Annotated in this window: 49 protein-coding genes and 1 tRNA gene (2 of these 50 running past the window's edge); 23 read left to right on the plus strand and 27 right to left on the minus strand. The window is 47.8% G+C overall.

From position 1 onward, the window contains the following. The 5 genes from B5D63_RS14565 to B5D63_RS14585 form a co-directional block, all read left to right on the plus strand. Positions 1-324: the end of a toprim domain-containing protein gene (locus B5D63_RS14565; protein WP_078669511.1), read on the plus strand. Its footprint begins 669 nt before the window's first position; only the last 324 of its 993 coding nucleotides appear in the window; its start codon lies beyond the left edge, outside the window; its stop codon occupies positions 322-324. Positions 325-388: 64 nt separating this feature from the next. Then, the gene (locus B5D63_RS14570; RefSeq protein ID WP_078669512.1) at positions 389-697 is read left to right on the plus strand and encodes a hypothetical protein; all 309 of its coding nucleotides are present in this window, start codon (positions 389-391) and stop codon (positions 695-697) included. A 197-nt stretch (positions 698-894) separates the two neighbouring features. Continuing rightward, positions 895-1254 carry a plasmid mobilization protein gene (locus tag B5D63_RS14575; RefSeq protein WP_143312912.1) on the plus strand — a complete coding sequence of 120 codons (360 nt, stop codon included), beginning with the start codon at positions 895-897 and terminating at the stop codon, positions 1252-1254. Further along, complete coding sequence (locus tag B5D63_RS14580; protein ID WP_078669514.1) at positions 1244-2206, plus strand: relaxase/mobilization nuclease domain-containing protein; 963 nt, start codon at positions 1244-1246, stop codon at positions 2204-2206. Before B5D63_RS14575 ends, B5D63_RS14580 begins: the two co-directional genes overlap by 11 nt. Positions 2207-2245: 39 nt before the next feature. Continuing rightward, positions 2246-2842 (plus strand): hypothetical protein, encoded by a 597-nt coding sequence (locus B5D63_RS14585; protein ID WP_078669515.1) that lies wholly within the window; start codon positions 2246-2248, stop codon positions 2840-2842. Between the two features lie 144 nt (positions 2843-2986). On the opposite strand, the gene B5D63_RS14590 is transcribed toward B5D63_RS14585, so the two are convergent. Further along, the gene (locus B5D63_RS14590) at positions 2987-3913 is read right to left on the minus strand and encodes a hypothetical protein (protein WP_078669516.1); all 927 of its coding nucleotides are present in this window, start codon (positions 3911-3913) and stop codon (positions 2987-2989) included. A gap of 167 nt (positions 3914-4080) precedes the next feature. After that, entirely contained in the window at positions 4081-4884 is an 804-nt protein-coding gene (locus tag B5D63_RS14595) for an RNA polymerase sigma factor (RefSeq protein ID WP_078669517.1), read from the minus strand. Between the two features lie 846 nt (positions 4885-5730). On the opposite strand from B5D63_RS14595, the gene dndC reads away from it, so the two are divergent. Genes dndC through B5D63_RS14630 form a run of 6 tightly spaced genes read left to right on the plus strand, consistent with a single transcriptional unit; the run spans position 5731 to position 13005 of the window. Then, entirely contained in the window at positions 5731-7050 is a 1320-nt protein-coding gene (gene dndC, locus B5D63_RS14605) for a DNA phosphorothioation system sulfurtransferase DndC (protein WP_078669518.1), read from the plus strand. 3 nt (positions 7051-7053) lie between these two features. Next, on the plus strand, positions 7054-9150 hold the full coding sequence (gene dndD / locus B5D63_RS14610; RefSeq protein WP_078669519.1) for a DNA sulfur modification protein DndD: 2097 nt from the start codon (positions 7054-7056) through the stop codon (positions 9148-9150). Beyond that, a complete protein-coding gene (locus tag B5D63_RS14615) occupies positions 9140-10708 on the plus strand; it encodes a DndE family protein (RefSeq protein WP_078669520.1) in 1569 nt (522 codons plus the stop codon). Before dndD ends, B5D63_RS14615 begins: the two co-directional genes overlap by 11 nt. Before the next feature lie 5 nt (positions 10709-10713). After that, positions 10714-11157 carry a hypothetical protein gene (locus B5D63_RS14620; RefSeq protein ID WP_078669521.1) on the plus strand — a complete coding sequence of 148 codons (444 nt, stop codon included), beginning with the start codon at positions 10714-10716 and terminating at the stop codon, positions 11155-11157. Then, entirely contained in the window at positions 11150-12730 is a 1581-nt protein-coding gene (locus B5D63_RS14625) for a DNA phosphorothioation-associated DGQHR protein 1 (RefSeq protein WP_078669522.1), read from the plus strand. Before B5D63_RS14620 ends, B5D63_RS14625 begins: the two co-directional genes overlap by 8 nt. 14 nt (positions 12731-12744) lie before the next feature. Further along, on the plus strand, positions 12745-13005 hold the full coding sequence (locus B5D63_RS14630) for a hypothetical protein (RefSeq protein WP_143312913.1): 261 nt from the start codon (positions 12745-12747) through the stop codon (positions 13003-13005). Positions 13006-13057: 52 nt separating this feature from the next. Here B5D63_RS14630 and B5D63_RS14635 read toward each other — a convergent pair whose 3' ends face one another. The 5 genes from B5D63_RS14635 to hflX all read right to left on the minus strand — a co-directional run bounded on the left by B5D63_RS14635 (position 13058) and on the right by hflX (position 17898). Next, complete coding sequence (locus tag B5D63_RS14635) at positions 13058-14233, minus strand: cysteine desulfurase family protein (RefSeq protein WP_078669524.1); 1176 nt, start codon at positions 14231-14233, stop codon at positions 13058-13060. Between the two features lie 198 nt (positions 14234-14431). Continuing rightward, a tRNA-Asn gene (locus B5D63_RS14640) sits at positions 14432-14505 on the minus strand. 129 nt (positions 14506-14634) lie between these two features. Then, on the minus strand, positions 14635-16293 hold the full coding sequence (locus tag B5D63_RS14645) for an ArnT family glycosyltransferase (protein ID WP_143312914.1): 1659 nt from the start codon (positions 16291-16293) through the stop codon (positions 14635-14637). A 73-nt stretch (positions 16294-16366) separates the two neighbouring features. Continuing rightward, a complete protein-coding gene (locus B5D63_RS14650) occupies positions 16367-16708 on the minus strand; it encodes a Rieske (2Fe-2S) protein (RefSeq protein WP_078669525.1) in 342 nt (113 codons plus the stop codon). Further along, positions 16708-17898 carry a GTPase HflX gene (gene hflX, locus B5D63_RS14655; RefSeq protein WP_078669526.1) on the minus strand — a complete coding sequence of 397 codons (1191 nt, stop codon included), beginning with the start codon at positions 17896-17898 and terminating at the stop codon, positions 16708-16710. The genes B5D63_RS14650 and hflX overlap by 1 nt, the downstream gene beginning before the upstream one ends. Before the next feature lie 220 nt (positions 17899-18118). On the opposite strand from hflX, the gene B5D63_RS14660 reads away from it, so the two are divergent. Both B5D63_RS14660 and B5D63_RS14665 read left to right on the plus strand, forming a co-directional pair. Next, positions 18119-20095 carry a S9 family peptidase gene (locus B5D63_RS14660; protein WP_235021542.1) on the plus strand — a complete coding sequence of 659 codons (1977 nt, stop codon included), beginning with the start codon at positions 18119-18121 and terminating at the stop codon, positions 20093-20095. A 111-nt stretch (positions 20096-20206) separates the two neighbouring features. Beyond that, the gene (locus B5D63_RS14665) at positions 20207-20983 is read left to right on the plus strand and encodes an enoyl-CoA hydratase/isomerase family protein (RefSeq protein ID WP_078669528.1); all 777 of its coding nucleotides are present in this window, start codon (positions 20207-20209) and stop codon (positions 20981-20983) included. A gap of 79 nt (positions 20984-21062) precedes the next feature. Here B5D63_RS14665 and B5D63_RS14670 read toward each other — a convergent pair whose 3' ends face one another. Beyond that, on the minus strand, positions 21063-21764 hold the full coding sequence (locus B5D63_RS14670; RefSeq protein WP_078669529.1) for a porin family protein: 702 nt from the start codon (positions 21762-21764) through the stop codon (positions 21063-21065). 277 nt (positions 21765-22041) lie between these two features. Here B5D63_RS14670 and B5D63_RS14675 point away from each other — a divergent pair, with 277 nt between their 5' ends. Then, positions 22042-24573 (plus strand): ATP-binding protein, encoded by a 2532-nt coding sequence (locus tag B5D63_RS14675; RefSeq protein ID WP_078669530.1) that lies wholly within the window; start codon positions 22042-22044, stop codon positions 24571-24573. Here B5D63_RS14675 and B5D63_RS14680 read toward each other — a convergent pair whose 3' ends face one another. The 12 genes from B5D63_RS14680 to B5D63_RS14735 form a co-directional block, all read right to left on the minus strand. Continuing rightward, positions 24574-26283 carry a sensor histidine kinase gene (locus tag B5D63_RS14680; protein ID WP_078669531.1) on the minus strand — a complete coding sequence of 570 codons (1710 nt, stop codon included), beginning with the start codon at positions 26281-26283 and terminating at the stop codon, positions 24574-24576. Beyond that, a complete protein-coding gene (locus tag B5D63_RS14685; protein ID WP_078669532.1) occupies positions 26280-27404 on the minus strand; it encodes a histidine kinase in 1125 nt (374 codons plus the stop codon). Before B5D63_RS14685 ends, B5D63_RS14680 begins: the two co-directional genes overlap by 4 nt. A gap of 6 nt (positions 27405-27410) precedes the next feature. Next, positions 27411-28499, minus strand: coding sequence for a porin (locus B5D63_RS14690; RefSeq protein ID WP_078669533.1), 1089 nt, complete (start codon positions 28497-28499; stop codon positions 27411-27413). A 55-nt stretch (positions 28500-28554) separates the two neighbouring features. After that, positions 28555-29118: a K(+)-transporting ATPase subunit C gene (locus B5D63_RS14695; RefSeq protein WP_078669534.1), complete on the minus strand. Its 564-nt coding sequence runs from the start codon at positions 29116-29118 to the stop codon at positions 28555-28557. Positions 29119-29146: 28 nt separating this feature from the next. After that, positions 29147-31195, minus strand: coding sequence for a potassium-transporting ATPase subunit KdpB (gene kdpB / locus B5D63_RS14700; RefSeq protein WP_078669535.1), 2049 nt, complete (start codon positions 31193-31195; stop codon positions 29147-29149). Between the two features lie 25 nt (positions 31196-31220). Continuing rightward, on the minus strand, positions 31221-32936 hold the full coding sequence (gene kdpA, locus B5D63_RS14705; protein WP_078669536.1) for a potassium-transporting ATPase subunit KdpA: 1716 nt from the start codon (positions 32934-32936) through the stop codon (positions 31221-31223). A 50-nt stretch (positions 32937-32986) separates the two neighbouring features. Next, entirely contained in the window at positions 32987-33064 is a 78-nt protein-coding gene (locus tag B5D63_RS35760; RefSeq protein WP_078670327.1) for a potassium-transporting ATPase subunit F, read from the minus strand. A 108-nt stretch (positions 33065-33172) separates the two neighbouring features. Continuing rightward, the gene (locus B5D63_RS14715; RefSeq protein ID WP_078669537.1) at positions 33173-33514 is read right to left on the minus strand and encodes a DUF7674 family protein; all 342 of its coding nucleotides are present in this window, start codon (positions 33512-33514) and stop codon (positions 33173-33175) included. Between the two features lie 206 nt (positions 33515-33720). Further along, a complete protein-coding gene (locus tag B5D63_RS14720; protein ID WP_200817006.1) occupies positions 33721-34200 on the minus strand; it encodes a hypothetical protein in 480 nt (159 codons plus the stop codon). Next, positions 34190-34975, minus strand: coding sequence for a hypothetical protein (locus B5D63_RS14725; protein ID WP_078669539.1), 786 nt, complete (start codon positions 34973-34975; stop codon positions 34190-34192). Before B5D63_RS14725 ends, B5D63_RS14720 begins: the two co-directional genes overlap by 11 nt. Before the next feature lie 38 nt (positions 34976-35013). Next, positions 35014-38754 (minus strand): DEAD/DEAH box helicase, encoded by a 3741-nt coding sequence (locus tag B5D63_RS14730; protein WP_078669540.1) that lies wholly within the window; start codon positions 38752-38754, stop codon positions 35014-35016. A 492-nt stretch (positions 38755-39246) separates the two neighbouring features. After that, positions 39247-40152 carry an MBL fold metallo-hydrolase gene (locus B5D63_RS14735; protein WP_235021543.1) on the minus strand — a complete coding sequence of 302 codons (906 nt, stop codon included), beginning with the start codon at positions 40150-40152 and terminating at the stop codon, positions 39247-39249. An 85-nt stretch (positions 40153-40237) separates the two neighbouring features. On the opposite strand from B5D63_RS14735, the gene B5D63_RS14740 reads away from it, so the two are divergent. Together B5D63_RS14740 and B5D63_RS14745 are read left to right on the plus strand one after the other, a co-directional pair. Next, positions 40238-41125: a helix-turn-helix domain-containing protein gene (locus B5D63_RS14740; RefSeq protein ID WP_159456029.1), complete on the plus strand. Its 888-nt coding sequence runs from the start codon at positions 40238-40240 to the stop codon at positions 41123-41125. Between the two features lie 87 nt (positions 41126-41212). Then, on the plus strand, positions 41213-41593 hold the full coding sequence (locus B5D63_RS14745) for a DoxX family protein (RefSeq protein ID WP_078669542.1): 381 nt from the start codon (positions 41213-41215) through the stop codon (positions 41591-41593). A gap of 73 nt (positions 41594-41666) precedes the next feature. Here the strand turns inward: B5D63_RS14745 and B5D63_RS14750 are convergent, their stop codons facing one another. The 3 genes from B5D63_RS14750 to gcvT form a co-directional block, all read right to left on the minus strand. Continuing rightward, the gene (locus tag B5D63_RS14750; RefSeq protein WP_078669543.1) at positions 41667-42389 is read right to left on the minus strand and encodes a 2-phosphosulfolactate phosphatase; all 723 of its coding nucleotides are present in this window, start codon (positions 42387-42389) and stop codon (positions 41667-41669) included. Between the two features lie 17 nt (positions 42390-42406). Continuing rightward, positions 42407-42880 (minus strand): SRPBCC family protein, encoded by a 474-nt coding sequence (locus tag B5D63_RS14755; protein WP_078669544.1) that lies wholly within the window; start codon positions 42878-42880, stop codon positions 42407-42409. A gap of 207 nt (positions 42881-43087) precedes the next feature. After that, a complete protein-coding gene (gene gcvT, locus B5D63_RS14760) occupies positions 43088-44176 on the minus strand; it encodes a glycine cleavage system aminomethyltransferase GcvT (protein WP_078669545.1) in 1089 nt (362 codons plus the stop codon). Positions 44177-44374: 198 nt separating this feature from the next. Between gcvT and B5D63_RS14765 the strand changes: the two genes are divergently transcribed. The 7 genes from B5D63_RS14765 to B5D63_RS14795 all read left to right on the plus strand — a co-directional run bounded on the left by B5D63_RS14765 (position 44375) and on the right by B5D63_RS14795 (position 51742). Next, the gene (locus B5D63_RS14765) at positions 44375-45700 is read left to right on the plus strand and encodes a M28 family peptidase (RefSeq protein WP_078669546.1); all 1326 of its coding nucleotides are present in this window, start codon (positions 44375-44377) and stop codon (positions 45698-45700) included. A 127-nt stretch (positions 45701-45827) separates the two neighbouring features. Further along, on the plus strand, positions 45828-46223 hold the full coding sequence (locus B5D63_RS14770) for a nuclear transport factor 2 family protein (RefSeq protein WP_078669547.1): 396 nt from the start codon (positions 45828-45830) through the stop codon (positions 46221-46223). A gap of 11 nt (positions 46224-46234) precedes the next feature. Further along, complete coding sequence (locus B5D63_RS14775; RefSeq protein ID WP_078669548.1) at positions 46235-46645, plus strand: hypothetical protein; 411 nt, start codon at positions 46235-46237, stop codon at positions 46643-46645. 12 nt (positions 46646-46657) lie between these two features. Beyond that, complete coding sequence (locus B5D63_RS14780) at positions 46658-47344, plus strand: NUDIX hydrolase (RefSeq protein WP_078669549.1); 687 nt, start codon at positions 46658-46660, stop codon at positions 47342-47344. A gap of 372 nt (positions 47345-47716) precedes the next feature. Continuing rightward, positions 47717-48622, plus strand: coding sequence for an NUDIX domain-containing protein (locus B5D63_RS14785; RefSeq protein WP_078669550.1), 906 nt, complete (start codon positions 47717-47719; stop codon positions 48620-48622). Positions 48623-48644: 22 nt separating this feature from the next. Continuing rightward, entirely contained in the window at positions 48645-50060 is a 1416-nt protein-coding gene (locus B5D63_RS14790) for a nicotinate phosphoribosyltransferase (RefSeq protein WP_078669551.1), read from the plus strand. Positions 50061-50155: 95 nt separating this feature from the next. Next, complete coding sequence (locus B5D63_RS14795; protein ID WP_078669552.1) at positions 50156-51742, plus strand: class I SAM-dependent methyltransferase; 1587 nt, start codon at positions 50156-50158, stop codon at positions 51740-51742. On the opposite strand, the gene B5D63_RS14800 is transcribed toward B5D63_RS14795, so the two are convergent. The 4 genes from B5D63_RS14800 to B5D63_RS14815 all read right to left on the minus strand — a co-directional run. Beyond that, positions 51672-52631 (minus strand): hypothetical protein, encoded by a 960-nt coding sequence (locus B5D63_RS14800; RefSeq protein ID WP_078669553.1) that lies wholly within the window; start codon positions 52629-52631, stop codon positions 51672-51674. The genes B5D63_RS14795 and B5D63_RS14800 overlap by 71 nt on opposite strands. 167 nt (positions 52632-52798) lie before the next feature. Beyond that, entirely contained in the window at positions 52799-55981 is a 3183-nt protein-coding gene (locus B5D63_RS14805; RefSeq protein ID WP_078669554.1) for an efflux RND transporter permease subunit, read from the minus strand. Positions 55982-56002: 21 nt separating this feature from the next. After that, the gene (locus tag B5D63_RS14810) at positions 56003-57073 is read right to left on the minus strand and encodes an efflux RND transporter periplasmic adaptor subunit (protein ID WP_078669555.1); all 1071 of its coding nucleotides are present in this window, start codon (positions 57071-57073) and stop codon (positions 56003-56005) included. A gap of 61 nt (positions 57074-57134) precedes the next feature. Then, on the minus strand, positions 57135-57671 hold the final stretch of the coding sequence (locus B5D63_RS14815) for a TolC family protein (protein ID WP_078669556.1). Its footprint extends 828 nt past the window's final position; the window shows 537 of its 1365 coding nt (coding positions 829-1365); its start codon lies off the right edge, out of view — the gene reads right to left on this strand; its stop codon occupies positions 57135-57137.

Consider the following 57671-nt stretch of genomic DNA (forward strand, 5'->3'; position numbering starts at 1 on the left):
CTCTGCAATTTCCTGGTTTTAAACTCTCTTACTTTCTTTCAGAAAAACATCCCTCTTATGGAACAACATAAGGGAATCACCCTTTACCTGGACAGAGATACCGCCGGTATACAATGTACTCAGCAGGCCATGAAACTAGGGCCACAATTCCACGACGGTAGCCAGCTCTATGCCGAATCCAAAGATCTAAACGATTGGCTGATTCAGAACTTTTCAAAGTTGAAGCAAGAACATTTCTCCCTTCGCCAAGCCGGGAAGATGCTGCGGGGTAGTGATCAGCCACCGCCTGGAACCAGGCAAACCAGCAAAAGGAACCGCCTGTAAAATCTCAATACTATCTCCAAATAATAAACCGCAGTAATTCATTTTTAAACAATCAAAAAAAACAATGGCAGATATAAAACGTAAAACGCTTTCCCTGACCAGTGGCAAGCACCTGAAGTTGTACGGCAGCAGTCTCGCTATTTCCAAAAGCCTGGAGATAGGAGAAGGTTATGCGCCCAATATTTTTTCCTTCACAGAAGACCTTACTGGAGGAAAGGAGTTAGGCAAAGTGACCAACCCCTACAAATTGGACAAGGAAGATCTGATGGAGCTGGCCGATTTTAACATCCAGCTTTGGATGAACCTGAAAGCCAATCTCCGGAAATACAGCATCGATAGTCCGAAGATATTTAACCTGGAAGCAGGCAAATAGCGATAAGCGAATCACCGCGAATAATGAAAAACAAAGCGGCTTTGCTACTGCTTAAAACAGCGGTGACTTATCGGCCACTCTTTAATCTTCGGTTTAAGGCAAGCGGTGTTTTCGTAGGACGAAAACGGCTTGCCCCTGCTCCCGTTGGTCGCATGGGGAAGAAAAAATGAACCGCCTCAAGGCTAAATCCAGAAATTATGACAGCAACAACAACGAAGAAAAAAGCAGGAGGGCGACCGTTAGTGGCAACCAAAAAAGAAACGGTTGTCAGGGTACGGTTCGACAAGGGACAATACTTTATCCTGCGACATAAAGCGCAAAAGGCCGGTTTGAATTTTTCCACCTACCTGCGACAGGCGGCGGAAAATGCACCTATCAAGGCCCGGCTTACTCCGGAAGAAAGAGATTTTATCCGCAAACTTGTGGGTATGGCAAATAACCTGAACCAATTGGTGAAAGAATTTAAACAGGCGGGCATTATTAAAACAGCCACCCATATAGAGGAACTGCGGGAGAAAGTGGATCAACTATTAAAAATGTTGCGAGATGATAAGTAAGGTTTTTGACGGACATAGTTTTTACCACGCCTGCCGGTATATGTGCAATAAACAAGGCGCAGAAGTACTGGCAACAGAAGGAGTGCGGGGCTATAACTACAAGTTAATGGCAGAGGATTTTATTGACCAGGCTGCCCAACGCCCCACTAAAAAGCAGGCTTGCTTTCATGCGGTACTAAGTTTTCATCCACATGAAAAGCCGGACGATGCCAGGATTGTGACCATTGCTAAAGAATACCTGGATGAAATAGGCATCACCAATACACAGTTTGCCATCACCAAGCATACAGACAAAGCTCACCTTCATGTCCACCTCATTGCCAACATGGTGAACAATGAAGCCAGAAGTATCAAAGACAATCATATCGGGTTGAGAGGGAAAAAGGTTGCCCAAAAACTAACCTTAAAGTACGGGCTCATTGTAGCCGAAAAGAAAAACCTGGCGCTTACCCACCTCGAAGCCCTCGACCACTCAGAAGCTAACCGGTACAGAATTTACACGGCCATCCTGGAAACACTTCCGCAATGCCGGAGCCTAGAGGAACTGGAAACCCGTCTTAAAGCCTATGGCATCGAAGTGCTGTACAAGAACAAAGGACAGACCCAGGAACGTCAGGGTATAAGTTTCCAACTTGGTAAAGACGTTTTCAAAGGCAGTAAGGTGGACCGGAATTTCTCTTTAGGCAATCTTGAAAAGACACTCGCCCAAAATCAGCAGCAGGTACTTACCCAAACATCCACAACGATCAAACACCAACAACAACCTGGGCCCAAGATCTCCGAGGAACACAACTTCGCCGGTCAACTGGTCGAAGAATTGGGCAATCAAGTACTCCATTCGGCCACCGGCATCCTGGCAGAACTACTTAAAGCTGAGTATGTATCCCAAGACACTTCTCCAGAATTGCTACGGGAGGCACGTAAGAAGAAAAAACGTAAAAGAATACGGTAAGCAAAGCTTACCCTTTTTTAACCGTGAAAAAGTTAAACTATGAACGAAAATCTTTTGACTACCTTGACAGAGATCAGCGAAGGTCATACGAAAAAAATTGAGCAGCACGGTGAACAACTCAGTGCATTGCAGGAAACATTACACCACTTGACAGATTGGAAAGCAATGCTTAACCAATTAACCGAAAGTGACAACCACCTGAATAAGCTGCTCACCGAACTGCCCAAACAAACAAAACAACACCAACATCTAAATGGAATATTGCAGGAGACTATAGCCGTCCTTACCCGGCCACAGGAACAAAGGCATCATCACCACTTCCCCAAAATTGCCTGGGCCACAGGGGGGCTTTTTTTGATATTGTGCCTCATAGTTACCGGTTGGTACACCACGGCCTCCCGGCTGGATAACTACCGGGACAATGATACCAAGTATCGTTACTTGCAGCTATTCGGCAATAGCCAGATGAATCGCCTGCTTCACTATGCAGACAGCTTGCAACAAGCACGGCCAAACTTTTTCCGGGATAGCATACTTGCCGCCGAAAAAGCAAAGCAACATCGCCTGGAAATGCTGGACGAGGCAACCCGTAAAGAAGCAGAGGCCTGGCAGTTACGCCAGAAAGCCAAACAATAATTACAACAGCTCTCTTATTTAAACAAGAGGGCCCACGCGTTGTATGCACCTTTGTAAACATGATTACACTGATGCTCCGTGAGTGCACCACGGCCTCACGCTACGGGTGTACAAGCACCCTCAAATAATATTTTCCCAACACCTCTATTCCACCACCAGCGCGATGCCTGCTTTATTTGCTTTGTAGGCAATTTTATCCTTCAGGCTATAATAACTCCAATTGCGCAACAAGAACTCTTCCTCCTTAGCTGCTGTTTCTTTTCGTTGTTGCCCGGTTAGTAATAAGGTGGCCACCCGGTGTTTGATGCACAAGTTGATCAGCCGACGGCTATACACATGCAGTTTATAATTTACATACCGTTTTTCCGCGCCTCGGTAATTTTTCAGGTTTTGGAGCTTTCGGGTTAAACCATTCTTTGATCGGTTGTAAGTAGCCGATTGCTGGCATCGTTGGAGTGCTTGCTGAATAGCCAAACGTCGATACAAGAAGTCTTCCTTGGTGCCAATGGAATAACTGTGCCGCCCGATCTTCACGCGGATGGGAATTTCCATCGACAGCGTGGCTTCGGCCACCACATCCGGTTCAAGGATATGGCCCTCTTTAGACACCTCAAAGGTGGCCAATAGGAAGATCTTGTGTTCATCCACCTGGATAGAACTGGTACACAGCTTATATTCACCACGTAAAGCCGCTTCCCAGAGAGTTCGCTTGTCACCTCCCTTTTTCCCAAAATATAGGCGGAATGTGTGACCAAAGATCTGACAAGTAAAAAACCGACCTCCTTCTTCCAGTGTTATCCGGCGAAGATCATGAGAAGATATTGGCATAGGAATATCCCGCCGGAAGCTCCTGAGTGATCGCTCTCCTTTCCATAGCATATCCCTTTCCTTGCTGAAACTGTATACCAATATTTTGTTGAGGCAACTCAGTATGCTCATGGGCATTTGTCCTTTGAAGCGCCGACTGAGCAGTTGATAAGTAGTCCCCAGTTGTGACATGGTGAGAATACCATCCTGGTCTTTCTTTATATCCGCCAGCCTTACCCGCACTTCATCCGTGAAGTAAAACAAGTCCTTTACCTGTTCCTGAATAAACTGATGCGTATAAATGTAATTGGCTGCCCGATGGCATATGCGCTACCATTTCCAGAGGGCTTCCCACGTTTGCCGTTTAACGGCAGGATCTTCTGAATGAATCAGCAGTTGAATTTTCCGGGTCAGCACTACTTTGTCTTCTTTCATCGCTTTACTCTTTTGAGAACTTCATGCGCAGACACATATTCTTTGAGGGCTTGCCACACGGGAATTTTCAGCTCCTGGGCAATCCTTTCAAAGTCGTATTGCTGCTCCATTCTTAACTGGCAGACCTTCATCTGCTGATCACTTAATAGCTTATTCCAATGAGTTGGAGGCGAACAGCCCGAAGTAACTTGGCTGGCGGGTTCCGGCAGTTTTATTCGCAGGATCATCTTTTTTAAATCGAATATGCTTTCCTGGACTTCCTGGCTGATTTGTTGATATGGAGCGGCGAAGCGGCTGGCAATTTCCTTCAGGCTAAGGCCATAGCGGAAATGTAACGTCATGATAGTTTGACGATTACCAGAAAGGTATGGTATGGCATCCTTCACTAGGTTGATTCGTTCCTGTTCCTTATTGGAAACCCAAGATAGTTCATCCTCTTTTTCGGGGTCGTAAGCCGCGGCCTTATAATCTTCAAGGTATTCCGGATGGATAAGTTGACGGTAAAATCGATTTGAAGGCTGACGGAAGTAGTCATAACACCCCCAACGGGTACAAAGCCTGATAAAGCGAAATAGGTGCAGCATACTGGTCATTCGCTCCCGGAACTGCCAGGCGCGGAGAAATGCTTCCTGGACTATCGTTTGATTGGCGAATTCATCGCCTGTTATGCGATTCGCATAATAGAGGACCGGTTTGTAAAGGTGTTTATATATGTAAGTGAATCCTAATTCCTCACCTTTTTGAAAGAGCAAGAAATACGAAAGATTCTCCGGCGTACTAGTAGTAATGTAGTAGCTCATGGCGTCGGCAGCTCGGGAGTGTGAAATGTAAGCCTGTAAGGACCGATGCTGCCCAACGCAAAAAAAGTAGACGTGGGTTGGTCCTTACCGTACTGAAGGGCTGCGACACCCCAAACCCGAATAAGAACGCCCACGCCTTTGCCTTTAAAGATAAAGGAAAACGTGAGCGATTTACCTTATTCTCGAGTTTTTGAACGGTCGCAGTTTTCAGTACGAGAATTAAGCAAATGCGCTTATGATGATTATTTTATATGTTACATTATACTATCCTGATGCAATATGCGAAAAGTCCATATAAGAAAATGTTTAAAATTATAAATTTTTATAAGGATTATAATTCTATCTTAAAGATAGATATTTCAATCATAAAGAACAAAAATTTATTCTTTAATGATATTATATGTTGAAATTGAAGTGTTTAGGTTTATATAGATTTGTTTGAATAGACCAAAGTATGTCCTAAATGAACAAATCTAGAGTCTTTAAGAATAAAGAACTACCTACAATTAATAGAATTGCTATAGTTTTAAAGGAAGAGCGACGGTCGAATCGTTGGTTAGCTTCCGAAATAGGATTTACAGAAACAACTGTTTCGAAGTGGGCTACGAATGCCAAACAACCGAATATATTCGTATTTTACCTTATTGCCCTAGTTTTAAAACGAGACCTTAAGGATTTATTTGTTTCCACGGCCGAAATAAATGAAATAGAACGAACAAATCATCTAGAAATACTCAAGGAATTAGTAGACCAGGGAAAGCGAACCGGAAAAACCAAGCGGTAAAGGTTTCAGAATACCGCATCAATTCAATTAATCCAATAATAAATATAGAAAGGAAGAACAATATGGCTTTGGATGTAAAATTTTTAGAAGCAGAAATTATAGATCAATATTTATATGACGAAAATGCAACTCGCCCATGGATTATTGGTTTTAGTGGAGGAAAGGATAGTACAATGCTCTTGCAAATCGTCTGGAATGCCTTAAAAAAGATTGAGCCGGTTCTATTGACCCGTCAGATTTACGTTGTTTGTAATGATACACTGGTAGAGAATCCTCAAATTGTGAAATTCATTAGCAAAACGCTAAAGAAAATACAAAAGGCTGCTGTTGATCAACAGATTCCTTTGGTGGTAAAGGAAACAATTCCTAAACTTGAAGACAGTTTTTGGGTGAGGCTTATAGGACTTGGATATCCTGCCCCTAACAGGTTCTATCGATGGTGCACAGAAAGACTGAAAATAAATCCCACAACTCGTCTTATTACTGAAAAGATTGCTGAAAATGGAGAGGCAATTATACTTCTAGGGACAAGAAGTGATGAAAGTTCTCGGCGTGCAGCCTCAATTAAAAAGCATGAAATTAAAGGCCAAAGATTACGTAGTCATCCATTGCCCAACGCGTATGTTTTTGCGCCAATAAAAGATGTAACAACAAATGAGTTATGGCAATATCTAAATCAAGTTCCCCCACCCTGGGGCGGTACACATAAAGAACTGGTCACGTTATATAGAAATGCAAATTCTGGTGATTGCCCTCTTGTAATAGATACAACAACTCCGAGTTGCGGGAATAGTCGGTTTGGTTGCTGGGTATGTACAGTGGTTAATAAAGACAAATCAATGGATGGCCTTATTGAAAATGGTGAGGAGTGGATGCAGCCATTGGCAAACATTAGAAACTTTCTAATTGAAACCAGGGATAATCCAGAGATATGGAGAGAAAAAAGAAGACGGGATGGAACTGAAAAAGAAGGAATATGGGGACCTTATAAGTTTGAAACACGAGTAGAAATTCTTAAACGCGTATTGAAAGCGCAGAAAAGTCTTGAAGAAACCGAAGGGATAGAACTTATTACTCATCAGGAAATGGTCCTGATACAGTATCACTGGTTTAGGGATTTGTTTTTCAAGACAAGGGTTTCAACGATCTACAACCGAATCTTTAAAACTCAAATGGATATGAGTAAACACGAAGAAAAACTCAAGGAGGAAAATGAGCTCCTTCGTAAGTCTTGTAAACAGGAACCCAAAGACGTTGAACTTATCCAAGACTTACTAGCTCTTCAAAAAACCAAGACCCTCATGATGAGGAAAAGAGGGTTACTTGATGATATTGAAAACCGTTTAGATCAATTCATTGAGGAAACAAAAGAAAAAGCATAGGTAATGATTATAAAGGAAATAGAGCTTTACAATTTTCGGATATATAAAGGCGAGAATAAAATTGATCTTTCTGCCAAGGGGAAAAAGAACATTACGATTATAAGTGGGCGTAATGGCTTTGGCAAGACGACCTTTCTTATGTCCCTGGTGTGGTGTATGTATGGCCGGAATATGCAAGAGGTTGACGATTTATACAAGAAAGAAATTGAAGATCAAGGCGGATACAGTAAATACATCTCAAACTCGCTTAATCGATTGGCCAAAGCAGAGGAAGACCATAACTTCCATGTTAGTATCAAGTTTGTGGATGTTAATATTCCGGAAGTACCTTGCAAAGAAATAATTATACGACGAAGCTATAATGCACTTACGAGTACAAGTGAGGAGATTGAGATATTGATTGATGGTTACCCTAGTGAATTAGCTAAGGAAGTAGGGCATGAAATTTTCATTCGCGAGTTTATAATGCCCATCGAGATCGCCAAATTCTTCTTCTTTGACGCAGAAAAGATCGTGAATCTAGCAGAAGTAACCACAAATGAGCAGCGTAAGCGATTGAGTCGAGCATATTCAGAAGTATTAGGCATTAAAAAGTATGAGGACATAAAGGGCAACTTGGAAAGTCTCCAATTGAAAATCCGGCAAGAATCAGCCAGTGCGGCTGAACGGGGTCAATTGGAAAAGTTGAAGGCAGAAGTCATCTCATATGAAGGGCAAATAAAAGAAAATGAGGAAAAAATTTCGGAATTAAGAGAGCATAGAACAGAGCTTAACAAAGAGGTAAGAGATATACAAGAGAAGCTCATTCGGGAGGGAAGCTTGATCACTATAGAAGAGCTCCAAAAAATCCGTGAACAAGAAGAGTTGCTAACTAAGCAACAACAATCTTTGCAAAACGAGCTAAAGGATTCATATGATATAATACCTTTTGCAATTGCTGGTGATAAATTTCTTGAGGTAAGTAAGCAGCTTGAGAACGAATCAAATTACAAAGCCGCGCAATTTAAAGAAGAAAACGTGAAAGGCGTTACAAGTAAAATTCTTACTGATTTAGACGACGAACCAAAGCCCAAAGACATTTTAATTACTCATGAAATAAGGCGATTCTACTCTGACGCATTTGAGAAGCTTATACGGAAGCATTTTTTTTCTGACACACCTCAATTGCCAGATGATTTTAAAGTACTGCACGACTTTTCTGATACTGAGAAGAATGAGCTATTAGCACTTCTTAATAATATCAAATTGTCATTCAGAGAATCTTTTAAGCGAATAAATAGTGAATACAACCTCACGCGCAATGAATTAAATACTATTCGCAGAAGAATAAAAGATGCTGAAGCAAACCAAGAGAATCCCATCATTGCTGAACTAAGGCGGCGAAAGGAAGAATTAAACACTGAAATAATAAGAATAGATGATACGATTGATTCGTTGAACAGGGAAATTGGTGAGTTCACCAATGAAAAAACTCAGAGGGGTAAACGTATCGAAGAGCTTTCTAGAAAGTTAAATGTGTCAGAGAAAAATAAAGAGAAAGACGCTGTACTCACCAGGAATATTAATAATCTGAAGGATTTTATCTCAAAATTCAAAGCAAGGAAAAAGGTATCACTCGAGGAGCAGATTTTGAAGGGACTAGAAACACTAATGCACAAAAAAGGATTTATTAAGAAGGTGGAGGTCGAAATAATCGGTGAAGATATTGATATTGTACTTAAAAATAGCAGAAGCGAGGAGATAAAAAAAGAATCTTTAAGTAAGGGCGAGCAACAAATGTATGCCACCGCCCTTCTGCGGGGGCTAGTTGAAGAAAGTGATATTCAGTTCCCAGTATTTATCGATTCTCCAATGCAAAAATTCGATGAGCAGCATGCCGAAAATATTATTAAGTACTTTTATCCAAACATTTCTGACCAAGTGGTAATCTTCCCGCTTATCAATAAAGAATTGACAGAAAGGGAGTTTAATCTTTTATCAAAACACATTTCCAAGACCATTTTGATAAATAGTGTACATGATGAGAAGAGTGAATTTTTACCAATTGAAACGGACGAGTTTTTGAAAACCTACAATAGAATGTACAATCATGCTAATTAATATACGTACTTCTGAAGCGAATAAAATAATTGTTCAGGAACTCACTAGGAAAGTATTTCCCGGAGCTTCCGAAAATTATATATCAAGAGTGGCCTTTGCATACTCTATCTCAAAGGGAATTCACCTTGACTCAAGTAATAAGGAACATTTACTTGATAGTAGAGGGAAAGAATATAAGGATGATATTCTTTTTGGTAACTATCGTGATTATTATATAACTATAATTTGCCAGCACTACCAAGTTTATAAAACGGATCCTAGTATCTCGAAGTATATAAAAATGCACATTGATCATGGACTTAGCTTGATGAACAAACTGTTTGAAGAGAACAAAAATTATTCGGGACTGGACTTCCTATTAGAGCATATAGAAAAGGGTATTGAGATACTGGAAGAAAATACTGTAAGCAATGATGCCATTATATTTGATGATAAAACTCGTAAGATAAGAATAACCAACAAAGAGTATTTTGCAAAAGAGCTCAAAGTAAGGGTTGGCGAAACATTCGATGGTGATCCCATATATTTCGGACTCAATGATACCAGCATTCACAATAATGCGCATGTGGCTGTTGCTGGGAATTCTGGGACAGGGAAGACTTATTTTGCAAATAACTTTTTAAAGCAAGTAGTTGAAGGTTCAAAGGGAAAAGTAAATTTCATTTATCTTGATTTCAAAGGGTTGAAGAAGGAGGATGAGAAAGGATTGGAACCATTTTTCACTAAGACTAAGGCTATCTACATTGATGCACCTCAAAAGCCTTTCCCAATAAATCCGCTTTCGTTTATAGATAATGTAAACGAAAAGAATAGAATAATGGGAATAAATAAGTTTGTTGATATCATTACAAGCTACAGCAATATTGGTAAGGTACAGCAACAAACTTTGAGAGATGCTACGCGGCAGGCTTTTGCAAACGCCAAAAAGGGTGGGTATCCAACCATCAAAGATATCTATAACAATGTAGTTGCAGCAGATAATCGGCCTAGTACGCTAAGGGAGATATTACAAAACTTAAGTGATCTCGACTTGTTCCAATCCAAAGTAGACCTCCAAAACGATTTTCTTAACAAAAACTACTATCTAAGCTTATCTGGAGATCTCCCCAATAATATTCGGTTTACTTCCGTTTTTCTGATTATCAATTATATCTATAATGTTTTTATGAATATGGATAATGCACCAATTGAAGGTAGTTACCAGGGCATGAGGTATGTCTTTCTGATTGATGAGGCCCATGTGATCTTTAAGGAGAAAAAGAGCCAAGATTTGCTAGAAAAAATCCTTCGTGAGATTCGTAGTAAAGGCGTATCGGTTGTTTTACTTTCTCAAGGTATCGAAGAATTTAATCAGCCATCTTTTGATTTTAGTAGTATGTGCGAAACAGCCTTTTTATTTGATATAAAGGATAAGACAAATCTTAGAATGATGCAGAAGTTCATGGGCATAGGAGAAAAACATGCCAATGCTTTGAAGAAAAGTATGGAAAGTATTGAGAAATATCAATTGGTGAGTAACTTAAAGGAATACAAGATTGCCGAATTGTTTAAAGCGTAGAATTAATGAGCATTAAAGCCAAGTATTTCTTTATTGCTGTAATTATTATGGGGTCAATTGGAATATGGCTCCCAATAATTTTAGAAGCAATAATTGAAAAGAAAGTAACCTTTCATAATGTTCCTCCTAATGTAACAACATATTTTGTAAGCCTACTATTTGCAGGGTGTATAGACTTGATTCTTGGCAAGATTAATAAGCTAAATATTAATGGCCTTGTAAACGTAATTTTGAATATTCTATTTATTCTCCTTTTGGGTCTCGGAATTGTTGTTGGCGCAATCCTGCTTAATATATATAAATATGATTTTTGGGCTTTACTTTTAGGCATTGTTGGACTTCTAATTTCTTACAGGATCTGGTGGATTGCCAATGATGGTAATCCTAATTTTTCAAATACAGCAGCTCCTTTAGGTGGAGATGTAAACAGACCTTTAGCAAATGGATAATATAAAATTGGCACCATTCCTTGAAATTCCGGCTCTTAAAGTTCAACAGCCGCTGGGGGATTTCTATGTGATGACAATGAGCGCAGAGCAGCTACTTTCAGTGTCATTTTCTGAGCCTATGGCTTATCAAGATGAATTTGGGAAAGTAAAAGGTAGCCAAAGGGCGAAGGACGAGAAAAGGTTAAAGGAAATAGCAAAGTATATTGACTCAGTTGAAATGGCTTTTCCTAATTCAATAATACTCGCGGCCAATTATACTCCAACAGGAGTAGTTTCAAAAGATGAAAGTGAGCGATGGAAAGTAATTGAGGACAAAGAATGTAGTATTTATAAAATAATTATCCCAAGGCAGACAAAATTGGCGGCAATAATTGATGGACAGCATAGGTTAAATGCGTTTGAATTTGTGGTTAATCGGGAAAGGGTCGACTTGCTTCAATTGGTCTGCTCAGTTTACTTTGATCTTCCCAACTCCTATCAGGCGTTCCTCTTTGCAACAATCAACTCAAATCAGAAAAAAGTTGATCGAAGTTTAGCGCTGGAGCAGTTTGGATTTAATGTGGACGATGAACCGGAGAAGGCATGGACACCAGAGAAGTTTGCAGTATTTATCTCTCGCAAGTTAAATATCGACGAGGGAAAGTCGCCATTTTACAAGCATATAAAAGTTGCGCCATTAAATGCTGAGAATCTTTTTGAGGATGGTGTTCAATCAAATTGGGTTGTTTCAACCGCAACTATAGTTGATGGAATTACTTCTTTAATTTCAACGAATGTTAAGAGGGATAGGGTCGAAATGCAACAAAAACATTTCTTTAGCGGGAGAAACCGCGAGATGTTAACCGGATTCAAGTCAGACACATCCCCTCTTCGATCATATTTTATTGAACTAAAAGATCAGGTCATTTATGATACAATTATCAACTATTTCAGCGCTGTAAAGGATCTACTTTGGAATACTGCGTCCGAAAAATCTTATATTATCCGAACAGTAGGGATTCAGGCTTCTTTTGATATTTTGAAACTAATTTTGAAATCGAAAACAAGTATTGAACCTGATAAAATTGGTTTTAATAGCTATATTTTGAAAATACAAAATATCGATTTTTCAGATACGTTTTTCCAGGCGTCAGGTATCGGTAGAAGTAGGATTAGAAACATTATCGGTTTATCAATGGGGTTAATCGCTAAGGATAAAATCAAAAAAAGTGATATCCCCTTTTATGAAAAGATTTTAGCAGGGAAGAATACAAACACAGAGAAAGAAAAGTGGATTTGGGAAGAGGAAGCTGAGAATGCTGTAATTAACACTTTGGATAAAATTGAATGGAACTACGGCAGTAAAAATATCACTTTATATCCAAACTATGATTATGATAAGCCATTAATTATAGATTCATACGATAAGCTTTATTCTAAACTTATTGAAATCGCAGAATCAGCTTTCAGTGATTATTTGCCTAATGATAACGAATTTGCAGAAGAACAAAGAGAAAAGTTCGATGTAGATGATTTGGTAGAAAGCCACCTGACAGATTATGACGAAAATTTAAGAATTTTAGGTTGGGTTTAATAAATTATTACAACATGCTTAATATAGAAACTATTTGCCAAGCTGCTACTGCAGTATTGATAAACGCCAATAGACCAATGCTCGCACAAGATATATACAATGGAATTACAGACGGTGCCTTATATCAATTTAAAGCAAAAAATCCGTTGAGTGTTCTTAAATCGGAGCTAAGAAAGCATTCCGTAGGGGTTGATTCCCCATTACAAAGCGGCGTGAAATATTTTCAATTATTAGACGATGGTACTTTTTGGATAAAAGACAAGCCGCTTCCATAATTGTTTTGTTTTATATGAATTGGTCATTAATTACAGGTTAAGCACCATAATTTCAAGAAACCATAGCCCTTAAATCGGCAACGATATTTTTTATAGCAGCTACTACAATGGGAATATCCTCTCTAGAATTATATTTCCCAATTGAAAAACGAATACTATTAAAAGCTGCAGTTTCATCTAGTCCCATTGCAGTCAAAACGTGAGACGGCTCAATACTTGTCGAAGTGCAGGCGCTCCCATTGCTTACCGCAATTAAAGGCAGATCGTTTTCTGGATTACTCAACCCCATAATAATTGCATCAGAATCTACTCCTCGGAATAAGACATTGGAAACATTATATAATCGATTTGTTACATTCCCATTTATTGACGTTCCTTCTATAGAGCATAATTCCGATTCTAGATAATCTCGTAAGGACAGGATTGCGTTAGAATCTTTATCCATTTCTAAACTAGCGATTTCACAGGCTTTCCCTAATGCTACAATACCGGGAACATTCAATGTTCCGCTTCTGAATCCACGTTCATGCCCTCCACCATGCAATAAGGCTGGTATTCTAACGCGAGTAGGACTTTGTCTAACATACAGTGCTCCAACTCCTTTCGGACCATAAATTTTATGCCCGCTTAAGCATAATAGATCTATTCCAATTTCATTTACATTGATTGCTATTTTCCCGACTGCCTGAGTGCAATCAGATAAAAACAAGACTCCTGCTTCATGCGCTACCGAGGCTATTTCTCTTATTGGTTGAACTACGCCAGTTTCGTTATTTACATACATCACTGAGACCAATATAGTGTCTGGACGCAACAAAGATTTTAGCTCATCTAACGCAATTAAACCATCTGAGGCAACCGATAAATAGCTTACTTCGAAGCCTCTACTTTCAAGATATTTACAAGTATCTAATACTGCACTATGCTCTGTTGCTACAGTTATAATATGCTTACCTTTATTGCTGTAATTTTCAGCGACACCTTTTAAAGCCAGATTAATTGCTTCGGTGGCGCCACTTGTGAAAATAACTTCGTTCGGTTCAGCTCCTATTAAATTGGATACTTGCTTTCGCGCAGCTTTTACGGCATCATGTGCTCTTAGTCCAAACTGATGAGTGCTGTTAGCATTGGCAAAGTAATCCGTAAGGTAAGGCAACATTACTTCCAGTACCCTTGGGTCAATCTTGGTTGTAGCATTATTATCCAGGTATATCAGATTGTCATTCATGAGAGCAATTTTACAGATCTTCTACATAGAATGTGAATACAAATTAATAACGAAGCTAATTATATCTGTACATACACAGAAATAGTTAACTTCAACATGTATTAAGCTCTTTTTCTTCCACCAGCCACGCTGCTGGCAAATTGTTGGCAAAAATAAAAAAGGTCACCGAAGTGACCTTTTAAATGTTTGATTACCAAGCTCCCCCTGCTGGACTTGAACCAGCGACCCTCTGATTAACAGTCAGATGCTCTAACCAACTGAGCTAAGGAGGAGTGTTTCCCGTATCGTTTGTGCGATTTGGGATTGCAAAAATAGGCAAAATTTCATTTTTGCAAAATCTTATAGCCACTTTTTTTAAAAATTTTTCCAAAAAGTTGTCAAACCCGCTACTATAAAGCATTTCAGGGAGACACTTTTTTAACCCTGACTAACATTTTTTCGCCGAGGGCGCTGGTACGTGTAGCTTTCCGCACAAAAGGCAGGTCCAGTTTACTCACGTAAAAATTAGGGAAACGCCGCAGCAGGGTATAGCTGTAGCCCTGCTGCTGCAGACTGACCAGCCCTTCCGGCGTGGTGAACATCACCCCTTCGGCGGCGGTGTCGGCGCGCGGCACGGGGGCGTTCAGGTAGTATTCGAAAGCATAGGAGTTGTTCTGAAACAGGGTGACCGGCGTGCCGGGGATGGTGGCGTTGGCATAACGTGCGGCTTCGCTGCCGCTCTGGTACTGCATCATATCAGGATACAGGATGGTGTTGACGTACAGGTTCAGCAGGATACTCATAGCGACGGTGCGATAAAACACCGCTTCCTTGGTGCTTCTGTCGAGCCAGTAGTGCAGCAGCATGTACAAAACGATCAGCGCGGCGATAGGGACCAGCCAGGCGTAGCCCATGACCGGCTTGTACAACAGGTCTATCACCACGCCGGCAACGGCCAGCAGGATGATGATGGTATACTGCGTGGTACGAAAAAAACGCAGTCCCTTCCCGGTATGCAGCGAGAGAATATACTGTGCAGTAAGGATGGCGAAAAATGGAAAAATGATGTTGAGGTAATGCGGCAACTGGAACCGTGACAGCGAGAACAGCACGAAAGTGGCCATTGCGCCGCAGAGGCAGTAGTATTCTGACTGCTGTTTCCATTTCCGGAAAAAGATGATCACGGCGGCATACAGCATCACCGGCCAGGGTAGGAAAGCCCACAGTAGGGTGTGAAAGAAGAAGAAGGGATCGCCGGCGCCTTTGATAGGCCCGGTGTTCATAAAACGCCCGAACTGGCTGTCCCAGAAAAAGAAACGCAGTCCGGATACGCCGGTGCTGCCGAAGACGATCTTCTCCGGATGCAGGTCAAACTGCTGGTAAAGCGCGAACAGCTCCGGCAGGATGAACAGCGCGATGAGTGCCAGTGCCACGATCCACTGCCATTGAAAAATCTGTTTCCATTGACCAGCAAACAGCAGATGCCCGCCGATAGCGGCCCCTATGGGCACCAGGGCGAAGATGCCTTTGGTCATAATGGCGCAGGCGGTGAACAAAGCAGCGGCGATCAGGTGATAATGCCACCGCTGCACCACGCTGCGGTAAAAGTGATATACGGCGGCTATGATCAGTCCTGTGAGATAGGGCTCTGCCCGCACATCATTGTTGGAAATAACAATATGCTCTGCGGTCAGCAGGATACAAACGGCCCAACGGGCGGTGGTGCTGCCATACAGGGAAAACGCAAAACGGTAGGTGTACCACGCGCCCATCAGGAGAAAGAGGATAGCGGGCAGTTTATACGACCACGTATGAAAACCGAACAACTGAAAGCTCAGCGCGGCCATCCAGAAAGGGAAGTGGGGCTTGTCCAGCCACTCATGACCATCGGCGTAGAGGTTAAGATAGTCATGTTTCAGCACCATGGTTTTGGCAATGCCGGCATAGAGGGCGCCGTCGGGCTCCAGGATAGGCACCTGGAGGGCGCTGAATTGCAGTAAAGTCAGCAGGGAAATGATAAACACCCAGATCTGCTTCTCTGAAAAGGCAAACGGGCGGACAGTTGCAGGTAACGGTAACATGTCCAAAAGTTACGTTCATCCGTTGACGGATTAAAACCTGCCGGCGGTAATTAACATAAAAATAAACCGGTGGCTACCACAGCCAGCCGCTCTTTTCCAGGCCCACGTAAGGACCGTCTTCCCGCTGTTCTATGGGGTATGTTTTGAGGAAATAACCTTCGCCGCTGCAGTTGAACCCGTTCTTCATGCTGAACTTATAACGGTGCAACGGGCACACCACATTGCCGGCGCCATCGATGAAACCATCGGCCATGATACCGCCGGCATGAGGGCATTTATGGGCAAAAGCGTACAATTGGCCCTGGTGCAGGGCTACACTGATCTTTTTTCCGTTCACTTCCTGTATACGGATGGCATTGTCGGCAAGTGGCAGGTATCCTTCGTCCAGTTTATGCCAGGTGTACGTTTTGGCCATTAGTAGAAAAATTCTGTTTTGTAGGGATAACGCTCTCTGTAAAGCTGAGCCACCTTGTCCATAATGGTCTTACGCAGCTCCTCTACATTACGCCTTTCCAGCGCGGCGATGAAAACGGTGTTACCATGGGTTTTCGTATCCCAGTTCTGTTTGAGTGACTGCAGGATGTCTTTTTTGATATCTTCCTCCAACCATTTATCAAAAGTGTTGGCTTCGTACAGGTCCATCTTGTTAAAGACCATAATGGTCGGCTTGTCAAAAGCTTTTAGCTCCTGCAGCGTGCGGTTCACCACTTCTATCTGCTCTTCGTACTGAGGATGGGAGATGTCTACCACGTGCAGCAGGATATCGCTCTCGCGCACCTCATCCAGCGTGGATTTGAAGCTCTCCACCAGGTGGTGCGGCAGCTTGCGGATAAACCCTACGGTATCGCTAAGCAGGAACGGCGTCTGTTCAAACACCACCTTACGGGTAGTGGTGTCCAGCGTGGCAAACAGCTTGTTCTCCGCAAACACCTCGCTTTTGCTGAGCATGTTCATAATGGTGCTCTTGCCTACGTTGGTATAGCCTACCAGCGCCACCCGGATAAACTCACCCCGTTCCTTACGCTGGGTAAGGGACTGCTTGTCTATTTCAGTAAGACGCTTACGCAACAACGCGATCTTGTCTTTAACGATACGACGGTCGGTTTCGATCTCCGTTTCACCGGGGCCTCTGCTGCCGATACCGCCACCCTGGCGTTCAAGGTGACTCCACATACCACGCAAACGGGGAAGGATATACTGGTACTGGGCCAGCTCCACCTGCACCTTAGCCTGCGCCGTGCGGGCACGACGGGCGAAGATGTCCAGGATCAGGTCACTCCGGTCGATGGTCTTTACCTTCAGTACCTTTTCGATATTGGCGATCTGGGAACCCGTCAGCTCATCATCGAAGATGACCAGCGAAACATCCCGGCTGGCGATATATTGGTGAATCTCTTCCAGTTTACCTTTACCCACAAAGGTAGCCCTGTCCGGATGGGACAGTTTCTGGGTAAAGCGTTTTAAAGTGGTGGCCCCGGCCGTTTCCGCCAGGAACACCAGCTCGTCCAGGAATTCCTGTACCTGCCGTTCCGTCTGGTCTTTGGTGATGACCCCCACGATAACCGCTTTCTCTTCTTTTTGGACGACTTGTTTCTTTTCTATCAAAGTGTTTAAAAATTTATTGCAAAAATACTTGTTTTTACCCAGTGATGCCGATGATGGATTATTTTTTCTGTTATATGAAGACGGCTGTCACCGCTCCGTTCATCAGAAAAACGGTTAAAAACGGTAGAATCAGCACGCAGTTTCCTACATTTACGCGATCCAAAACATCTTGCAGATCATGTACAAACCATTTTTACTGACAGGACTATTAATTTCAACTATGGCGACAGCCCAGGACAAAATGACGCCCGAATTGCTATGGCAGCTCGGCAGAGTCAGCGGGGAAGCGATCAGCGCCGACGGCAAAACCGTCTTCTTCAGCGTATCGCAGCCCAGCCTGGCCGACAACAAGAGTCAAAGACACCTCTATGCCATTCCGCTCGCTGGCGGCACTCCCAAACAACTGACCGAAGGAGCCGGCGATGTGGCCGCACTCCCCGGCGGAAAAATTGGCTACTCCCTCAAAGGCCAATGGTGGGAAATGAACGCTGACGGCGCCGGCGCCGCACAGAAAACCAGCGGGACCGGTGAAATGCACAACATTAAAATTTCTCCCGACGGTAAACATATCCTGTTTACCAAAGAGGTGAAAGTGAAAAAAATTGCCGGCGTGGACTACTACCCCGACCTTCCCAAATCGAACGTTCAGATCTATGATAACCTGAACTACCGCCACTGGGACACCTGGGAAGATGGTAACTTCTCCCACGTATTTTATGCCCCCTATAACAACGGGGAGATAGGTACACCGGTGGATATTATGGCCGGCGAACCACACGACTGCCCGCAGATGCCCTCCGGCGGCCCGGAAGACCTGATCTGGAGCCCCGACGGCCAGAGCATCCTGTATGTGTGCAAGAAAAAATATGGTAAAGACTACGCCATCAGCACCAATACCGACATCTACGAGTACAACATCGCTACCAAAGCCACCCGCAACCTCTCCGAAGGTATGATGGGCTACGACATGGCCCCCGCTTTCAGCCAGGACGGCAAATACCTCACCTGGCTCAGCATGGAACACGACGGCTTCGAAGCAGATAAAAATGATGTCATCCTCCTGAACCGCGCCAGCGGCGTTAAAACCAACCTCACCAAAAAATGGGATGGTACCGCCTCCGCCGTACGCTTCAGCAACGACGGCAAAAAAATCTTCTTCCTCGCCGTACTGAAAGGCACCGAACAACTGCTGGAAATAGCCCTGCAGAAAGATCCGGCCCAGACAACTGACAAGCATATACGCCAAATCACCTCCGGCGACTTCGATATCAACGGTATCGTGGCCCAGTCCGGCAACACCATGGTAGTGTCCCGCACAGATATGAACCACGCCGCCGAACTGTTTACCGTAGACCTCCGGAAAGGCGCACTGCAGCAGCTGACCAACGTCAACAAAGGCACCTACGATAAAATAGGCCTGTGCAAAGTGGAGAAACGCTGGGTGAAAACCACCGACAACAAAGAGATGCTGGCATGGGTGATTTTCCCTCCGGACTTCGATCCTGCTAAAAAATATCCGACCCTGCTGTATTGCCAGGGCGGCCCGCAGTCAGCACTCTCCCAGTTCTATTCCTACCGCTGGAACTTCCAGCTGATCGCCTCCCAGGGCTATATCGTGGTAGCACCCAACAGGAGAGGAATGCCCGGCCACGGCGTGGAATGGAACGCCTCCATCTCCAAAGACTGGGGCGGCCAGCCGATCCGTGACTACCTGAGCGCCATCGATGATGTAAGCAAAGAAAGTTATGTGGACAAAAAACGCCTCGGCGCCATCGGCGCCAGCTACGGCGGATACTCTGTATACATGCTGGCCGGCGTACACGAAAACCGCTTCAAAACCTTCATCTCACACGACGGCCTGTTCGACCTGAAAAGCTGGTACGGCACCACGGAAGAACTGTGGTTCGCCAACTGGGACATCGGCGCCTACTGGGACCCCGCTAACGCTAAGGCGTACAAGGACTTCAACCCCAGTGAACACGCCAGCAAATGGAACACGCCCATCCTGATCATCCAGGGTGGTATCGATTTCCGCGTACCCATCGAGCAGGGACTGCAAGCCTTCCAGCTCGCACAGCTGAAAGGCATCAAAAGCAAACTGCTGCATTTCCCCGAAGAAAACCACTGGGTACTCAAACCCCAGAATGCCATCGTATGGCAGCGCGAATTCTTCAACTGGCTGAAAGAAACACTTTAATCCAATTACGAATTACGAGTTACGAATTACGAATTTGAAACCTTTCGTAGTCCTTAACTCGTAATTCGAAACTCATCATTCGTAATTCGTAATTCCTAATTCGTAATTGTTATGACCTCCCTGTTACTGGAAACGGCCAATGGCGTGGCCACCATCACCCTCAACCGCCCGGAAGTTTACAACGCCTTCAACGATCCGCTCAGCTATGAACTGCAGGACGCCCTGAAACAGGCAGAGAGAGACCCTGCCGTCAGGGTAGTGGTACTGACAGGGGCAGGCAAAGCCTTCAGCAGCGGCCAGGACCTCAAAGCATCCATGGAAGCGGGTAAACGCAACCTGAGCGAGTCACTGCACAAACGCTACAATCCCATCATCCGGGCTATCCGCAATATGCCCAAGCCGGTGATCTGTAAGCTCAACGGCGTGGCTGCCGGCGCCGGATGCTCCCTCGCACTGGCCTGTGATATGATCATCGCCAGCGAAACCGCCACCATGATCGAGATCTTTGTGAATATCGCGCTGGTACTCGATTCCGGCTCTTCCTACTTTCTGCCCCGCACCGTAGGCTATCACCGCGCCTTTGAACTGGCCACCAAAGCCTCCAAAGTCACGGCCGCAGAAGCCCTGCAAATGGGACTGGTCAATAAAGTAGTGCCGGCCGATGCCCTCGATGCCGCCGTGGAAGCAGAAGCCGCCTATTACGCCGCCGCTCCCACCAAAGCCATCGCCCTCATGAAAAAAATGCTCACCAAAGGAATGACCGAATCGCTGGACGCCACCCTCGAATACGAGGCCTACTGCCAGGAGATCGCCGGCAATTCCACCGACAACCGTGAAGGCATCAACGCTTTCCTCGAAAAAAGAAAACCGGCTTTCACCGGCAACTGATACCAAAACAAAAAGAAATAAAAAAAACGGCCATGGTTTAGTACAACCATGGCCGTTATATTTTTAATCCTGTGGACAATTACAGTCCGCTCAGGCAAATACCGATCTGATAAGGTCTGATATCCAGATCGCTGTTGTCTTTCAACATCGGATTCAGTGAATAAGCGCCAAACAGGGCGAAGTTGCCATAACCTACACGGGCAGTGGCAGAAAAACGCCAGGGATTGAAAAAGCCTTTGTTCAGGTCTTTATCCCAGTTTTTGGAACCATTAGGCGCCGTATTACGGCCTTTGGTGTGCGCATTCACCAATGTGCCCACCTTCACGCCCAGTGCCGCCTTAAAGCCCTTGTTGGCATTATCCGGCACACTACGGTAACGCAACTCAATAGGAATTTCCAGGTAGGTAGTGGCGACCTTGAATTTTTTATAGGCATTGCTGGCCACAAAAGAAGCCCTGTCGCTATGCACTTTTCCGGCAACATCCAAAGTATGATCTTTCAGATATACCCCGCTGGTGCTGATACCCAGACCCGCAGCCACGCTCAGTGGCGACTTTTTGAACGGGAAATCGTACATCAGCGCGATATTAAAGCCCCTGTTGAAACCCGTCTTGATACTATCAGGAGCTCCAGCCCAACCATCGTAGGATAACTGAATCATCAGAAAATCCCTGGAATGGGTAGCCCTGTTAACTGCCTTGTTCATGGGAGAACCGCCTTCCTGTGCAAAAACACCCACAGCTACAGCTATCAGGCCAAGGGTAAAAATTATTTTTTTCATAAAATATTTTAGTACTTAGGAAAAAGAATATTAGGCAAATATATTGGAATGATTGTAAAAGAATTGGTTAAAATATTCCTAAACATCCCCTTTTCGGCGCGAAAGTTACATAAAAGTTCATATTGATAACACATATTCTTTACATGTACCGCATCAGAAAAATGAACAAGATGAACAACAATAATGCTTTTTTTTAGGTAAATTTCAGGAATGAATCCTCCAACGGGGAAACAACCCCGGCCAAAACAGCAAACTAGTCTGTGAAACCAAAAATCTGATGAGAAATATTGCCCTCACCGTCATTACCCTCGTGATAGCCGTACTCATGGTACTCAGCGGCTTCATATTTTATGCCGGGATGGTACAAAAAAGAACCAACGAAGCCGTCAACTGGATCACCAACAGCCAGAACATCACCAACCAGGTCCGCGCCATCGCCATACTGGATTATAAAAGCACCGCCAGCATCAAAGACCACCTGCTCAGCAACGGTAACATCCCCCTCGAGGAAGCCCTGCTGCAGGACAGCATCCAACAGGCACTTCAGCACCTGTCGGGCAACAGGCATAATACCGCCTCCCAGCAAGGCTACCTCCAGGCCATTCAAAAACTACTGCTCCAACGGCGCCATACCAAACTGCAGATGGTCACCATGGCCGCCACCCATCCGGCCAAAGCGCAGGAAATGGTGGTCAGCCCTGCCTTCACCGCGCAGACAGACAGCCTTCGCGAACTCGTTGCCACCTATATCCAGGCGGAACAACGGGAACTGCTCGAGCGTAACAATAACGACTCCTCCTATACGACATGGTCATTCCGGGTAACGCTGATCATCAGCGCCTTTATGCTCGTCCTCCTCATAGGAGAGGTCCGCTACATCTTTAAACTGCTGTTCAGAATAAAGACCTGGAGCAACCAACTGCTCAAAAGCGAACAAACCTTCAAACGCCTCGCAGAAGAAGCCGAGCCGATTATCTACAAATCCACCATACACGGCTTTTTCACCTACGTCAGCCCCCGCGCGGAAGAACTGACGGGCTATCCCAATACCACCCTCGTGGGCAAACATTATTCCCTGCTGCTGGAAGACAAGGAATTCGAACGGCTGAAAACCTTCTACCTGCAACAGCTGGAGAACGGCGACGAATACTCGTCGCTCCGCTTTGAAATCATTACCCGCACCGGAGAGAAAAAATGGGTGGAACAACTGGCTTACCTCCTTACCGGCGACAAGGGCCGTAAAGAATTTGAATGCATCGTCCGCGACATCGACCAGGAATACCGCAAGGAACAACACGTGCAGTACCTCCAGAAAAGACTGGAAGCCATCCTGGACAATATGCCCTCCATGATGTTCGTAAAAGATATGCCCGGCAATTACCTGCTGGTCATCATCAACGAAATACTCGATTTCTCCAAAATAAAAGCAGGCAAACTGGAAGTCGTCAGCGAGCCGTTCAACCTCCGCGAAGTGATGAACAGCACCGTTTTCCCCCTACAACTGCAAGCCCGGGAAAAAGGACTGGCCTTCAATGTCCGTACCGCGGAAAATATGCCCGCGGAACTGCTGGGCGACGCGGTAAGACTCCGCCAGATTCTCACCAACCTCATCGAAAACGCAATTAAATTCACCCCCAAAGGCTATGTAACGGTGACGGTTACACTGGTATCCGCAGATAAAAACAATTCCGGCGTCCGGATAGGTTTTGAAGTAAAAGATACCGGCATCGGCATACCGGCAGATAAACTGGAGGTCATCTTTGAAAGCTTCTCCCAGAGCCATAAAGGCAATAGCCGCGATTTTGGCGGCACCGGCCTGGGCCTCACTATTTGCAAACACCTGATAGACCTGCAAAACGGCACCCTCAAAGTAGAGAGCAGCCCCAATACAGGATCTGTATTCTATTTTGAACTACCTTTCACTAAAAATCCTTTCCCACGACCACACCAACAAGACCAGCCGCAGTCGCCTTCTACGGCATTACCGTTGCGGGGACTGTCTGTTCTGATCGTGGAAGACAACCGTATCAATCAACAGGTAGCCTATTACACGCTGAAGAAAGGCGGATGCTCCCGCATAGACGTTGCCGATAGCGGCATGGCCGCACTCGAAATATTAAGTACCAAATCCTATAATTGCATCATTATGGACCTACAAATGCCCGGCATGGATGGTTATGAAACCACCCGTGCTATCCGTAACAACGGAATCAATACCAGCATCATTGCCCTCACTGCTTCGGCACTTGATGGCGAAAGGGAACGCTGCCTGCAGGCCGGGATGAACGACTATGTGTCCAAGCCCTTTGAAAAAGAAGACCTGTTCCGCAAAATCCAGGCTTCTACCAGCAACAGCAACGACCAGGGTCCGCAACCGGAACACCGCCCCGGGCCGGCGCAACACCTGTCTAACCCAACCGGCGGCGACAACAGCACCCCGCCGCCCTCCAACACCGGGAGAGAAGAAAAACCACCCATCAGCTTCGAATTTATCCATCAGGCGGTAGCCGAAGATGAAGTGAAAATTGTACTGGAAGAGCTGGTGCTCACCATGCCCAATTACATCTCTCAAATGCGGCAATATATCGAGGAAAAAAACTGGCATGAAGTGGGTAACATCGCGCACCAGCTGAAAGGAAACCTGGGCTTCGTTTCCATGCATGAAGCCGTACAGCTGGCGCATGAGATCAACAGAGGCGTCGTGCTCGACAACAATTATGAGGAGATTTCCCGCAAAGCGGCGAGAATAGAAGAATTATTCAATCACTTTAAACCTGCTATTGAAGCGCATATCGCTACCTGCCCGTGATTACTGCGCCGCCGGTAATGTAAAATAAAACAGGCTGCCTTTGCCTTCTTCACTGGCAACACCGATCACACCGCCCTGCGCTTCTATAAACTCTTTGGAAATGGCCAGTCCAAGGCCATTTCCCTTATGCCCCTTTCCCCCGGGCACCTGGAAAAACCGCTCGAATATCCGGTCGCGGAAAGCCAGCGGTATTCCCTTGCCGTAGTCCTGCACAGAAAAAGATATCATGCTGGTGCCGGTATCCTCCACCTTCAGGTCTATCGCCGATTTCAGGGTGGAATAGCGGATGGCATTGGTCAGCAGGTTGACCAGCACCCACGCGGTTTTTTCCACATCGGCCATCACCCGGGGCAATACCTCCGGAACATGCTGCCGGATAGTGATTTCCCGCTGGGCGGCCTGCTTCTGCACCGTGTCCAGCGCATATTGCACAATGTTTAACGCGGTGACTGGCTGCGGCTGCAACTGGATGTTACCACTCTCCACCTGCGAGAGGTCCAGCAGCTCACTCACAATCTTGATCATCCGCTGGTTGTCCTGCTTCATACTTTCCAGCAGCTCCCGTTGCTCCGGCTTCAAAGTACCTATACGCTCGTCTTCCAGCAATTTGATACTGAAGTCAGACGATGCCAGCGGCGTTTTTAATTCATGGGAGATAGTCGCGATAAAATGTGTTTTGGCAAGGTCCTGCTCCTTAAAAGCTGTAATATTTTTAAGGATAACGACATAGCCTATACGATGATCTTCATGCCGGATATCGGCCACTTCCTGCGTAAAGAAACACTCTTTACCCTCCACAACAATCTTCAATGGCACATTCTCCCGGGGATTGATCAGGAAACGCAGCAGGTCATTCTGCTTCGCGATCTCATCGGCGGAATGCCCGATCAGCTCCTTCTCCTGCATGTTCAACAGCTGCAAGGCCTGCGCATTGGCAAAGAGCACGGTATTCTGTGTGTCAAAACCAATGGTAGCATCTTTCAGGCTGCTGATCACCGCTTCGGCACGTTGTTTTTCAAACGTAATACGGGCGATATTGCTGTGCTCATATTCGTCCAGCCGCTGGGCCATGGTATTAAAAGCAGTGGCCAGCTCCCCGAATTCATCGTTGGACTTAAAATGCAGCCGCTTGCTGTATTGTTTATCGGAAATGCCCTTGATGGCCTCGGTCAGTGCTACGATAGGGCTGGCAATATAACCAGGGAAGTTGTATACAAAGGTGAAACCCAGCAGGAAACACACCCCGCTGATGATAGCGATGTACAACAGCGCATGATCGGCCGTGCGTTTTACCAGCTCGTTTTTCCCCACAATCGCGTTCATGTTGAGGTCCATGATAGTATAGATACCGCTTTTGATGGCCGCCACATCGGCAGGATTCGCTACGCTGTCTTTCTGTAACCGTTCAAAGATGGCCGTTACTGTAGCCGTGGCGGCATGCTCCCCGCGTTCGGTCACATTGGCCTGCTGCTGTTTCAGGTTGGTGGCAAACTGCTGCAGCGCCTGCGCCCTGCGTACCGGCAGGTCTTCCAGCGCCACCATCATGTTCTTGGCGTACTCCAGCGACTCATAGTTGTCTTTCAGGATGATCTTGGCCTTATCGGTCAGCCGGTTCAGGTAATAGTATCCCAGTACACTGACAATCAGCAGCATAATATAGAGGAACAACACCCCTAAAGTAATCTTCGTTTTTAACCTCAGTGTACTCATGACAGGATAATCAAATCTATGTCGTTGGAAGAAAGTGTTTTCAGCAACTGGTTAAACAGGTTGGTCCGCAGAATGATCCGGAACAAACTGATATGTGGTTTGCCGATACAAACGGTGGTGATCTGCTTATCCAGCGCCACGCGGATGATCGCCTCTGAAATACGCGCGTCATGTTCCTGCACAACTTCCGCACCTAATTCTGTGGCCAGCTTCAGGTTATTGATCAGGTGACGCTGCGCGGCCAGCGGTATCTTCTCTACGCTTTCCCGCGGCGTCTGTACATACAGCACAAACCAGTCGGCATGGTAATAGGCCGCAAGGCGGGCGGTTTTCCGGATCACCTTACGGGCCACTTCATCGTTGGTGGAGATGCAGGCGAGGAAAGACTCATGGCGCAGCTGCTGGCTCCTGGGCACTTCGGTTTCCACTTTTCTTTCCACCTGTGTGGCCACTTCTTTCAGGGCCAGCTCCCGCAACTGCAGGATTTTATCCGCCTGGAAGAAGTTCCGCAGGGCCGTCTCCACTTTAGACTGGTCATAGATCTTTCCTTCCTTCAACCGGGTGATCAGTTCGTCGGCGGTGAGGTCAATGTTCACCACCTCATCGGCCATTTGCAGCATACTGTCGGGCACCCGCTCCTTCACCTCCACGCCGGTAATGGCTTTCACCTCCTGGTTGATGCTCTCGATATGTTGTATGTTGACAGCCGAAATGACATTGATGCCGGCATTGAGCAGGTCTATCACATCCTGCCAGCGCTTTTCGTTTTTGGAACCGGGAATATTGGTATGCGCCAGTTCATCCACCACCACCCATTCCGGCGCCAGCAGCAGGATGGTGTTGACGTCCATCTCATCCAGCATCTTGCCTTTATAGAAAACCTGCCTGCGGGGGATCGCAGGCAGGCCTTCCAGCAGGGCGTGTGTTTCCGTACGCCCATGCGTTTCTATATATCCGATCTGGATATTGATACCGTTCCTCAACATGGCATGTGCTTCCTGCAACATGCGGTAAGTCTTTCCCACACCGGCGCTCATGCCAATGTAGATCTTGAACTTACCCCGGCCGCTTCGGCTGGCCAGATCAAGGTAGTGCTTTACTTGTTGTTCTTTTTCTGTCATGATAAATTAAAACCACACTGCCAGCGATGCCGTCACAGCTGCATTGTTGTTTTTAAGGTCTGTCCCTTTGATGAATGTTTTGTCCCTTCCGTTAAACATCCTTCCTTCTACACGAAACATCACATTGCTGACGGGTGCAAAATCGAGGTTAAGGGAATAGCCGGTGGTCTGGAATCCATGCGGGGTATCTGTTGCGATCACCACGCCATCCGCGTCGTTAAAATACTCCACTCTTCCTGCCGCCGCCAGTTTATCCGTGAAAGCGTAGCGGGCAATGACAATGGGCGTATACCAGTTGGACAAGTCACTGCTGCCTTTTGCTTTCTGTTGCAGACCATAATCTATCCCCGCTATCAGACTGAATTTATCTGTTATACCAAAGGTACCATAAAGGTTGTTAAAATAACGCATCCGGCGGGTGCTGTCGGGCAGGTCATTGCCTGCATAAGTGCTCCAGTTCAGCAACACTTTAGCGGATGGTTTGAAGGTGATCTGTGTACCGAAATTGGGTGTCTGATTACCGTCTACCCGTTTGGTACGCTGCCAGCCGTTGAGGTACATAGCGGCGAATGACCATTTATCATTGGGCGTCCAGGTGATTTTGGCGCCGGTTTCATAGTAGGGAGAGTTTTCCGCCAGCATACTACGGGTAAGGGTATAGCAGTCTTTCCCGATAGCGCTTTCAAAGCCGATGTGGGCGGGCATGATACCGGCATCGATCCACACGTTTTTGCCCACCCTCACGCCTACATTCGCTTCGTAGACGTACTGGAAAATGGAAGGCTCGGCCGCCAGGTTGTACTGGGCATAAGTGCCCGCCATCAGCGCGATGTTACCGCGTACCCGGTCGGAAGTATAGTTGGCTTTCAGCATGGCGAGGTTCAGGTTCAGCTCATTGTGCCGGTTGAAATTATACAGGAAACCGGGCCTGGTATGATTGGCCGGCTGGTTAAAATCATAGCTGTAATAGGCTTCGGCATAACCGGAAAATGTCAGCTTACCTTTCTCTTTTTCTTTCTCTGTAGTTGGTTCCGTTTGGGCAAAAAGGGTGATAGTAGCGGCCAGAACAGCTACCAGCAATAAAATCTTCTTCATAAATTTTATATAGGTTAGATAGATTTCCGGTGATGGCTCACCGGAAACCTGTTATTTATTTTAACTCGTCGAGGGCGACATTCAGTTTGAGTACATTGACAGTAGAAGGGCCAAACATACCCAACATAGGCGCCTGGGTATTGGCGTCTACCAGCTGTTTCAGTTTCTCCGGCGCCATGCCCCTGGCTTTGGCCACACGGGCAATCTGCACGTAAGCAGCAGCAGGAGAGAGGTGCGGGTCCAGACCACTGGCAGAAGCGGTCACCAGTTCTGCCGGGATATCTGCTTTTTTCACGTCCGGGTTGTGCGCGAGGAAAGTGTCTGTTCTCTCGGCCACGGTTTTCAGATAGTCCGGGTTGCCAGGCGCTTTGTTGGAGCCACCGGAGCCGGCGGCGTTATAATCCACAGCGCTCGGGCGGGACCAGAAGTATTTATCATCGGTGAACTTCTGTCCTATATTTTCATACCCTACTACTTTTCCATTATGCGTTACCGTTACACCGCCGCCTTTACCGGGCGCCATTTTAGCGATACCGGCTATGAAGAGCGGGTAGATGCCTGCCAGCAGTACCAGCAGGAGAACGGTCAGTTTAACAGAGGGCAGGAGATACTTCTTCATTTTCTTATTTTTTTATTTTCCCATTTTACTACATAAAGAGCGCGATCAGCATATCAATCAGTTTGATACCGATGAAGGGAGCGATAACGCCGCCTACACCATATATCAGCAGATTCCGGCGAAGCAGTGCGCTGGCGCCGATAGGCTTGTAGGCCACGCCGCGCAATGCCAGCGGAATAAGCATAGGAATAATGATCGCGTTGAAGATCACGGCGCTGAGAATAGCTGTTTCAGGGCTGTGCAGCTTCATGATATTGATACCCTGTAAAGCAGGGATAGAGGCAACGAAGAGCGCTGGTACGATGGCGAAGTATTTCGCCACATCGTTAGCGATGGAGAAAGTGGTGAGGGTGCCGCGTGTCATCAGCAGCTGTTTACCGATTTCCACGATCTCGATCAGCTTGGTGGGGTCGTTGTCCAGGTCCACCATGTTACCGGCTTCTTTGGCCGCCTGGGTACCGCTGTTCATGGCCACGCCCACATCGGCCTGGGCCAGGGCGGGGGCGTCGTTGGTACCGTCGCCCATCATGGCTACCAGCCGGCCTTCCTGCTGTTCCTTGCGGATGTACGTCATCTTGTCTTCCGGTTTCGCTTCCGCGATGAAGTCGTCCACACCGGCTTTGGTGGCAATGTATTTGGCGGTGAGCGGGTTGTCACCGGTGACCATTACGGTTTTCACGCCCATTTTACGAAGGCGTTCAAAGCGCTCGCTGATACCGGGTTTGATGATATCCTGCAGTTCGATGACGCCCTGTACTTTACTGTTGAGGGCCACTACCAGCGGAGTACCGCCGTCGCGGGAGATCGCCTCCACGCGGGCTTGCGTATCTTCCGGGAAGCGGAAGCCTTCTTTTTCGGTGAGCTTCCTGATAGCATCATAAGCGCCTTTGCGGATACGGTTGCCATCGGCCAGGTCGATACCGCTGCTGCGGGTTTCGGCGGTGAATTTCACCAGGCTGGCGCCGCTCACGGTCAGTTTGCTGACAATGTCTTTGCCGGCCAGTTCCACGATGGACTTACCTTCCGGCGTTTCGTCCGACAGGGAGCTGAGGGCGCACAGCCGGATAAACTCTTCCGGTGCATGACCATTGGAAGGATAAAAATTGGTGGCTTTACGGTTACCGATAGTGATGGTACCGGTTTTGTCCAGCAGCAACACGTCAATGTCGCCGGCTGTTTCCACAGCTTTCCCGGATTTGGTGATCACATTGGCGCGCAGCGCGCGGTCCATACCGGCAATACCGATAGCGGAAAGCAGCCCGCCGATGGTAGTGGGGATCAGACAGACAAACAGGGAGATAAAAGCCGCGATGGTGATCGGTGTCTGCGCATAGTCCGCAAATGGTTTCAGCGTCACACATACAATGATGAACACGAGCGTGAAGCTGGCCAACAGGATAGTCAGCGCAATTTCGTTCGGTGTTTTCTGACGGCTGGCGCCTTCTACCAGGGCAATCATTTTGTCGAGGAAGGATTCGCCCGGCTCGGTGGTCACCCGTACTTTGATATGGTCAGACAGTACCTTGGTACCGCCCACTACACTGGATTTGTCACCGCCGGCTTCACGGATCACCGGTGCAGATTCACCGGTGATAGCCGATTCGTCGATGCTGGCAAGTCCCTGGACGATCTCCCCGTCGGCCGGGATGATATCGCCCGGATCGCAAACGAAAATATCGCCTTTGCGCAGGGAAGAAGAAGAAACCACTTTCACTTCGTTGGTGAAAATTTCTCCTATCAGCTCTACTTTTTTGGCAGGTGTTTCTTCCCTGGTGCGGCGCAGGCTCTCTGCCTGCGCTTTGCCGCGTGCTTCTGCAATGGCTTCGGCGAAGTTGGCAAACAGCACAGTAAGGAAGAGTATGATAAAGACGATGAAGTTGTAAGTTGCACTACCCTGGTCCGTGTTTTTGGTAAAGGCAGCGTACAGGGCAACGATCAGCATCACCACCGTACCCACCTCCACGGTAAACATCACCGGGTTTTTGATCATCAGTCTCGGATTCAGTTTCACGAAGGACTGCTTCAGGCTTTGCAGCACCTGCTCCTTCGGAAACAATGTATTATCTCTTTTCTTCATGGTAATTGTTCGTTATAGTTTATCATCAGTACAGGGAGAAATACTCTGCAATCGGGCCCAGCGCCAGTGCAGGGAAATAGGACAAGGCAGTCAGTACCACGATCACGGCGAACGTCATAGCGCCAAAAGTGATCGAATCTGTACGCAGGGTACCGGCGGATTCCGGGATATATTTTTTAGATGCCATAATACCCGCGATAGCCAAAGGACCGATGATCGGCAGGTACCTGCCCAGTATCAGCACAAAGCCGGTGGATACGTTCCAGAATACGTTGCCGTCGCCAAGGCCTTCAAAACCGGAGCCGTTGTTGGCGTTGGCAGAAGTATATTCATACAGCATCTCGGAGAAACCGTGGTAGCCGGGGTTGTTCAGCCAGGCTGACGGCTTCACGGCCCAGTTGGCCTCCGGGTGATGAGCCAGTACCCAGGAGGAGAGGGCCGTGCCCGCCAATATCAGGAAGGGTGACAGCAGCGTAATGATAGCCGCGATCTTCACCTCTCTGGCCTCCAGCTTATGTCCCATCAGTTCAGGTGTACGGCCTACCATCAGACCGGAAATAAACACCGCGATGATGATAAAAATGTAATAGTTGAGAATACCCACACCGCAACCGCCATAGAAGCAGTTCAGCATCATACCCAGCAGCTCCATCATACCGGTCATCGGCATGGTGCTGTCATGGAAGCCGCAGACTGAACCAGTGGAGATAATCGTGGTAACGGTACTCCAGTAACCGGTGGCAGCAGGCCCAAAGCGGACCTCCTTGCCTTCCATGGCGCCGGTAGCCTGTTGTATGCCCATGTGCGCAATAGCCGGATTACCATTTATTTCTGCCATCATGGTAGGTATCAGCAGGCATATCATCCCGATGGTCATCACCCCGAAAATGACATAGGCAAATTTGCGGCGGTTGATGAACATCCCCAGCGCGAATACCATGGCGATAGGAATCACTACCTGCGCAACCATTTCTGTCATCCAGGTAACATAGTTGGGGTTCTCCAGCGGATGGGAGGAGTTTACTCCAAACCATCCACCACCGTTGGTGCCCAGATGTTTGATGGCCACGAAACCGGCAGCAGGGCCGCGGGATACATTCACAGTGTCACCTTGCATCGTTACCACCGTGTCTTTACCGTCGAAGCTGGCGGGCGTTCCGTTAAACGCCAGTATCAAGGCTATAATAACGCAGAAGGGTAAAAGGATACGGGTGTTGGTCTTCAGGAAAATATCCCAGAAGTTGCCCAGTTTGGTGGTGGTCTTTTCCTTAAATGCTTTGAATACGACGATCAGCGCGGCGATACCGGTGGCAGCGCTCACAAACTGCAGGAAAGCCAGTACAAACAACTGGGTGAGATAGGTCATCCCTGTTTCACCGGAGTAGTGCTGCAGGTTACAGTTCACCAGGAAACTGATGGCGGTGTTAAACGCCAGGTCCGCCGATTGTCCCGGATTGCCATCGGGGTTCAGCGGTAGCTTGTCCTGGAACATCAGCATAAAAAAGGCATAGACAAACCACACCAGATTGATGGTCAGCAACGCTTTTAAATGTTCTTTCCAGGTCATTTCCTCTTTGGGATTGATCCCGGAAATCTTAAAGAACAGCCGCTCCATGGGAGCCATAAAATCGGACCAGGTTTTTTCGCCTTTGAATACCTTTACGATATACCTTGCCAGTGGCCAGGCCAGTAGTAATGTTAGTCCATAGGTGGCAATAACGCCTAAAATTTCTGTTGTCATTTCTAATTAATTAAAAAGCATGTTGCATGCGGCCACAGATAAAGGCCATCTCAGAATTTCTCCGGTTTCAGCAATACATATATCATGTAGCCGAAGACCAATATTGATAACACGAATAAAGCGGTCATAACAGATTTGTTTATCAGATTTTTTCAAAATAATCGACAGCGGCAAAGAACAGGGCAAAGCAGGCCAGTCCCGCGAGTACCAGTAATACAGTCATCATAAAAATTGTTTTAAAGCGCTATTGTTTGTAAATGTTGAATTCTGACAGTCCTGAGAGAAGAAGGTAACATGTCCCGGTGATGCGTACACAGTATAGGAGACAACGCATATATAAATACACTTTCAATAGCATTCCGTAGCACACTGCTGCCATTGCGGTACAGTACCCCGGCGACAGTAAAACAACGTTTCACTTCCTGTATTTGTTCGTGACGGATCATATTGCCGGTATAATCGGCAAATGTGTGGATCACTTTGCTCACTCTTTCTTTGGCTGTCAGTTGCTCCATAGGAAATGACAAGCCGGGGATCTGTAAACCGATCAATTGTGAGATTTTCGAGTCTGGTAACATGTGAATCAAATGTTTTGATACAATGACTGGCATACCAGCCAGATGCCAGTATTAAAAAAGGATTAGAAAATTCTTATAACTAATTGCAAATCAATTAAATAAATCGAAACTCAAGTAATCCGGCAAAAAAGAAGAAAGGGGAAACCATGCAGAATCTGAAGGGTTGTTTCAAAAACGGAAGGGGATAGGTATTTTATTGTAACGCATTAAAATGGAAGTACGCCAAAAACTGATGTATAGGGGTTATACAAATTAATAAACTGGAAATGTGGTGAATCAAGTTGCTTTAAAAGTTCATAAATTTTTTGACTTTCTCCATCGGAGGAAAGATAGTACGCAACTTCGCCTTCTACATCAGCTGTAGCAAATAATTTGGTATCATTAGGGATTATATTGCGTTCATTTAATTTTAAACGCCCCTTATTTGAGAATATTAAATTAGCAAATACACCTGTTCGCTTGGCGTGATCAATATTATAGGTAAGTACTTTTAGGGATCTCAGCGGTAGTTCATCTACGGTACCACGCACACAATACTCCCCAATGGATATTGTTGAAATGTACATTGGGATGTCATTCTCAATAAAATATCTGAAATAGCCATCTGCATTAGCAAATAGAGGATCTCTTTCGTTGAGAAACCGGAGAAAAAAGCTTGTATCAAGTAAAACGCCCTTATGCATCATACCCTCCTCTTAATTCTCTTAACCAGGCATCAGCATCAAAACCTTTTTCCCAGTTATGACTGGCTTTTTTCCTCAGCGCGTTAAGGTAATCCTCGTCATACTTCGGATGATAATCTATTAATTCTATAAATTTTAGGCTGGATTTATCGATTTCACCTGTTTCTGTATGTTGTTTTCCAACTGCCCTAATGCCATAGGGTTTATACAATAAGTTGTTCTCCAGCTTTTCCAGATAATCCTTAGATGTGTGAACGATAACTATACCCTGATCACTGGTTGATATATGTATGTTTGATTTGTCCTTCCCTCCCATATTGGTTATTTTACCATAAAAATAGAACTCGGCATCAGCCCAAACACTTGTGGTACGGGAAAATCTGGTATTTTGATCTATGCTAACACTGTTACTGTTTTCAAGGGAAGTATTAATTTCGAAAACATATCGTTTTTTCCGAGCCATATCCTGAAAACATTCAAATGCCTTCGCTGTAGGTAAATCCAAAAAATCAATTGATTGATCATGGGCAACTTGTCCAAGCACTGCATTAAACCCAATAATGTATTGAATTGATGTTTTGAAAATATGACGGACAGACCCTTTTTCCAGTTGGTAGGTAATTAGGGGTCTGTCTTTTTTATCATTGTTTGGACTCAACAAACTCTCTCCATATTCCAACACCTCCCTAATTTCCCTAATGTCATAATTATCCGGACTCAGGTCAATATTACCTATTGACCCGGTTATCCTGATTTCTATATGACCAATTTTTTCCACATTCTAAATTTACATCAAAAAAAATTACTGCCATTGCTTTAGCTGAACAGGTACAACACATCTTCTTTGGTCAGCTTTTTCACAAAGCCGCTATCATCGGAGATGATCTCTTTCACCAGCGATTTTTTACGTTCCTGTAACTGTAATATTTTTTCTTCTACCGTGTCTTTACAGATCATGCGGTAAGCGAAGATATTTTTCGTTTGCCCGATACGGTGAGTACGGTCTATCGCCTGTTGTTCCACGGCAGGGTTCCACCAGGGGTCTACGATATACACGTAGTCCGCTGCGGTAAGGTTCAGCCCCACGCCACCTGCTTTCAGGGAGATCAGGAACACCCTGCATTCGTCGTTATGCTGGAAGTTCTGGATGGCCTTCTCACGCTCCATGGTAGAGGTGCTGCCATCGAAGTACTCGTAGGGGATCTTCATATGTTGCAGCCTTTCGCGGATCAGGCCCAGCATACCGAGGAACTGGGAGAACACCAGCACTTTGTGGTTGCCGATATTTTCAGCGATCTCACGGGTAAGCTCATGCAGTTTCACGGAATGGTTAGGATACTGTTCCGTGTCGTTGAGGATAGCCGGTGAGTCGCAGATCTGGCGCAGTTTCATCAGGCCCTGCAGGATGGTCAGCTGTGAACGTTCCATGCCCTGGTCTTCGATAACGCCCAGGATCTTGGAGCGGTAGGTGTTCCGGTAAGCGTCGTAAATATGACGTTGTTCCGGGTCCATTTCGCAGAAGATAACGGTCTCGATTTTATCCGGCAGGTCTTTCGCCACCTGTTCTTTGGTACGGCGGAGGATAAACGGATAAATCAGTTTACGCAGGTGTTCTTTCCTTTCTTCATCCTGGAACTTGTCTATCGGCGTGGCGAACTCATTACGGAAGAAGTCCACGCTGCCCAGCATGCCCGGGTTCAGGAAGTTCATCTGTGCATAGATATCGAAAGTATTGTTCTGCATGGGCGTACCGCTCAGCGCCAGCCTGTTTTTGGTTTGCAGGAGCTGGGCCGCTTTGGTCACTTTGGACTGCGGGTTTTTGATGGCCTGTGATTCATCCAGCACCACATAGTCAAACTCCAGTTTCATCAGTGTCTGGATATCGCTGCGCAGCGTACCGTAGGTGGTGATGATCACATCGAATTTGGCCAGTTCTTCCGAATCTTTGATACGGGTAGGGCCGTGATGGATGTGGTGTTTGATTTCCGGCGTGAACTTACGGATCTCATTTTCCCAGTTATAGATCAGGGTAGTGGGGCACACTACCAGCGCCATACATTTTCCGCCGTTTTTGTTCTTGTAATATTGGAGGAAGGTAAGCGCCTGGATGGTTTTACCAAGACCCATGTCATCTGCCAGGATGCCACCCCATTTGATCTCATCGAGATAGTTGAGCCACTGGAAGCCGCTTTCCTGGTATGGACGCAGCGTAGCCTGCAGGTTGCGCGGCAGGGAGATGTTACGGATCTCGTCGAACTGCAACAGCTTTTTACGTTTCTGTTCCAGTTCTATTACTACCGCTTCATCATCGATGAACTCATACAGTTCATCGATCACGCTGAAGTTATATTTACTGAGTTTAAGGCCTTTGTCTTTCTCTTCCCCTACTTTGAAGAGGAGCGAGTATTTGCGCAGCCATTCTTCCGGCAGGAGGCCCAGGGAGCCGTCTGCCAGTTGCACGTAGTTCTGCTTGTTGGCCAGCGCGCTTTTAATGTCTTTGATGCTCACCTTCTGGTCGCCGTACAGCACTTCGATCTGTGCATCGAACCAGTCGATGCCTGAGCTGATCTGCAGATTGGTGACCGGCTTGTGGGAGCTGAATTTGAAGTTGCGCAGATTATCGAAACCGAATACCCGCACGTTCATTTCTTTCAGGGCGTCGAAGAAGAGGAAGAACCAGTTGTTCTTCAGGGCTTCTTTGGCGCGCAGGTAGAAATAGTGCTGGTTATCGTTCTGTGCGAAATTGGTATGCAGGGTGCGCAGGCGGCTGACAAAGGCATCTTCCGCTTCTTTGTTGCGGCGGATGACCAGTACTTTGTTACCTTCCTGCACGGTGATTTTCTCTTCTTCGTTCCATTCCACTTCCTGTCCGCGGTAAGCGAATCCCGGCTGGATGATGAAGGTTTCGCCCAGTTCTTTCAGGTATACGCGGCATTCCGGTTCGATGTCAGTCACCTCGGCGAGGAGTTCTTTGTCGAAGCGGATATCGTACTGCCGGCTTAAGGGCAACAGGTAGTCCTTGAGGTATACCGGCCATTCCTTGTTGGGAATTTTCAGTTTACCGCCACTCTGCTGGAAGAGCGCTACATGCAGGGCGTCCTGCGGGCTTTCAAACAGGTACAGCGTATTCTGGTAAAGGAACAGCAGCGGGCTTTCCCAGTTGTTTTTGGAGACGTCGATCAACTCACCTTCGATAGACACGTAGCAGCTGATTTCCACGTTGGTGCTGCCGCTGTGGGTCTTGAGGATAAGTTTTAGCCTGTCGGCCCCTATCTGCAGGGGTTGCAGGTTTTTGGTTTTGAACTGCTGTCTGTTAGGGAGATGAAATACCAGTCCGTGTTCTGCCAGCTGCGGAAACAGTTTGGCCAGTTTGGGGTGCAGGTATTCCAGCATCAGTTCTTTGGTTTCGGTAGGCAGCTCTTCCGCATTTTCATGCGTGATATTTTCCCAGATGCCGGCGAACGGCGAGTTTTTACTGAGGAATTTGCTGACTTCCGGACCTTGCAGTTTACGGATGGGGGCGATGAGCTCCCGGTCTTTCTCCCGGTACTGATAAAAGTCAACGTATTTGGTGAGGTCCAGTTTGCTGGCCAGTGATACGAAGGCGGTCTGCTCATCGTTCACCTCACCGCTGACGATATCTATTCTGAAGTAAGGGTATAATGTTTCGTTGGCGTTGAATACCGCGGCCAGGCGTTGCGTCACTGTCAGCGTCTCTTCCGGTGGCGGCGGGGCCGTCTGCTGCTGTCTGCCCGCGGTGGCGCCGTCCACCCGCTTGATGGTGGGGTCCAGCACGCGCAGGAATGGTTTGCCATCCATATAGGAAAACGCAAATTTGCCATCGAGATCGTCTGTCAGGGAATAGCCGTAGAGGGAGAGAAGTTTGTTTTTCTCTTTGTCCCAATTGCGCAGCGTATCAAAATAAAACGGACCGTTTTTCTGCAGCAGCTGCAGGAATAGCGCAGTTTTATGCACACAGAGCGCATGGGCTGTTTCATCGCAGGTGCAATGGGTATCGAAAAAACGTTCCTCATTGCGTTGGATGATCAGCGGATATTCTTTTTTATCCAGCGTCAGCACGGCCTCTACCTTTTCATCTTTGGCAGATGAAATTTTGATAGGATGCTGTTTCACGATCGCTTCCGCCTCGGCTATGATAGCGCTGGAGGTAAGCAGTTTGATCGTTTTAATATCGATGGATTTCATTTTGATCAGGGTGTGTTGCTGATCAAATTGTGTTTCGAAGCTCTCGAAATGATTCTTGTCCAGCATTTCCTGAAGCTGGAACAGTGCTGCTGCCTCGTGCCGGCAGATGTCGCCCAGGTTATAGGGACACTGGCAACGGATAGACATACCGCTGGTTTCACCGTATTTATTGATGGAAACCCGGTAGTAATTGGCATGCGTGTCACTTTTAACGCGGAAGGTCGCTGTTTTCAATACCGGGTCTGCTTCAATGAGCTCAACGCCCCCGGTAGAAAAAATACGCTTCCCCCTGCGGATCACTTCATCAGTGCCGTTATTGTAAACATATTTTAGCAAATGGGGCAGCGACATACTATTCGTTGTTGCCTGCTTTTAATATCGACGGCCACGGGGTAAATAAATATATCAAAAATCTTTAACCGCTGATAAAAAGGCAATCCACAAAAGTAAGCAGAAATCTTTAATAAACAGCAGGCAAAATGCCGGCAAAACGGTAATCCTTTGGTAGTAGCAAGTTACCCGCGATCCGCCCGGACAGGGCGCTTTATTTGATATATAATTATTTTTATATTTAATTATTTTAATGTGTTTTAACTAATACTATTTTACCATTGTTTATCAATTCATTACGATCACATAAATAAAAATTGATATAAATCGGGTAACCCGGCGTTACGGGACCTGCCGTGAATGATCAGCACGGGAAAGAATCGGGGGCAAGGGTGCGGGAGCACGCAGCATGCAACAGGTGGAAATGGGCATACAAAGGCGCGGGAAACAATGGCGGGCCGGTTAAATAGCGGCTACCAGCTGTAACCGCCATTTTATCAATCGAAAAATCATCTACCTTATATGCTGTATATACCGCTTCACGGAAAAATCCATCGCCGCTTTAGCCCCCGTATGCACATACTTCCCGAAAGCGCCATACATAGCATCGTAAGCGTACGGCTTCACGGCATCGTCAATGACTTTTACCTCCGCGGCCGACAATGGAATATTATTAGGATAACTATACATAAAGGACATCGTCTTCCTGTCGGAAGAAACCTGGATCACATCGCCCACCAGCAGCATTCCCTTACCGGCAGGACTGTACAATACGTTCGCCCCCGGGAAGTGACCGCCGCACAACACCAGTTTGATACCATCCCACAGGTCCAGCGTCTGGCTGTCCCACAGTTTGATCACATCGTCGTGCCGCCCCAGCCAGGAAGCGTCCAGCTTATGCACATATACGGGCGCATGGCCAAATGCATGGCTCCATTCCACGATAGTAGAAAAATAATGCGGGTGCGATAACGCAATAGCACGGATACCACCCAGCCTTTGTATGATATCTATCGTAGAGGCGTCGAGGTTAGCAATGCAGTCCCACAGGATATTACCATGAGGCGTTATCAGCAGGTGGGCCCGCTGCCCGATAGCGAAATCAGGTGTGCTGTAGATGGCATACAGGTTGGGCGCTACCAGTTCAATAACATTTTTATGTTTCTTCTGTATCTGATCGAAAGTGGTCCAGCTTTGTCCGGATGGGTTCACATACTGCCGCTCGTCTTCGCACACAGGGCAATGCGTGGGGGCTTCGGCAGCCGCATCGTATTGTATGCCGCAGGTTACACAGATATAATGTTTCATGTTTTTCGGTTTATCTGCAGGAAGGTAGGGCATTTTTGATAAAAGCGGAAGCCCCGCCATTGCCAGTCCGCTCTGTTTGAGCCATGCCCTTCTTGAATGTTCTTGTGCCATGGTATACTTGTTTTGTGATGCAAAAGTAGCCCGGGCACCCACCCCGCTCAAGGGACATACTCGACAAATACTTGTACATTTGAACATGCAATCGCCTATTCCTCAACACCGGATCAACGAAGGCGTGACCACATTGGTGTCCACGCCGGTAAAACATGTACTGATTGCCGGTTTTGACGATACCGGGAAGATAATCCCCCGGCAGTATCCGCACCGGCACACGTATTACGAAATCCTGTTGCTGCACCACAGCAAAGGCATACATTATATTGACTTTCAGGCCTGGCCTTTCGATGGAGCTGTGGTATTCCTGCTATCGCCCGAACAGGTGCATCAGCTGGACAGGGAGGCCTCTACCGGCTATTCCCTGAAATTTGATCCTTCTTTTTTCACCAGCGGCAACGACCCCGACAGCCAGTTGCTGGGCCATTTCCTGTTCGACAATATGCAGTCCTATCCTGTTATTCCGCTGGAAGCTGCAGACCTGGCGCGACTGGAAAACCTGATGAGCATTGCCCGGGAAGAGTATGACCAGACCACAGAAGATACCACGCCCATTCTCTTTTCCTATGTCCGCGTGCTGCTGATGGAGATCATGCGCATCCGCAAACGGCAGCTGTCTGAGCCGCACTTGCTGCCCGGCCAGCCACAGATGCAGTTATTGCAGTTTAAGCAACTGCTGCATCAACATTTCCATGAGCAACACGAGGTACAGGACTACGCCTCCCGCCTGCATATAACTCCGCGGCAGCTCAATGCGCTCACGCAGAAGCTGACCGGTAAAACAGCCGGCTCCCTCATCAAAGAGCGGGTGCTGCTGGAGGCGAAGCGATTGTTGTTTTTAAATGAGCTGACTGTAAAGGAGATTGGCTACCAGATCGGCTTTGAGGACCCCGCTTACTTTACGCGTTTCTTCAAAAAAAATACGGGCAAATCGCCGCAGCAGTTCCGCGAAACATCCCAGCCGGTATAAATGTACACGACAAACGCTCTTTTATCCATGGACAGCCTTCCCCATGAGCACTAGTTTTGTGTCTTCATTTGTTAAAACACACTCAACATGAAAGACAACAAACAGTTCGCGTTTCTCGTATTACGTATAGGTATTGGCGTATTATTCGTCGTTTTCGGTATACAGAAAATTATGGGAGGTCCTGCTATGTGGGAGTTCCTGGGCGGCACCCTGAAAATGGTTGGTATCAGCCGGTGGCCGGCTTTCTGGGGATTCATGGCTACGCTGGCGGAATTACTGGGAGGTCTTGCGCTTATTACCGGTTTTTTCATCCGGCCGGCAGGCATGGCATTGCTGCTCACCATGGTGATAGCCACTCTGTTTAAAATCAGCTCCGGCGCGCCTTTCGCGGATGTGGCGTTTCCGCTGTCGATGATCGTGGTATTTGCGGCCTGTATCCTGGGCAGTAAAAAACAGGCGGCCGCCTGATCATTTGGTTATTTGTTTATTGAAAGGCTGCCTGGCAAAACTTCTGATAAACAAATAACCAAATAACCAACTATCAGAATGGCACCAGCTTACCCTCCCTGAATATGGGCAGCACATTGGCGCCGTCAGGCGTGAGGCAGTAAGCAATATCTTTTTCCAGTCCGTATTTAGCGAGGCGTTGATAGTGGGAAGCCTGCTGCATATAGGCATAGATATCTCCCTTTGCCGTGTTGTACAGCGTTTCCGCGGCAATCGCAGCGTCACAGCCAACCTCAAAATGTTCACGGATGCGGCTTATCACGGCGCCGGCAAAGAGGGTGTCTTCCATATTGACACGGTCTTTCCAGGCGGCGCAACCGAGGATCACGTTTTGTCCCTGTGCGGCCAGGTAATCGCATACGGCGCTGATATTGGGAAAGGAACCGGTAACGATCTGGATGGCGTCTTTGGCCATGTGCAACAGTTTCGTTCCGTTGGTGGTAGTCAGCACCAGTGTTTTATTTTCGATGAACTCCCGGGGATATTCAAAAGGGGAGTTACCATGTACCAGTCCTTCTGCTACTCTGCCATCGCGCTCTCCGGCGGTAATCCCGTCTATAGCGCGGCCGATGTTCACACATTCTTCCACAGTAGCCACCGGTATTACGCTCGTTGCTCCATTGTACAGGGCGGTGCAGATGGTAGAGGTGGCGCGTAGTACATCGATGATGACCACGATACTGTTTTTTACATCATAGAGATGTAATAAAGCCGGAGATAAACATACTTCCAGGCTGGGTTTGTTACTAGTTGTCATTCAATTGCTTTTATGCATTAATCAAGGACTACTCTCCACTTTTCGCTCTCCGCGTAGTCCTTAATAACATCATTCCGGTGTTTCAGCAGGCGGGTCATGTATTTCCGGAGATAGAACCGTTCAAACATCCGCCCGAACCAACCGTAGGGGGTACCAAAATCCATGATATCGATCATTACGGTACCGTTACCTATTTCCCTGAAATGGTGCTCATGTTTCATATGGGTGAAATCACCTTCCGTCATTTCGTCGGTAAAATGTTCCCCTTCTTTCATGGCGATGATCTTCGTTGTCAGTTCCCGCATTTTGCCAATGTGTTTGGCGCGCCAGGTGACTGTTTCGTTCAAACGGATCAGACCATTGGTCCGGCCTTTGACGGCCTCTTCCTGCATGTGTGACATGCTGCGTTTATGCAGGGTAATACTCCGGCTCAGGTCATACACCCTCTCTAACGGTGCATGGATAACGGTAGTTAAATGAATAGTAGGCATAGATATGGCAATAAATAAGTTCTCGTCTCGCAAAGGCGCAAAGCAGCAAAGGCGCAAAGAAGAAACATAAGAAAAAGAGAACCAGGGCAAAGAACACTTTGTTCCTTTGTTGGCTGGTCAATCTCTTTAACTCCTTTGCGCCTTTGCTGCTTTGCGCCTTTGCGTGATGTTTTGCGTGCCTAAATTAATAACTTTCACCCGCTATTCCTAGCCCAGGAAAGGCACTTTCACCACTTTTGCTTTCAGGGCTTTGTCCCTTACGGCGATAAATATCTCACTGTCCAGGGCGGCATGGCTTGTATTCACATAGCCCAGACCGATAGCCTTGCCCAAAGAAGGGGATTGGGTGCCCGAGGTAACACGGCCGATCACATTCCCTGCGGCGTCTTTGATGTCATAGTCATGACGGGCGATGCCTTTGTCTACCATTTCAAAACCTACCAGTTTCCGGGAGATGCCTTCTGCTTTCTGTTTTTCGAAGATAGCGCGGGAAGGGAAGTCTTTCGTGAATTTGGTAATCCATCCGAGGCCCGCCTCCATGGGGGAGGTACGGTCGTCGATGTCGTTACCGTACAGGCAAAAGCCCATCTCCAGGCGAAGAGTGTCGCGGGCGCCCAGGCCAATGGGTTTCAGGCCTTTAGGACCGCCGGCAGCGAAGATGGCGTCCCAGATCTTGTCTGCTGCGCCGTCTTTGTCTTCGAAATAAATTTCGATGCCTCCCGCACCGGTATAGCCGGTAGCGCTGATCACCACGTTGGGAACACCTGCAAAAACGCCCTTGGCGAAGGTGTAATATTTCAGGTTGACGATATCTACTTCAGTCAGGGGCTGCAGGATGCTGGTGGCGTTAGGGCCCTGGATGGCCAGCAGGCAGGTTTTATCGGAAATATCATGCATTTCCACCCCTTTGGTATTGAACTGGCTGATCCAGTTCCAGTCTTTTTCAATATTGCTGGCATTTACCACCAGCATATACACGTTATTTTCTTCAATGCAATATACCAGCAGGTCATCCACCAGGCCGCCTTCGTTATTGGGCAGGGAGCTGTATTGGGCTTTGCCGGCAGTCAGTTTGGAGGCGTCGTTGGTAGTCACCCGTTGAATCAGGTCCAGCGCATTTTCACCTTTCAAAATAAACTCACCCATGTGGCTCACGTCAAACACACCGGCATTTGTACGTACCGCCTGGTGCTCATCATTGATACCTGTATAGGAGATTGGCATGTTGTAACCCGCAAAAGGAGCCATCTTGGCGCCCAATGCAATGTGCTTCTGTGTAAAAGGTGTGTTTTTCATACTTTGTTTTTAAAACGGGGCAAAAATAGGCATTTGCCTCTTATGAAAGATAAACCGCTCCCGGCGAATGACCGTTTTCAGACCAACATCATATTAAACATACTTGAAATGCAACGGGCGCTTAAAAAAGAACTTGCCTCCATTGCGCTATTAGCAGGGGGTAATTCGTAATTTTGCAGCAGACCCAAAAAAGATTGCGTGAAAAAGATAACCTGGCTGTTACCACTGGTATGTACTACCTTGTTCGTAGGTGCACAGAAAAAAAATGACCGGAAAACCCTGTCCAATCTGCAAACGCATGTCACCTACCTCTGCAGCGACAAGCTGGAAGGCCGCCAGACCGGCTGCCCCGGCGAACAACTGGCCGCTGCCTATCTTTCTTCCCAACTCGAACAAACAGGCGTCAGCCCCAAAGGGGACAACGGCTTCCTGCAAACCTTCACCATCCGCGAAGGCCGCGAACCGGACAACTGCACGCTGAACCTTAACCACCAAAAGCTGATTTCAGGCAAACAGTTCATCGCACTGCCTTTCAGCGCCGGTAAAAGCGCCCAAGGCGAAGTACTCCCCGCGGTCAATGAACCGGATAATATCTGGTTAATAAATGTTAAAGAAATAGAAGCCGACCCCAACAAAAGCAAGATGGAACTGTATCTCCGGGAAACGGAGGTAGCAGCTAAGTCCGGCGCTTCGGCCGTTATCTTCTACAACGGACAGGAAACACCGGCGGAAGTCAACAGCTGGCAAAAACAAGCTGTCAAACCCAGCAGCATCCCCGCCGTCTGGGTTAGCAACGACATCAGTAAAATACTCGGCAACGACGACGCCAACGCCTTCCAGATTGATATGAAAATCGCTTTCAAAGCGGTAAAAGTCACCGGTACCAATGTGATCGGCTATATCGACAACAAAGCGCCTAAAACAGTGATCATCGGAGCACATTACGACCATCTCGGCAAAAGCGAAAACAATACCGTCTACCCCGGCGCCGATGACAACGCCAGCGGTACCGCCGCCCTGCTGGAACTGGCGCGCCTGCTCAAGTCCGCCCGCCTTAAAAACCATAACATCGTTATCATCGCTTTCTCCGGCAAGGAAGAAGGGCTCGCCGGCTCCGCCTGGTTCACGGCCCACAGCGAAGGCATCGACCTCTCGCAGGTGAACTATATGATCAACCTGGACATCATCGGTGACCTCGATGCTACCAGAGGCGTACAGATCGGCGGCATCAGCTCCTCCGCCGGATGGCCCGGCATCATCGGCAGCGTAGCCGCCAAAGACACCAAAGTCGTTTACGACTCCACCGGCGCCGGCACCTCAGACCACCTTTCCTTTTATAAAAAGAACATCCCTGTTCTTTACTTCTACACCAACGCCCATAAAGGCACCCCAGAGCCCGGCGACAAACCGGACAAACTCAACTACGACGGCACGCTCACCGTCCTCAAACTGGTGTACGATATCATCGGCAAAACAGACAATATGGAAAAGCTGGCGTTCAACGCAGCTACCGCCAGAAAATAAATCCCACCGCTCACATCGTTTTACATGAGCAGGAATGAGTTACATTTACACGAATTTTATAAATTCGCAGATTGCATCGCGTGCATACGCCTGCATTATTTGTTATTCATTCAACGCATCCCTGTAAATGGACGAAAAACTGGCCCTCGTATACCGGTATTTCCAGCTGCTTGAAAATTTTTCAGCAGATCCGACCGAGTTTGCCAATATCTTTCATCCGGGCGTTATTCAGACAGAATATCCCAACCAGTTGTCAGCCGAAGTCAAACAAAGGAATTTTGAACTCATGCTGGACAGTATGGCCACCAATAAACTGATCCTGAAATCTCAGCATTACAGCGTGCTGAAAGCCGTACAGAATGGCAATACCCTCGTAGTAGAAGCCAACTGGACCGGGGAGATAGGCGTGGATGCAGGCAAATACAGAAGGGGACAGGTGATGAAAGCTTTCATCTGCACCGTCATCGAATTCCGCGAAGGAAAAATATACCGGCAGCGCAATTACGGCTGCTATGAACATTAAAGCCAGTTATCATGAAAATATTATTATCCGTACTGACCGCCGCCGCCAGCCTGCTCTTTGCGTGTAACCCTACCCGTAATGACCACCAGGTGAATAAAGATGCCTATGATGTGATCACCGAGAAAAGTTACGTATACCGGGAATTCAAACCCGCTGCCAGCCCGGAGATGGACTCGGCGCTGCGGCTACGCAAAGAAATCACCGACTACCTCGATCAGCAGGGCTTTAAACCACACATCGCCGGTAAGGACAGCCTCCTGTTCCACCGGGCCAACGGCCTCGAGGTAATGATAGAGATGCCTGCCCCGCAGGACGTATGGTCTATGAATACCATCATCGTATTCGATCCGGTGAAAAACCCGTTATTCGTAAATTTACACAAGGGCACCGCCCAGGTTGAAAACTATATTAAAGCAAAATAATCCGTTAGCAGTTTGCCAGTAGTACAGAACATCAGGTTAACCGTAGACGCGGTCGTATTCGGATACATCCCAAGGGAGGGCATCGTTGTGTTGTTGATCAAACGCACTATAGACCCGTACCTGCACAGCTGGGCGCTGCCCGGCGGATTCGTGCTGGACGATGAGTCCCTCGAAACGGCCGTCACCCGCGAACTGCTGACCGAAGCCGGCGTGAATATCAATTACCTCGAGCAACTGTACACGTTCGGCCTGCCCGGCCGCGACCCCAGAGGAAGAGTGGTGTCCGTCGCCTACTTCGGCCTTGTAAACCCTACCAATTTTAAACTCGCCGCCAGCTCCGACGCGGAAGACGCCTCCTGGTTCAATATCAAGGACCTGCCGTCTCTCGCCTTCGACCACGCCACCATTATCGACGTGGCCGTACAAAGGCTCCGCAATAAAATCCGTTATGAACCCATCGGCTTCGAACTGCTGGATAAGAAATTTCCCATCGCCGACCTGGAAAAACTATATGAAACACTGCTGGACCGGCCCATCGACCGCCGGAACTTCCAGAAAAAAATAAATCACCTCGGCATCCTGATCGCCCACAACGAAAAACAAAAACAAGTGTCACAGGGGCGCCCCGCCAAACTTTTCAGCTTCAATGAAGAACAGTATTTTAAACTGAAGAAAGAAGGAATGGCGTTCGAGATTTAGGGATTTAGGGATTTGGGGATTTGGGGATTTAGGGATTTTTTGATTTTCGGTTTTTTGATTCCGGGAAGCACATGATAACTTGGAGTTGCTGAACCTATTGCAGGAGACATCCACAAATCTGCCGGCCTGCAAATAGCCCATGCGTCGCTAAAGGAACTATTACATCCAACCGCAAAAACAACATGTTTACCGGCACCACATGATGATCAACCTATAAAATCAGAAAAGGGAATAAGAACAAAAAATCGACAGTCTATTTAATAAATTATAAATCAATCAGTTAAGATATTTTGTGTATTTTTTACAAAAATATTTTGCTGATATTATTTCTCTTTATATATTTGTGTAACAAATACACAAAATAGCTCGGATATGCAAACAACAAAGCCCACAGGAGTTATTATAGCCCGGTTTCAGACACCTTCCCTCCACGAAGGTCACCTGGAGCTGATCCGGCAGGTGAAAATGAAACACAACCGCGTACTGATCATCCTCGGCGTCAGCCCCGTAAAAGGCAGCCGCAAAAATCCGCTGGACTACTACACCCGCGAGCGTATGATCAAACAACAGTTCCCCGAAATCATTATTCTCCCCCTGAGCGATCAGAAATACGATACCGTCTGGTCCAAAAAGCTGGATGAACTGCTGCACAACAACTTTCCGCACGAAACCTTCGTTCTCTACGGCAGCCGCGACAGCTTCATGGGCACCTATTCCGGCCGTTACCCCACAGAAGCGCTGCCACCGGTGAAAGATTACAACGCTACCGCCATGCGCGAAGCCCTGTCAGATAAAGTGTTTGACACCGAAGAGTTCCGCGCCGGCATCATCTATAACACCTACAACCTGTTCCCGGCCGTGTATGCCACCGTAGACATCGCATTGTTCAGAAACAACAGGCAACAACTGCTGGTAGGCCGCAAACCCAATGAAAACAACTGGCGGCTGCCCGGCGGATTCTCCGACCCCACCGACGAATGCTTCGAAACAGCCGCCGCAAGAGAACTCCGGGAAGAATGCGGCAGCGTGGAAACCAGCGCCATGGAATATCTGGCCTCTGTAAGAATAGACGACTGGCGCTACCGCTCCGAAACAAATAAAATCATCACCACCTTATTCGCCACAGACCTGCTCTACGGCGAGCCCGCAGCAGGAGACGACCTGGCGGAAGTACGGTGGATAACAGTAACGGATATACCCGAACTGATCAGAAAACAAGAACTCGCTGACACACACCTCCCGTTGTTTCAACGCCTGGTTGATAAATATGCTAAATAAGAAGAACTAAAAACTTACTGCTATGACAAAGGAAAATCTCATCCTCCTCGCTGATGCTTACAAATATTCCCACCATAAATTATACATCCCCGGAACACAACATATCTACTCCTACCTGGAAAGCCGCGGTGGCAAATTCGATGAAACCGTGTTCTATGGCTTGCAGTACTTCCTCAAAGAATACCTCGAAGGCGCGGTCTTCACCAAAGAAAAACTGGATGAAGCAGCCATTACCCTGAAAGAAGTATTCGGCCGCGACGATGTATTTGACCGCAGCCGCTTTGAATACATCATCCGTAAACACGGCGGTAAATTGCCGGTGCGCATCAAAGCAGTCCCGGAAGGAACGGTGGTGCCTGTACGAAATGTACTCATGACCATCGAAAACACCGACCCTGAATGCTACTGGCTCACCAACTTCCTCGAAACACTGCTGATGCAGGTGTGGTACCCCTGCACGGTAGCCTCCCTCTCCAGGGAAATCAAAAAAGTAGTGAAACGCTACTACGACGATACGGCCAGCGCCGCCGCCTTTGCGGGCATCGACTTTGTCCTCAACGATTTCGGTTTCCGGGGCGCCAGCTCCGTAGAAAGCGCCGGCATCGGCGGAAGCGCCCACCTGGTCAACTTCTCCGGCAGCGACACCATCGCTGCGTCCATCTTTGCCAAACGGTATTACAACGCCGCTACCGCACCAGGCCTGTCCATCCCCGCTACGGAACACTCTATCGTCACCATGCTGGGAGAACCGGGAGAACCGGACATCTTCAAACATGTGCTCAACACCTTCCCCACCGGCACCATCGCCTGCGTATCTGACTCCTACAATATTTTCCGCGCCTGTGAAGAATACTGGGGCACTGAACTGAAAGAACAGATCCTCAGCAGACAAGGCACCCTCGTCATCCGCCCCGACAGCGGCGATCCTGTACAAACCCTGCTGCGGGTGTTCGATATCCTCATGAACAAATTCGGCTTCACCATCAACGAAAAAGGCTACAAAGTATTACCCCCGCAGGTCCGCGTGATACAAGGCGACGGCATCAGCTACTCTTCCATCCCCGGTATCTTTGAAGCACTAAAAAAAGCCGGTATCAGCGCCGAAAACCTCGTGCTTGGCATGGGCGGCGCACTGCTCCAGCGCGTTAACCGCGACACCCAGGAGTTTGCCCTGAAATGCTCCTACGCAGAAGTCAACGGCAAAAGCATCAACGTACAGAAAATGCCGGTGGAAATGGACGCCAACGGTCAATTGCAAACCTCCTTCAAGAAATCCAAAGCCGGCAAACTGAAACTGGTCAAAGAAAACGGTGCCTTCAAAACCCTCGGCGCCAACGAAGCGCCCGAACTGGACGACCTGCTCGAAACTGTTTTCGAAAACGGGACCGTCACCAAAACATGGTCTTTCGACACCGTCCGCCAGGCAGCCGCTTTATAATATCACTTTTATTTCCTCCAGTAAAGGTTACCCCCATTTCATCGCCCGGGACTCAGCCCCCGGGCTTTTTTCCGGAAATCTGTTAACTTCACCGTATGTACCTGCTCATACCCGGACGCCACCACCTGTTGACCGACTTTCAGTTCAAATACCTGAACCGTCTGATCAAATGCAGCCTGGAAGGCGAAAAAGACGTATATGGACAACCGTTGGACATCACGCCCGTAGCGGGCGTCATCTTCGCTGTCACCTCTGCCAACCACCTCGGCACCAAACGCAACCCGGTACCTTTCTACCTGCGTGCCATGGTGATACAGGAATTCTCCAACTCGCTCGACGTGCCCGCCTATGTGTATGGCATCGACGACGTGGGCGTGATCCACGACTTCGCGGAATATACCATCAAAACCATCCGGCATTCCAGTGAAGGCGCCCATAACCTCACCCCGCAAAACACGGTGGTCATCTGCTCCACCAGCGTTCGCGAGATGTACCTGAAACAGGGCTTCCGTATCCTGACAGCAGAATGGGACCCGGCAGCCAACCGGTTCACACAGCCCATGCCCTGGGACCTTGTGAACCTCATCGCACAAACCAGCGACTGGCGCAAACACCCCACCGTACTTGAACAGGTGCATCCGGCGGCATTTAAAATATGGTCACTGTATGGGGTGGGAGAGAAAGTACAACAGATCCTGAAAGACCCTATTATCGGGGCCGACGGCGATCTCACCGCTACCCGGGATTACAACGTATACGTAAAACAGATGGACGATATCGCGGCGCTGAAATACCGCGAAACCGCCCCGTACATACAACCCGGCAACATCGGCGACATCGGCTGCGCCACAGGCTCCTGGATTAAGATAGCCTGTGAAGACGATCGCCTGCATGAATGCGATTTCTATGGCATAGAAGTGTCGCGGCACCTCTATGATATCTGCCTGCAACGCAAACACAACGGCGAGTTCGCCAACCCCTCCGTATTTTTTGCCCAGAAAAACGCGGTCACCAGCCTCGTGTTTGAACCAGGCAGCATGAACACCATCCACACGTCTTCTTTAACACACGAAATAGAATCTTACGGCAGCAGACAAGACCTGCTGGCGTTTATCCAAAACCGTTACCAGGAACTGGTGCCCGGCGGCGTATGGATCAACCGCGACGTGGTAGGCCCTGAAAACAGGACCGAGACCGTACTCCTGTGGCTCAACGAAACAGATGGCGCCAACGACCTGCCCATGCCGGAAAACCCTACCACACAGACTTTAGCGGCATGGCTCGGAAAACTGTCCACCAAAGCGCTGTTCCGGCGCTTTGCACAGGACTTCCGTCATGAAGAAGGTTACCAGCTGCCACACCAGTGGGTCACTATCGGCGGCACCACCTACTGTCAACTTTCTATGCAGGACGCCTGCGAATTCCTGTTCAAAAAAGACTATCACGACAACTGGCTCAGCGAAATGCACGAGACCTTCTGCTTCTGGAATTACGATGACTGGAAACAGGCGCTGGAAGCGGCTGGCCTGCGACTGGACAACCTGTCGCATACCTACCGCAACGAATGGATTGTGAAGAACAGGCTGGAAGGGAAGACACAACTGCTCCGCATTAATGGGAACGGCCAGCCGGAACCGATGCCGTTTCCGGCTTCCCACCTGTTATTACTGGCACGTAAATAGACTCCGTACTTTCCTTAGACCATATCTCCAGCTTATTGTCGAGCATCACCGGTACCAGTAACTGGTCCCGTTTGCCCAGCGCAATATCAGCAGGAGAGCGTCTTACCAATATGTCGAAGGTGCTTCCGCTATTCAGATCATAAACATGCAACTGACCTCCCCCGAATTGCGCATCCACCGGTATCCAGTTAGACAAGCAAAGATGGCTGGCATCCAACTGAACAATCCCGTCGAACAAGCCGGTAGGGGAGTTCTTTACCGGCTGAAAAGCATCTCCGCTCACCTTTAGCCGGCGGTGCCAGAGCTGTCCCTTCCCGTTCATATCGGGCCCCATGGAACATACGTACAACTCGTCAGTGGCTTTATCATACACTACGCCATTGGCTGTGACGATGTTTCCAAGCTGCTGTAAAGCCGCAGTATGCCGATTGACCAGCCATACATCTCCTTTAAAGGAATCCGTCATCACCAACTGGCTGTCATTCACCGGGGTAATATCATTCAGCACACCGGCTTTGCCTTCCAGGTTAAGATCAAACACTTTTTGCCGGCTGTTAATATCATATCCTTTGAGATGATCGATATCCGTCACATACAGGGTACTGCCAACAATGGTGAGGCCTTTGGGAGCGTTCAGGGTATCGTCGAAATAGCGGGGAGACTGCACTTTATCTTTTCTGATAAAGGCGATGGAGCCGTCGCCATCTTTGGCAGCGGGTTCCAGTTTCACACCGATCTGCGATACGAAGTAGCCATCTTTCCAGGCAACTACGCTCTCAGGCGTTACCAACCCGGTAACAGTCCTTTTTACGAAAGGCGGATTTCGTTGTGCAAAAGCAGCCGTAGCAACCAGCATGCCGGCCAGTAACAGGGAAATGGATCTGTTCATGAGAATAGTTTATATACAAAAATAAATGTATATCCTGCACCCTCAATTGTATCCAACAAAGCATTATTTGTGAATATCAAAGTACCGGAAAAAAGAAGACCGGAGTATGAATACTCCGGCCACTACCTAAACCTACAACTGTTACACTGTTAGTAACATATCTTGAATTAGTTATTGTGAATTTCATTCAGGGGAACTTCTTCGTAGGAAGCTACCATCCGTTGTCTGATATAACGTTTGGTAGACAGTTTGCCCCATCCGAATCTGGCCATGATCTTATCAACCACCATGTATACCACCGGCACCACAATGAGGGTGAGGAACATGGAGCTGATCAGACCGCCGATGATCACCCACGCCAGACCGTTTTTGGTAGAAGCCACCCCACCGGTAGCCAACGCAATCGGCAACATACCGATCACCATCGCAATGGTGGTCATAAGGATCGGCCTCAAACGCGCGTTATTGGCATGTATCAGCGCATGATAGGTATCCTGTCCCTGTTCTTTCATCTGGTTGGTAAAGTCCACCAGGATGATCGCGTTCTTCGCCACCAGACCGATCAGCATGATCATACCCAGGATGGTGAAGATATTCAGCGTGTTATTGGTCAGCGCCAGTGCCAGCAGGGCACCGATGATCGCCAGCGGAATGGAGAACAGTACCACAAACGGGTAGATGTAGTTGTCATACAGCGCCACCATGATCAGGTATACCATTACAATGGAGATCAGCAACGCCGCGCCCAGTGTACCGAAGGAGTCGCCCTGGTTTTCAGCGTCACCGCCGAATACGAAGTTGATGCCTGTCGGTTTTTCCATTTTCGCCAGTTTGGCGGCAAACTCCTGCGTCACTGTACCGGAAGGACGTCCCATTACCTGTGACTGTACAGACACGGAGGTATTTTTGTCCCTTCTTTCCAGGTGGCTGGGGCCGGAGCCTTCTGTCACCGCAGCAAACTGCGACAGTTTGATCAGCTGGCCTTTGTCGTTCACAAACTGGATGTTGGCCACATCCTGGATGTTCCTCTTCTTAAAGTCGTCAAAACGGATGTTGATATCATATTCATAATCACCCTGGCGGAACTTCACTTTGGAGTCGTCTGCCGTACCGCTGAAAGCTGTCTGCATGGTGCCGCCTACCATATCGAGGGTGAGGCCCAGTGCCGCCATCTTATCGCGGTCCACCTGCACGTTGATTTCCGGGTTACCTTCTTCCACAGACAGTTTCACTTCACTGGTACCGCTGATGGTTTTCAGGGTGTCCATCGCTTTTTTTGCGAAGTTCATCACGCTGTCCATTTCACTGCCCATTACCACCAGTTCCACCGGTGCTCTTTCTGCTGTACCCATGATGCTCACGTCGGTCGTTTTCACTTTCACACCGGGCAGGAGGGCTTTGAGTTCTTTCTTCACTTTGGCCGCGTAGATATCGGAGCTTTCGGAACGTTTTTCCAACGGCACCATGATCACCGTGATCTCAGATTTATAGGCGGTGGACTGGGAGGTACCGAAACCGTCCTCGCTGGTCTGACCTACGGTGGTGATCATTCTTTCCACTTCCGCTTTTTTATTGAGATATTGTTCAGCGGTGCGGGTAGCCTGGTTGGACTGCTGTACAGACGCATCTTTCGGCATTTCCAGCATCACGATAAACTGACCGCGGTCACCTTTCGGGATAAACTCACCTCCGATGTATCCTTTGCCGATCAGCATGAAAGAAGCGAACAGCAGGCCTACAGAAGCGATCAGGGTAATCGCTTTATGTACCAGCGCCCATCTGAGGATACCGGTCATCCATTGGGTAAAGCGCTGCAATTGTTTTTCAAACCACAGGATGAATTTCTCGAAGATATTTTTTCCGGTGATGTGCTCCAGTTTACCGAAACGGGAAGACAGCAGCGGCACGATCATAAAAGAAGATAACAAGCTGAGCATCGTAGAGATCATCACCACCACGCAGAACTCACGCAGGATCTTGGACACCAGTTCATTGGTGAGAGAGATCGGCAGGAACACCACCACAATTACCAGCGTAATGGAGGTAACGGTAAAGCCTATCTCTTTTACACCATCAAACGCAGCACGAACACGGTTCTTACCCATCTCCATGTGACGGTAAATATTTTCCAGCACCACAATGGCGTCATCCACCAGGATACCTACCACCAGCGACAGCCCCAGCAGGGACATGAGGTTGAGGGAGAAGCCCATCAGTTTCATGCCAATGAAGGTAGCGATCAGGGAAGCCGGGATGGAGATCATGACGAAGATGGCGCTACGGATACTGTGCAGGAACAGCAGCATCACCACTGCCACGAGGATCACCGCGAGGATCAGGTCATGTATTACAGAGTCTGCGGATTCCAGCGTAAAGTCGGAGGAGTCGTTGGCCACGAGTATTTTCAGGTCGTTGGCAGCATAGTCTTTTTCCACCTGGGCAATGGCCTTTTTCATTTCCTCACTCACCGTTACCGCGTTGGCATCGGTTTGTTTCTGGACCTGGAGGGCGATCGCGTTTACGCCGTCCACACGGGCGATACGTTCAGCGTCTTTCTGGGCGTCCTGTACGTCGGCTACGTCCTGCAGACGGATCTGCGTACCTTCTGCGGTGGTTTTCAGCACGAGGTTACGCAGCTGGTCCACGTTTTTATATTTACCGGCCAGACGGATCAGGATCTGATCATTGGCTGTTTTTACTTTACCGGTAGGGAAGTCCATATTGGCATTGGTAACCGCCTGGCGTATCTGCAGGATAGACATGTTGTACGCCTGCAGTTTGGCAGGATCTACGTTCACCTGTATTTCACGTTCCTGGCCGCCGATCAGCGACACCTGTGCTACGCCCGGCAGGCGGGACAGCAGGGGTTGCAATTTTTTATCCACCAGGTCATAGAACTTTTTATCGTCCATTTTAGCGGTGGCGGACAAGGTCATGATCGGCAGGTCATCGAGCGAAAATTTATTGAGGGATGGTGGTTTGGCATCGCCCGGAAGGTCGGCCAGGATGGCGTTTACTTTACGTTGTGCGTCCTGGAGCGCGATATCCACGTTGGCATCGTTATTCAGCTCGACGGTGATCACGGAAAGGCTTTCAGAAGATTTGGAGGTGATCTTCTTGATCTTTTCCATGGAAGCGATCGCGTCTTCTATTTTTTTCGTGATGGTACTTTCCACTTCGTTGGGTGAAGCACCGGGATATATCGTCGCAATGGTGACGATAGGGGAGCTGAACTTGGGCAGCAGCTCATAGTTCAGCGATTTATAGCTCATAACGCCCAGCAGGGTGAGGATGGTGAACACCACCACTACGATCGTGGGCCTTTTTATGGAAACTTCAGTAATCTTCATGTTGCAAGAATTGGTTCACGCTTATTTATTGCCACCCTGTACTACTACTGGTGTACCATCTGTGAGGTTGATCTGGCCGCTGGTGATCACGGTGTCGCCTTCGTTGAGGCCTCCCCGTATTTCCACCTGGTCGCCGATGATCTGGCCGGCGATCACTTTGCGTTTTTTAGCCACCTTACCTTCCATCACATATATTTCGTTGCTGCTTACGCCACCGACAAAGGCTGTGCGGGCGATGAACATGGTTTTGGCGGCAGTAGGCGCTTCGAAGTGTGCGGTGCCGTACATGCCGGCTTTCAGTTCTTTGCCGCTTACATTGCCCACTTCCATTTCAACGGGGTAGTTGAGGGAGTTGTCGCCCTTAGCAGCGATGAAGGTAATGGTACCTTCGTAGCTGGCTTCAGGGAACACGTTGGAAGTGACTTTCACTTTCTGTCCTTTTTTCAGGGTGACAACCTGTGATTCCGGTACGGCCACGGCCAGTTTCAGCCTGGACACGTCCACGATGTCAAACATTTTGGTACCGGGGGAGAGGTAAGCACCCTGTTCCACATACTTCTTATTGATAACGCCGGAGATAGGCGCTTTCACGTAAGTATCGCTCACGCGGCGGCCGGCGGCTTCATAGTTGCTTTTAGCGATGTCGTACTGCAACTTCACATCGTCTACCTGTTTCTGGGTAACACCACCGGTTTTGAAAGCGGCTTCATATCTTTCTTTGTCCACTCGCAGCTGATCGAGATTGGCTTTTGCAGCGGAGAGATCGGTGCTTACGATCTGGCCGTCGATGTAGGCGATGGCCTGGCCTTGTTTTACCACGCTGCCTTCATCTACCAACAGGCGGGTAATACGGCCGGAGGTTTCGGCGAGGTAAGACAGTTCGCGGATAGGTGCGAAGTTACCATTGGCCAGGAAGCCCTGGGAAAAATCGTTGGTGGATACCCGTTGTATCAGTACCGGCACGTCGCCGCTGTTGCTTTCTTTTACAAATGCTGTTTTAGCTTCATTGGCTTTTTTATTGGCGTTAAGCTTCCACATGATCAGCACCACTGCACCTACTGTTACCAAGCCCCAGATAATAAACTTTTTCATCTGCAATAATTTGTGTGTTTATATCCGCCACAGTTGCGGTCTATCGTTTTGTTCTTTAGTGTTAGTTGTTAGTCAGCAGTTCTTTCAGGCTGCCTTTGCTTTTGATAATGTCCAGTTCAGCCATTTTATATTGAAGCAGTGCTTCGTTGTAGCTGTTCTGCGCATCTGCGAGCGATGTTTCTGCGTTGAGCAGGTCTGTCAGGCTGGCGAGACCAAGTTTGTAGTTATTCTGGGTAGAATAGTACACTTCGTTGGCCAGGTCTACGTTCTCTTTCTGGGTGTGGATGGTAGACAAGTTGGTGCGTACCTGCAGTTTGGCGTTTTCGTAGTCTGCGTTCAGGTTGAGCGCTATCTCCTCTTTCTGTTTGGACAGCTGTCGCAGGGTAACGTTTGCCTGGCTGACTTTAGAGCGGCGGCCGAAACCGTCGAAGATGGGGATGTGCAGCGACAGACCTACGGCGGCGGCGCCATACCAGAAGGTGGAGTTGGCAGGATCGCTTTTAGAGAATGCCCATTGCTGGCTCATACCGTTGTAGGAATAACGGCCGAAGAGCGACAGGGTAGGGTAGTACTCTGCGAGATAGGCTTTCTTCTGGAA

This window comes from Chitinophaga eiseniae, assembly GCF_900167135.1.
Classification (GTDB): Bacteria; Bacteroidota; Bacteroidia; order Chitinophagales; family Chitinophagaceae; genus Chitinophaga; species Chitinophaga eiseniae.

Coding starts and splice junctions, on each gene's coding strand:
- B5D63_RS14670 (WP_078669529.1), bottom strand. CDS start 21,764: ATGAAAAAAATAATTTTTACCCTTGGCCTGATAGCTGTAGCTGTGGGT.
- B5D63_RS14785 (WP_078669550.1), top strand. CDS start 47,717: ATGCAAACAACAAAGCCCACAGGAGTTATTATAGCCCGGTTTCAGACA.
- B5D63_RS14665 (WP_078669528.1), top strand. CDS start 20,207: ATGACCTCCCTGTTACTGGAAACGGCCAATGGCGTGGCCACCATCACC.
- B5D63_RS14740 (WP_159456029.1), top strand. CDS start 40,238: ATGCAATCGCCTATTCCTCAACACCGGATCAACGAAGGCGTGACCACA.
- B5D63_RS14745 (WP_078669542.1), top strand. CDS start 41,213: ATGAAAGACAACAAACAGTTCGCGTTTCTCGTATTACGTATAGGTATT.
- B5D63_RS14620 (WP_078669521.1), top strand. CDS start 10,714: ATGAGCATTAAAGCCAAGTATTTCTTTATTGCTGTAATTATTATGGGG.
- B5D63_RS14715 (WP_078669537.1), bottom strand. CDS start 33,514: ATGTTACCAGACTCGAAAATCTCACAATTGATCGGTTTACAGATCCCC.
- dndD (WP_078669519.1), top strand. CDS start 7,054: ATGATTATAAAGGAAATAGAGCTTTACAATTTTCGGATATATAAAGGC.
- B5D63_RS14735 (WP_235021543.1), bottom strand. CDS start 40,152: ATGGCACAAGAACATTCAAGAAGGGCATGGCTCAAACAGAGCGGACTG.
- B5D63_RS14625 (WP_078669522.1), top strand. CDS start 11,150: ATGGATAATATAAAATTGGCACCATTCCTTGAAATTCCGGCTCTTAAA.
- B5D63_RS14650 (WP_078669525.1), bottom strand. CDS start 16,708: ATGGCCAAAACGTACACCTGGCATAAACTGGACGAAGGATACCTGCCA.
- B5D63_RS14675 (WP_078669530.1), top strand. CDS start 22,042: ATGAGAAATATTGCCCTCACCGTCATTACCCTCGTGATAGCCGTACTC.
- kdpA (WP_078669536.1), bottom strand. CDS start 32,936: ATGACAACAGAAATTTTAGGCGTTATTGCCACCTATGGACTAACATTA.
- B5D63_RS14750 (WP_078669543.1), bottom strand. CDS start 42,389: ATGACAACTAGTAACAAACCCAGCCTGGAAGTATGTTTATCTCCGGCT.
- B5D63_RS14595 (WP_078669517.1), bottom strand. CDS start 4,884: ATGAGCTACTACATTACTACTAGTACGCCGGAGAATCTTTCGTATTTC.
- B5D63_RS14695 (WP_078669534.1), bottom strand. CDS start 29,118: ATGAAGAAGTATCTCCTGCCCTCTGTTAAACTGACCGTTCTCCTGCTG.
- kdpB (WP_078669535.1), bottom strand. CDS start 31,195: ATGAAGAAAAGAGATAATACATTGTTTCCGAAGGAGCAGGTGCTGCAA.
- dndC (WP_078669518.1), top strand. CDS start 5,731: ATGGCTTTGGATGTAAAATTTTTAGAAGCAGAAATTATAGATCAATAT.
- B5D63_RS14660 (WP_235021542.1), top strand. CDS start 18,119: ATGGCGACAGCCCAGGACAAAATGACGCCCGAATTGCTATGGCAGCTC.
- B5D63_RS35760 (WP_078670327.1), bottom strand. CDS start 33,064: ATGACCGCTTTATTCGTGTTATCAATATTGGTCTTCGGCTACATGATA.
- B5D63_RS14805 (WP_078669554.1), bottom strand. CDS start 55,981: ATGAAGATTACTGAAGTTTCCATAAAAAGGCCCACGATCGTAGTGGTG.
- B5D63_RS14585 (WP_078669515.1), top strand. CDS start 2,246: ATGAACGAAAATCTTTTGACTACCTTGACAGAGATCAGCGAAGGTCAT.
- B5D63_RS14770 (WP_078669547.1), top strand. CDS start 45,828: ATGGACGAAAAACTGGCCCTCGTATACCGGTATTTCCAGCTGCTTGAA.
- B5D63_RS14570 (WP_078669512.1), top strand. CDS start 389: ATGGCAGATATAAAACGTAAAACGCTTTCCCTGACCAGTGGCAAGCAC.
- B5D63_RS14810 (WP_078669555.1), bottom strand. CDS start 57,073: ATGAAAAAGTTTATTATCTGGGGCTTGGTAACAGTAGGTGCAGTGGTG.
- B5D63_RS14575 (WP_143312912.1), top strand. CDS start 895: ATGACAGCAACAACAACGAAGAAAAAAGCAGGAGGGCGACCGTTAGTG.
- B5D63_RS14635 (WP_078669524.1), bottom strand. CDS start 14,233: ATGAATGACAATCTGATATACCTGGATAATAATGCTACAACCAAGATT.
- B5D63_RS14775 (WP_078669548.1), top strand. CDS start 46,235: ATGAAAATATTATTATCCGTACTGACCGCCGCCGCCAGCCTGCTCTTT.
- B5D63_RS14645 (WP_143312914.1), bottom strand. CDS start 16,293: ATGTTACCGTTACCTGCAACTGTCCGCCCGTTTGCCTTTTCAGAGAAG.
- B5D63_RS14615 (WP_078669520.1), top strand. CDS start 9,140: ATGCTAATTAATATACGTACTTCTGAAGCGAATAAAATAATTGTTCAG.
- B5D63_RS14680 (WP_078669531.1), bottom strand. CDS start 26,283: ATGAGTACACTGAGGTTAAAAACGAAGATTACTTTAGGGGTGTTGTTC.
- B5D63_RS14685 (WP_078669532.1), bottom strand. CDS start 27,404: ATGACAGAAAAAGAACAACAAGTAAAGCACTACCTTGATCTGGCCAGC.
- B5D63_RS14720 (WP_200817006.1), bottom strand. CDS start 34,200: ATGATGCATAAGGGCGTTTTACTTGATACAAGCTTTTTTCTCCGGTTT.
- B5D63_RS14730 (WP_078669540.1), bottom strand. CDS start 38,754: ATGTCGCTGCCCCATTTGCTAAAATATGTTTACAATAACGGCACTGAT.
- B5D63_RS14580 (WP_078669514.1), top strand. CDS start 1,244: ATGATAAGTAAGGTTTTTGACGGACATAGTTTTTACCACGCCTGCCGG.
- B5D63_RS14795 (WP_078669552.1), top strand. CDS start 50,156: ATGTACCTGCTCATACCCGGACGCCACCACCTGTTGACCGACTTTCAG.
- B5D63_RS14800 (WP_078669553.1), bottom strand. CDS start 52,631: ATGAACAGATCCATTTCCCTGTTACTGGCCGGCATGCTGGTTGCTACG.
- B5D63_RS14690 (WP_078669533.1), bottom strand. CDS start 28,499: ATGAAGAAGATTTTATTGCTGGTAGCTGTTCTGGCCGCTACTATCACC.
- B5D63_RS14630 (WP_143312913.1), top strand. CDS start 12,745: ATGCTTAATATAGAAACTATTTGCCAAGCTGCTACTGCAGTATTGATA.
- gcvT (WP_078669545.1), bottom strand. CDS start 44,176: ATGAAAAACACACCTTTTACACAGAAGCACATTGCATTGGGCGCCAAG.
- B5D63_RS14755 (WP_078669544.1), bottom strand. CDS start 42,880: ATGCCTACTATTCATTTAACTACCGTTATCCATGCACCGTTAGAGAGG.
- B5D63_RS14790 (WP_078669551.1), top strand. CDS start 48,645: ATGACAAAGGAAAATCTCATCCTCCTCGCTGATGCTTACAAATATTCC.